This window comes from Caballeronia terrestris, from assembly GCF_001544515.1.
Classification (GTDB): Bacteria; Pseudomonadota; Gammaproteobacteria; order Burkholderiales; family Burkholderiaceae; genus Caballeronia; species Caballeronia terrestris.
Genome location: NZ_FCOL02000012.1, coordinates 112,249 through 160,304 on the forward strand (window position 1 = coordinate 112,249; position 48,056 = coordinate 160,304).

Here is a 48,056-nt window from a genome sequence, read left to right on the forward strand (position 1 = left end):
AGTTCCCGCCGCTTCCGCGCTTTTGAGCATGGCTGAAGCGCCGAAGCACGAAGCGTTCACCGGCCGGATGTACATCGACGGCAAGTGGACCGAATCCGCCGACGGACAGCGCTTCGAACGCCTCAGTCCCGCGCATGGTCACGCTGTCAGCTCGTTTCCCGAGGCGACTGCGGCCGATGTCGAAACCGCGATCAATGCCGCCGAGAACGCATATCGGCATGGGCCCTGGCCGAAGCTCAAGGGCGTCGAACGTGCGCGAGTGCTGCTCGCGGTCGCGCAGGGCATCAAGGCGCGCGTCGAAAAAATGGCACTGCTCGAATCGCTCGAAACGGGCAAGCCGCTGACGCAAGCACGCGGCGAAGTATCGGGCTGCGTCGATCTCTGGGAATACGCGGCGAGCCTCGCCCGCACGACCAGCGGCGATGCCTACGACACCCTCGGCGAAGACATGCTCGGCATCGTGCTGCGTCAACCGGTCGGCGTGGTCGGATTGATCACGCCGTGGAATTTCCCGATCTGGATTCTTTCGCAGAAGCTGCCCTTCGCGCTCGCCGCCGGCTGCACCTGCATCGTCAAGCCGAGCGAGCTGACGTCGAGCACCACCGTCATCCTGATGGAGATTCTCGAGGAAGCAGGCGTGCCGCCGGGCGTCGTCAACGTGGTGACCGGTAAAGGTCCGACCGTAGGACAGCCGCTCGCCGAACATCCCGCCATCGACATGCTCTCGTTCACCGGTTCCACGCGAGTCGGCAGCATGCTCGGCGGGTTGGCATCGAAGAACCTGAAGAAAGTCGCGCTCGAACTCGGCGGCAAGAATCCGCAGATCGTCTTCCCCGACTGCGACTGGGACGCGATGGTCGATGCGGTCGTCTTCGGCGTGTACTTCAACGCCGGCGAATGCTGCAACAGCGGCAGCCGGGTCATCGTTCACGAATCGATCGCCGAGCGGTTTGCTGAAGCTGTGATCGAGCGTGCACGGCAGGTTCCGGTCGGCGATCCGCTGCACCCGGACAGCAAGATCGGCGCGATCGTAAGCGAAAACCAGTTGAACGACATCCTCGGCAACATCGAGAAAGGCGTCGCGGCGGGCGCGCGGCTGCGCCTCGGCGGCAAGCGCTACGACGCGAAAGGCCTCTATCTGGAGCCGACCATCATCACCGACGCGACGCCCGCCATGAGTATCGCGCGCGACGAAATCTTCGGTCCGGTGCTCGTCGTCATCCCCTTCTCCGATGCAGCGCAGGCCGTCGACATCGCCAATGACACCGCCTACGGCCTGTCCGCCGCCGTCTGGAGCCGCGACATCGATACGTGCCTCACGGTCGCGCGCGGCGTCGATGCCGGAACGGTCTGGGTCAATACGTTTCTCGATGGCTATCCGGAGTTGCCCTTCGGCGGATTCAAGTCGAGCGGCGTCGGGCGCGAACTGGGCAAGCAGGCGGTCGAGGACTACACAGAGACCAAGACGATCCAGCTCCACATTGGGGAGCGGAAGAACTGGTGGTTACCGCGTAGCGCCGCCTGAAAAGCACTAAGGGGCACGCCAATCCAAAGCAGTGAACTCAGAAATATCCCTCGAAAGAAGGGAACCTCATCATGGAGACGAAAATGTTCAAGAAGCAAATCATCGCGATTGCTGCAACCCTGCTCGCAGGTCACGGCGCGTCCGCGCTCGCCGCCGATGCCAAGACGGTCGAAGTCATGCACTGGTGGACGTCCGGCGGCGAAGCCAAGGCTTTGGGCGTGCTGAAGGACAACCTGAAGGAGCGCGGCTACGCGTGGAAGGACAGCCCGATCGCGGGCGGCGGCGGCGAGGCGGCCCGCACGGTGCTGAAGGCGCGCGTGGCGTCGAACAATCCGCCTGACGCGATCCAGATGCTCGGCTTCACGATTCCCGAGTACGCGGCCGAAGGCTATCTCGCGAACCTCGATCCGGTCGCGACGAAGGAAGGCTGGGACAAGCTCGTGCCGCCGCCGATCCAGCGCTTCTCGAAAGTGGACGGCCACTGGATTGCCGCGCCGGTCGACGTGCATCGCACGAACTGGATCTGGGCCAACAAGAAGATTTTCGATGAACTCAAGCTCGCGCCGCCGAAAACCTTCGACGAACTCGTGACGGCCGCAGCCGCGATCCGAAAGGCCGGCTATATCCCGCTCGCGCACGGCGGCCAGCCGTGGCAGGAAGCAACGATCTTCGACAGCGCCGTGATGTCCGCGGGCAGCCCGAAGTTCTACCAGCAGGCGCTCGTCAAGCTCGACACCGGCGCGCTCGGATCGAAGACGATGGAAAAGGCGTTCGACCAGATGCGCGCGTTGCGCGGCATGGTCGATCCGAACTTCCCGGGACGCGACTGGAACCTCGCGACGTCGATGGTCATCAGCGGCAAGGCCGCGATGCAGATCATGGGCGACTGGGCCAAGGGCGAATTCGCATCGGCAGGGAAGAAGGCCAACGTCGATTACCTGTGCTTCCAGTATCCCGGCACCGAAGGCACTTTTATCTTCAACACGGACCAGTTCGCGACGTTCAAGAAGGGTGAAGCGAGCGTGCCGGGCGAGCAGGCGTTCGCCTCGACCATCATGGACAAGGGCGTCCAGGCCCGCTTCAACCAGATCAAGGGCTCGATTCCGGCGCGGCTCGACGTGCCGGAAGACGGCTTCGACGAATGCGGCAAGAAGTCGATGACCGACTTGCGCTCGGCGCTGAAGGCCGACGCGATGGTCGGCAGTTTCGCCCACGGTCACGCGATGCCCGACGGCCCGAAAACCGCCGTGTACGACGTGGTGACGCACTTCTTCAATTCGAACCAGTCGTCCGCGGACGCCGTGAAGGCGCTCGTGTCCGCTGTGAACAATTCGAAGTAGCGCTTGCCCCGGCGAGTCGGATGCCGCACGCGGCATCCGTCCCATCCGCTGTACTCGACGTTCAGGTGATGCCATGTCATTTCAAAATCGCGCCCACGTGGCGCCTTCCGCCCCCGCAGCAACCTCGCCCAGCACGCGAACGGCGATAAAGCGTTCGTCGCTGCGCAACCGCTTCGAAGCGATCCTGCCGAAGCTCGTTCTCAGTCCGACGCTCGTCATCACGCTCGTCTTCGTGTACGGGTTCATCGCGTGGACGACGGTGTTGTCGTTCACCCGCTCGCGGGCCTTCGCCAACTTTAACTGGGCGGGCTTCCTTCAGTACTCGCGCGTCTGGGAGCACCCTCGTTGGCAAGTCGCGATCAACAACCTGGGCATCTACGCATCGCTGTACGTCGTGTTATGCATGGCGCTCGGGCTTGGCCTTGCCATCCTGCTCGACCAGCGAATCCGCGCTGAAGGCGGCCTCCGCGCGCTGTTCCTCTACCCGATGGCGCTGTCGTTCATCGTCACGGGAACGGCGTGGAAGTGGATTCTCAATCCGGGGCTCGGCCTGACGAAGCTCTTCCACGACTGGGGTTGGTCGAGCTTCGAATTCAACTGGATCATCGACGACCAGATGGCTATCTTCACGGTGGTGATTGCCGCGGTCTGGCAAGCCTCAGGTTTCGTCATGGCGATGTTTCTCGCGGGCCTCAGAGGCATCGACCAGGAGATGATCAAGGCCGCATCGATCGACGGTGCGCGCATGCCTGCAATCTACCGACGGATCGTCATTCCGCAGTTGCGTCCGGTCTTTATTTCAGCTTTTGTGATTCTTGTCCACCTGGCTGTGAAGAGCTATGAACTGGTGATCGCGCTGACCGGTGCAGGCCCTGGTTACTCAACCGAATTGCCTTCCACCTTCATGTACTCGTTCACCTTCACTCGAAACGAACTGGGCATGGGCGCCGCAAGCGCCGTGATGATGCTCTGCACGGTGGCGGCCATCATGGTTCCGTACCTTTACTCCGAGATGAGACCGCGTCGCAAGAACGACGGCCATTGAACGAATATCCACAGCCTCAAGGAGACAGTGATGGCTAAAACTTTTGACTCGCAGATGGTGGTCGGCAAGCATGACTACATCTCACGAATCTTCATATACACGCTTCTGCTCATTACGGCCGTGGTGTATCTCGTGCCGCTGCTCGTGATGATGCTGACCTCGTTCAAGCCGCTGCCCGAGGTCTATGCGGGGAACATTCTTGCGCTGCCCCACCAGTGGACGACCGAGGCGTGGCAGAAGGCGTGGGGCTCCGCGTGCGTGGGCCTCGACTGCTCGGGCGTCAAGGGCTTCTTCTGGAATTCGTTCCGAATGGTCTTTTCCGCGGTCGCACTATCGACACTCATCGGTGCGCTCAATGGCTATGTGCTGACCAAGTGGCGTTTCAAGGGGGCCAACACGCTCTTCGGGTTGGTCCTGTTCGGCTGCTTTATCCCGTTTCAGATTGTGCTGATCCCGATGGCGTCGTTTCTCGGCAAGGTCGGTCTTGCGCAATCGATTCCGGGACTGGTGTTCGTCCACGTGGTGTATGGACTGTGCTTCACCACGCTGTACTTCCGGAACTACTACATCGCGTTTCCCGACGAGCTGGTCAAGGCAGCGATGATCGACGGTGCGCGCTTCTTTCGTATTTTCTTCCGGATCCTGCTGCCGAATTCCATCCCGATCATTACCGTGACGGTGATCTGGCAGTTCACCAATATCTGGAACGACTTCCTGTTTGGCGCATCGTTCACGACGGGCAGTTCCGCGCCGATCACGGTGGCGCTAAACAACATTGTCAACACATCGACTGGTGTCAAGGAATACAACGTCCAGATGGCGACGGCAATGATTGCCGCGTTGCCCACGCTGCTCGTGTATGTCGTGGGTGGTCGATTCTTCGTTCGCGGTCTGATGGCCGGCTCGGTCAAGGGGTAAACATGTCTTCTCTGCACATTTCTAAAGTACGCAAGGCCTACGGTCCGACCGAGATCCTGCGCGAAATCAACATCGACGTGAACGATGGCGACTTTCTGGTGCTCGTCGGACCTTCGGGCTGCGGAAAATCCACGCTGCTTTCACTGATCGCGGGTCTCGACACGATCTCGAGCGGCGAGATCCGCATCGACGACGACCAGGTGAACGATCTTCATCCGAGCGAACGCGACATCGCGATGGTGTTCCAGAGCTACGCCCTGTACCCGAACATGACGGTCGCGCAGAACATCAGTTTCGGCCTTGAAATGCGCAAGGTTCCGAAAGCCGACCGTGAAAAGTCGGTGCAGGATGCGGCCAAGCTTCTGCAGATCGAACACCTGCTGAATCGGCGGCCGGGCCAGTTGTCTGGTGGTCAACGTCAGCGCGTCGCGATGGGCCGCGCGCTGGTCCGCAATCCGAAGATCTTCCTCTTCGACGAACCGCTCTCGAATCTCGATGCGAAGCTGCGCGTCGATATGCGCACCGAGATCAAGAAGCTGCATCAGCGGCTCGGCTCGACGATCGTCTACGTGACGCACGACCAGATCGAAGCAATGACGCTCGCCACGCGTATCGCCGTGATGAAGGGTGGCATTCTTCAGCAGTTGGGCACGCCCTCCGAGGTGTACAACACGCCGGCGAATACCTTCGTCGCGACCTTCATGGGGTCGCCGTCGATGAACCTGATTCCCGCGCGGATCGCGGGCAAGAATGGCGCGCTGCATCTCCTGCTCGGCGAAGGCGACAAGACGATCGACGTCGAGTTGCCGCCGCAACCCGATGCCGTTGCGCGGTACGCCGGGAAGAAGGTCCTCGCGGGCTTGCGGCCGGAAGCGATCGGCGTCGAGAACGAGCGGTCCGCTTCGGCGCTGCGCAATGTGCCGGTCACGATTCTCGTCCTCGAACCGACCGGCCCTGACACGCTCGCCGTGCTCGAAATGGGCGGCATGGAAGTGTCGGCGCGGCTCGGCGCGGATATGCCGCATGCGCCGGGAGAAAAGTGCGAATTGCGCGTGGACCTGTCGAAGCTCGTGCTGTTCGACGCCGAGACCGAAGAGCGCATTCGCTGAGGGGCAGCCATGAGTGATTCCGAATCGCGGTCGCCGACCGCGTTGATAACCGGCGGACGCAGAGGCATCGGCCGGGCCGTTTGTGTCGAGATGGCGGCGCGGGGATTCGACGTCGTCTTTACCGACATCGTGCGTGATGAAGATGTCGACGAAACGTGCGCAATGGTGAAAGCGCGCGGACGAAAGGCGCTTTTCGTGCAGAGCAATCTGAACGAAGTCGAGTCCCACGCCGATGTGGTTCGCAAGGCAGTTCGCTTCAACGGAAGCATCGAGTGTCTTGTGAACAACGCAGGTATCGGCTCGCCGAGTCGCGGTGATCTGCTCGACGTGTCGCCGCAAGCGTTCGACATGGTCGTCGGCGTGAACCTGCGCGGCACGTTCTTCATGTCGCAGGCGGTCGCGCGGCACATGGCATCGACCGAATCCAGCCATCCACGCTCGATCATCACGGTGTCGTCGGTGTCGGCGGAAATGGCGTCGCCCGAGCGGGCGGAGTACTGCCTCTCCAAATCCGCCCTGCCGATGATGACGCGGCTTCTCGCGTTACGGCTCGCAAGCGCGGGAATCGCCGTATTCGAAGTGCGGCCCGGGATCATCCGAACGCCGATGACGGAGGGCGTCGCGCAAAAGTACGAGGCGCGCTTCGCGGAAGGCCTCGTGCCAAGCGGTCGATGGGGCGAAAGCGCGGAGGTCGGAAAGGCGGTCGCCGCTCTCGCCGACGGCACGTTCCGGTTCTCCACGGGAAGCGTTCTGAACGTGGATGGCGGTCTCTCCATTCCCGTCTTTTGAGAAGTTGACTGACATGAAAACGACGACATTCGACTACGTGATCGTGGGCGGCGGCTCGGCGGGATGCGTGCTTGCCAACCGGCTCTCCGCCGATCCGGCGGTCAAGGTCCTGCTGCTCGAAGCCGGCGGCTCCGACCGCCATCCTTTCTTCGCGATGCCCGCGGGCTTCGCGAAGATGACAAAGGGGATCGGCTCGTGGGGATGGCACACCGTGCCGCAGAAGCATCTCAACAATCGCGTCCTGCGCTTCACGCAGGCGAAGGTGATCGGCGGTGGCTCGTCCATCAACGCGCAGCTTTACACGCGCGGCGTCCCCGCCGACTACGACGACTGGGAACTCAAGGCCGGCGCGACCGGCTGGTCCTATCGCGACGTGCTGCCCTACTTCAAGCGCTCGGAGAACAACCAGCGCTTCGCCAACGAGTATCACGCGTACGGCGGACCGCTCGGAGTGTCGAATCCGATCAGCCCGTTGCCGATCTGCGAAGCGTTCTTTCAGGCGGGACAGGAACTGGGCATTCCGTTCAACCCCGATTTCAACGGCGCGTGCCAGGAGGGCCTCGGCTATTACCAGTTGACGCAACTCGATGCGCGCCGGTCGTCCGCTGCGACGGGGTTCGTCAAGCCCGTGCTCGGGCGTTCGAATCTCACTGTATGGATGCAGGCCAGAACGTTGCGCGTGCTCGTCGAGGCGAAGCGGGCTATCGGCGTCGAGATCGTCGTCGGTGACAGCCGCGATCCGCAAACCGTTCTCGCCGCGCGCGAGGTCATCGTGTCATCGGGCGCGATCGGGTCGCCGAAGCTGCTGATGCAATCGGGGATCGGGCCGGCTGCGCATCTGGAATCGGTCGGTGTGAAACCGGTTCACGATTTGCGAGGCATCGGCGAGAACCTGCAGGATCATCTGGACCTCTTCGTCATCGCGGAGTGCACGGGCGACCACACCTACGACAAATACAACAAGCTGCATAACGCCGCCTGGGCCGCGCTGCAGTATCTGGTGCTGAAGAAGGGGCCGGTCGCATCGAGCCTCTTCGAGACCGGCGGATTCTGGTACGCGGACCGCGATTCGCCGTCGCGCGACCGGTCGCCCGATATCCAGTTTCACCTCGGGCTGGGGTCAGGCATCGAAGCGGGCATCGCGAAGCTCAAGAACGCCGGTGTCACGTTGAATACGGCCTATCTGCGGCCACGTTCGCGCGGAACCGTCAGGCTGTCGAGTTCCGATCCCGCGGCCGCGCCGTTGCTCGATCCGAACTACTGGTCCGATCCCCACGATCGCGACATGGCGATCAAGGGATTGCGCCTTGCACGCGACATCATCGGCGCGCCTGCGATGAGGCGCTACGTGCAAAGCGAAATCCTCCCCGGTTCACGCGCGAACTCGGATCAGGAACTGTTCGAGTACGCATGTGCCAACGCGAAGACCGACCACCATCCGGTCGGCACGTGCAGCATGGGCGCCGCGAGCGATCCAGACAGCGTCGTGACGCCCGATCTCCGGCTCATCGGCCTCGAAGGACTGCGCGTGGTGGACGCATCGATCATGCCGTTCGTGCCGTCATGCAACACGAATGCACCAACGATCATGGTCGCCGAAAAAGCCGCCGACATGATCATCCAATCCAGACATTGAGAGGCTCTCATGAAGATCAATTTGCCAGAGCACGACGGCGCGACCGGGACGTACGTCATGCAGCAACGCGAAGACGCCGTGGCGCCCGCGACGGTTCCTTCGTTCAATCGCATCGCGTATGCGGCGGCGCACGTCGTCGTCGATCCGCGCTTCGCTTACGAGCCGTGGGGCGACTCGCCGCGCGTCGACTGGGACGCGACGCTGGCGTTTCGCGAGTATCTCTACGGGCTCGGCTTCAAGGTCGCCGAAGCGATGGACACGGCGCAGCGCGGCATGGGAATCGGCTGGCCGACTGCTGCCGAATTGATCCGGCGCAGCGTTGCTCATGCACGCACGATTCCGGGCGCCGATCTCGCGTGCGGGGCGGGCACGGATCATCTGGATAACACGCGCCGCCATTCGCTCTCGGACATCATCGCGGCGTACGGCGAGCAGTTCGAAGTCGTCGAGTCGGCGGGCGGACGACCGGTCATGATGGCGAGTCGCGCATTATGTGCAGCCGCGCGCTCCGCCGACGATTACAAGAAGGTCTATGACGCGGTCATCTCCGCGTCGCGCAACAAGGTCGTGCTCCACTGGCTCGGCGATGCGTTCGACGCTTCCCTCGCTGGATACTGGGGCAGCAGCGACGTCAGCACCGCGATGGCGACGGTGCTCGACATCATCCGGCAGCACAGCGGCAAAATCGAGGGCATCAAGATGTCGCTGCTGAACGCGGAATACGAGCGCCAGTTGAGAGCGCAGCTTCCCGAGGGCGTGGCGATGTTCACCGGCGACGACTACAACTACGGCGACCTGATCGCGGGCGATAGCACCGGCAAGTCACATGCGCTGCTCGGCATCTTCGATCCGATTGCGCCGGTGGCATCGCGGGCGCTCGTCGCGCTCGCGGCGGGGGACGTGGACCGCTATCACGCGTTGATCACGCCGACGGTCGCTCTATCGCGCGAATTGTTCGTCGCGCCGACGAAGTATTACAAGGCGGGCGTCGTGTTCCTTGCGTGGCTCAACGGCCATCAGAGTCACTTTTCGATGGCAGGCGGCATGCAGTCGGCGAGATCCGCGCTGCACTACGCGGACGTGTTCAGAAAGTCCGACGCGGCTGGCGTGCTGATTCGTCCGGAACTGGCCCGGCGCCGGATGGGCGAGTTCCTGAGCCTGCATGCGGGGATTGAGAATTAACGCGCGGTTTGTCCGTCGTAAAACGAACCGCCCCGTCAGGAAAACAACCCCGACGGGGCGAAGCGGCCTCAGGTCGCAAGGTCGAACCGGTCGAGGTTCATCACCTTGACCCATGCTGCGACAAAGTCCTTGGTGAACTTCTCCTTCCCGTCCTCGCTTGCATAGACTTCGCTCAGCGCCCGAAGCTGCGCGTGCGCACCGAAGATCAAGTCGACGCGGCTGCCCGTCCAGGTGCGCTCGCCGCTCTTGCGGTCATGTGCCTCGAACACGTCCAGGGAGAGCTGCTTCCACTCCGTTCCCATATCGAGCAGGTTGCGGAAGAAGTCGTTGGTGAGCGTCTCCGGTTGTTTTGTGAACACACCCTGCGCGTCCTGTCCCGCGTGGACGTTCAGCACCCGCAAGCCGCCGATCAGCACCGTCATCTCGGGCGCGGTCAGCGTCAGCAGTTGCGCCTTGTCGAGGAGCAGCGCCTCCGCCGACACGCGGCTCTTGCCCTTGTAGTTGCGGAAGCCGTCGGCAAGCGGTTCGAGGGCCGAGACGGACTCGACGTCGGTTTGTTCCTGCGACGCGTCCATGCGTCCCGGCGTGAACGGCACAGTGAGCTTCTGACCGGCCTTGTCCGCCGCCTGCTCGATACCGGCGCTCCCGCCCAGCACGATCAGGTCGGCGATCGAAATCTTCTTGCCGCCGGATTGCGCGCCGTTGAAATCGCGCTGGATGCCTTCGAGGACGCTCAGCACCTTCGCCAGTTGCTCGGGCTGGTTGACCGCCCAGTCCTTTTGCGGCGCGAGGCGAATGCGCGCGCCATTGGCGCCGCCACGCTTGTCGCCGCCGCGGAACGTCGATGCCGACGCCCACGCCGTCGTCACCAGTTGCGACACGGACAGCCCCGACGCCAGGATCTTCTGCTTGAGCGAGGCGATGTCCTGCTCATCGACGAGAGGATGATCGACGTCCGGAATCGGGTCCTGCCACAGCAGTTCTTCAGCAGGCACTTCCGGCCCGAGATAGCGGACGCGCGGTCCCATGTCGCGGTGCGTCAGCTTGAACCAGGCGCGGGCGAAGGCATCGGCTAGTTGGTCGGGGTTCTCCAGGAAGCGGCGCGAGATCTTCTCGTAAGCCGGATCGAAGCGCAGCGACAGATCGGTGGTCAGCATCGTCGGCAGCAGCTTTTTCGACGGGTCGTGTGCGTGCGGGATCGTCGCGTCGGCGTTCTTCGCGACCCACTGATTCGCGCCGGCCGGGCTCTTCGTCAGTTCCCATTCGTGACCGAAGAGATTCTGGAAGAAGCCGTTGCCCCATTGCGTCGGGGTGCTGGACCAGGTCACTTCCAGCCCGCTCGTGATCGTATCGCCGCCCTTGCCGCTGCCGAAACTGCTCCTCCAGCCGAGACCCATGTTTTCGAGTCCAGCGGCTTCCGGTTCGGGACCGACGTTATCGGCAGGCCCGGCGCCGTGCGTCTTGCCGAACGTGTGGCCGCCCGCGATCAGCGCGACGGTTTCCTCGTCGTTCATCGCCATGCGCGCGAAGGTTTCGCGGATATCGTGCGCCGCCGCATTCGGGTCCGGATTGCCGTCGGGGCCTTCCGGGTTCACGTAGATCAGGCCCATCTGCACCGCGCCCAGCGGATTCTCCAGGTTGCGGCCATTGTCGGTGCGGCTGCTTTCGGCGCCGTGCAATTCTGCATCGGCTACGATCACGCCTTCGTCTTCGGGGCTGCCGGCCGCGCCTTTGCCGTAGCGGACGTCGCCGCCGAGCCACGTCTTTTCATTGCCCCAGTAGACGTCCTGATCCGGCTCCCACACGTCTTCGCGGCCGCCGCCGAAACCGAAGGTCTTGAAGCCCATTGTCTCCAGCGCGACGTTGCCCGTCAGGATCAGCAGATCCGCCCAGGAAAGGCTCTGGCCGTACTTCTGCTTGATCGGCCAGAGAAGGCGCCGGGCCTTGTCGAGGCTCACGTTGTCCGGCCAACTGTTGAGCGGGGCGAAACGCTGCTGTCCGCGTCCGGCGCCGCCGCGCCCGTCGCCGATGCGGTACGTGCCTGCGCTGTGCCACGCCATGCGGATGAACAGCGGCCCGTAGTGGCCGAAGTCCGCAGGCCACCACTCCTGCGAATCGGTCATCAGCGCGGCTAGGTCTTTCTTGACCGCGGCCAGATCGAGGCGCTTGAACGCTTCGGCGTAGTTGAAGCTGTCGCCGAGCGGATTGGATTTCGTGGAGTGCTGGGCGAGGAGGTCCAGCCGTAGCTGCTCGGGCCACCAGTCGCGGTTCGTCGTGCCGCCGCCGGCGGCATGGTTGAACGGGCACTTTGCTTCGTCAGACATGAGTTATCTCCTATGAGGACCTACCCACTACCTGTTCTATTGAGTGCGTCAGACTTTTGCGGTGTATCGAAGGTTTAGCGCCTGCCGTTAGTCGCTCGAGGCGCTCGATGTTCGCTTGCATTGAAGGAGCACGGCTCGCGTCGGGCGAGAGTCCGCCAGCTAAATATATGCGCGAGTCGCGATCAACTGTAGTCGATTCCTGCAATGCAGGTGATAGGGCGCGGCTATAGAGCGCTTGAATTTTGTTGCGTTGCAAGGCAAACGCTTTGAGCATTGATAGCTGCCTTGTCTCTGTCGTATGACACGGCGCAGCAAATCAAATTCCTTAGCGTGAAAATAGCATCGATCTATCCGCACCATTACGGGAATCGATTGGAAGCTTCCACATTCGCCACCTACCGTAGACTAGGAGTGAAAATCCGCTCAGAAAACGTCATCTCTCGGGGAGTCGAGCATGGTCAAGGTAGTTGGCAAGCTCCTTACTGTGATCAATGAAGGGGGTGAAACCGTCGTGCGCGCGCTCGAACGGTCGGAGTATCCAGCCGCGCTCAAGGACATCCTCCGATCCGCCCATTGCGGCTTGTGCAACGTGTGGTGCATCCTCGATTCGAATAACGCCGACGGCGCCGTATTCGGATGCCAAAGCGACGATTGCGCGGACAACTGCGTCCTCACGAAACACGTGATCGGCGACGAGACGTATTGGGCCTGCCAGTGCGTCGCTAAAAGTCCACCGAAGAACATCATTCCGTTTCATCGGCGCTCGGAGTGTTCGTCGGCGGATTGTACGGTGTCGCGTAGTTAAGCCGTTGTGTCCTTCTGCACTTTCTTTCGAGCGCCCGCAGGCGCTTTCTTCTTCGTTTTAGCCTGATTGAATTCGATAGCCGCGCGGACAAGATTCTTCAGCGCGCGCTTATTGACCTTGTCGCCTTCGAAAAAATCGATCGCCCGCCGCTGATTGCCTTCGAGACCCGCGTTGAATAGCTTGTCAGGGTCCGCGAGGCTCGCCCCGTTGTTGAAGGTCAGCTTCACCTTGCCTTTGTGTGCATTGGCGACCGCGATGATTCCGTCGCGCGACCACACCGGGCTTCCCATCCACTTCCATTCTTCGATGATCTCGGCGTCCGCTTCGAGGATGCATTTGCGCACGCTGGCGAACGTTTCGCCGCGCCAGTCGGTGATGCTGGCGATCAGCTTGTCGATGTTTTCCGATGGATTCATTACTCCTCCTGTCCTGGGTCACGAGAATATTAACGTAGCAATTCGTCCATTATGGGGGTGCCCACTTGTGAATAAAAGTTAAGGATGCTTTGAATCGAGCGACGGTTTTTACGTCCAGAGATGGGTAAAGTGCACTCACACCACAACACCTGAAGGACGGAGACATGAAAACGTATCGCATCGCAACCATCCCTGGCGACGGCATCGGCAAGGAAGTCGTTCCCGCGGGCCAGCAAGTGCTCGAAGCGCTTGCGAGCACGGCCCAGTCGTTCGCATTCGAGTTCGAAAACTTCGACTGGGGCGGCGACTACTACCGCAAGAACGGCGTGATGATGCCGGAAGATGGTCTCGATGCGATCCGCGGCAAGGATGCGATCCTGTTCGGCTCGGCGGGCGATCCGGACATTCCCGACCACATCACGCTGTGGGGTCTGCGTCTCAAGATTTGCCAGGGCCTCGATCAATACGCGAACGTCCGCCCGACGCGCATCCTGCCCGGCATCGACGGCCCGCTCAAGCGCTGCCAGCCTGAGGACCTGAACTGGGTGATCGTGCGGGAGAACTCGGAGGGCGAATATTCGGGCGTCGGCGGCCGTGTTCACCAGGGTCATCCGATCGAAGCGGCAACGGACGTCTCGATCCTGACACGCGCCGGGGTCGAGCGGATCATGCGGTTCGCGTTTCGCTTGGCACAGTCCCGTCCGCGCAAGCTGCTGACCGTCATCACGAAAAGCAACGCGCAACGCCACGCGATGGTGATGTGGGACGAAATCGCGCTCGAAATTTCGAAGGAATTCCCCGACGTCACGTGGGACAAGGAACTGGTCGATGCATCGACGGCGCGCATGATCAACCGCCCCGCGACGCTCGACACGATCGTCGCCACGAATTTGCACGCCGACATCCTCAGCGACCTCGCCGCGGCGCTCGCGGGCAGTCTCGGCATCGCGCCGACGGGCAACATCGATCCGGAGCGCCGCTATCCGTCGATGTTCGAGCCGATCCACGGTTCTGCATTCGACATCATGGGCAAGGGCTTGGCGAATCCGGTCGGCACGTTCTGGTCGGTCGTGATGCTGCTGGAACACCTCGGCGAATTCGATGCTGCCAGGCGCGTGATGCAGGCCGTCGAAGCCGTCACCGCCGACACGTCGCTCCATACGCGCGACCTCGGCGGCACGGCGACCACGGCGCAAGTTACGGCGGCTGTCTGCGCGCTGCTCGACAAGGCCGAGGCGTCGGCGGCGAAGGCCGTCGCGTAAGTACGCCGGGGTCCGGCCAGCAGGCCGGACCTGCCCCTGCGCGTAGAGACTTCGCGAACACACCCGTACACAAGAGCCGCAGCGTCACGCGGCGGACGGCGCTCGTCCCTACGCGGTAGAAAACAAAGCAGGAGACAAGATGTTTATCCCGACCCATTTCCCGTCATCCGTCGTCGTCGTCACTGCGCGGGACGCCGGATGAAGGACTCGACTTCTTCCGCGCCTTCGGCCGCACCCGACCAGCCAGCCATCGACCGCTTGCTGAAGGAGATGTTCAGCGCCGCGATCGCGATTGCCCAGCCCCGCGCCGCGCGTCCCCGACTTCCTGGCAGGGCCGCCAGCGACATCGCCTCCGGCCCGGCCGTGCCCGACCCGACGACCTGCACGGACGCGCTCGCCATCCTCAAGCGCTACGCGATCGACGTGTCGCCTGCCGTGACCGCGCTGCTCGAAAGCGGCCGGACGGAGTCGCCGATACCCGGCGATCCCCGCTTGCCTCACATCGAAACCCATCTGATCGCGACGCCTCAGCTCGCGCTCGAAGCCGCCGCGCGCGAAGCGCGGGCGGCGGGCATCGACGCGCACATTCTGGGCGATTCGATCGAAGGCGAGGCACGCGATGTCGGCGCGGTCATGGCTGGGATCGCGAAGCAGGTGTGGCGGCGCGGCCAGCCGTTCAAGGCGCCCTGCGTGCTGCTCTCGGGCGGCGAGACGACAGTCACGATTCGCGGCGACGGCAGGGGCGGACGCAACGTCGAATTCCTACTGGGGCTCGGCGTCGCGCTGAACGGCGAGCCCGGCGTCTTCGCGATTGCGGGCGATACGGACGGCGTAGACGGACAGGAGGAAATCGCCAGGGCCGTGCTCATGCCGGACAGCCTTTCGAGGGCGCGAGAGCGCGGCATCCGTCCCGCGGATCGCCTCGAAAACAACGATGCACACGGATTTTTCCAGGCGCTCGGCGACTCGGTCGTCACCCCGGGCCGGCGCTCACGAACGTCAACGACTTTCATGCCATTTTCATTGCCGCTCACGACGGCGATCTTCCCCGGAGTCTAAAGATGCGCCGCAATCGAAACGCAAAAATCGTCGCGACCCTCGGTCCCGCGAGCACGAGCCGCGAAACCATCGAAGCGCTGTTCCACGCCGGAGCCGATGTCTTCCGGCTCAACTTCAGCCACGGCACGCACGAAGATCATCAGCGCCGCCTGGAAATCATCCGGTCGATCGAACAGGATGCCGGACGGCCCGTCGGCGTGCTGCTCGACCTGCAAGGCCCGAAGCTGCGCATTGGCACCTTTGCGAACGGGCCGATTCATCTCGAAAAGGGTGCCGCGTTCCGGCTTGACCTCGACGCCAGCACGCCCGGCGACACGAATCGCGTGGCGCTGCCGCATCCGGAGATTTTCGCAGCGCTCAAGCCCGAAACGAACCTTCTGCTCGACGACGGCCGCGTGCAGCTTCGCGTCGAACGCTGCGGGGCAGACTTTGCGGAGACATCGGTCGTGGTCGGAGGGCCGCTTTCGGAGCGCAAGGGCGTCAACGTGCCGGACGTCGTCCTGCCGCTCTCCGCGATGACCGACAAGGATCGCCGCGATCTCGAATTCGGCCTGACGCTCGGCATCGACTGGCTGGCGCTGTCGTTCGTGCAGCGCGTGGAGGACATTCGGGAGGTGCGGGAGATCGTCGGGGATCGCATCGGCATCGTCGCGAAACTGGAGAAGCCGGCGGCGATCGGCAGCCTCGATGCGATCGTCGACGAAGCCGACGCCGTGATGGTCGCGCGCGGCGACCTCGGCGTGGAGATGCCCGCCGAGCAGGTGCCGGCGATCCAGAAGCGCATCGTGCGCGCTTGCCGCAAGGCCGGGAAACCTGTGATCGTCGCCACGCAGATGCTGGAGTCGATGGTCACGGCGCCCGTCCCGACGCGCGCCGAAGCCTCCGACGTGGCCACCGCCATCTACGACGGCGCGGACGCGGTGATGCTGTCGGCGGAATCGGCGAGCGGCAAGTATCCGGTCGAAGCCGTCCGGACGATGGACCTCATCATCGCGCAGACCGAGAGCGATCCCTACTACCGGGAAGTCATCGCGGCCTCGCACGCGGCGCCGCGCGCGAACACGGCGGACGCAATCGGCTACGCGATGCGCCACGTCACCGGCCTGCTCAACGCGGTCGCGACGGTCGCCTACACGAGCTCCGGCTATTCGGCTCTGCGCATGGCGCGCGAGCGGCCGGCCGCGCCGATCATCGGCATGACGCCCCGGCAAGCCACGGCCCGGCGCCTGGCGCTGGCCTGGGGCGTCCACCCGGTCCTCTGCGACGAAGTGATCGATCTGCTCGAAGTCAGCGAACTGGCATGCGCCACCGTCCGCGATGAAGGGTTCGGCGAGACGGGACAGACCGTCGTCATTTCCGCGGGCATGCCGTTCGGCACGCCCGGTACCACCAACTTGCTGCGCATCGCGCAAATTCAGTGAGGGACGACATGACACGGATTCAGGAGGTCAAGGGCTTCGAGCTGCTCGATTCCCGAGGCAATCCGACCGTCGCGGCACAGGTCGCGCTCGACGATGGTTCAAAAGGGTTCGCGGTGGCGCCGTCCGGCGCATCGACCGGCGCGCGCGATGCGTTCGAACTGCGCGATGGCGACAAGTCGCGAAATACAACCGGCTTTTGCTGATCGAAGCCGAACTGGGTTCCTGCGCGGTGTTCTGCGGAGCCCGGGCGATTACGCCGGCGAGCAAGACGCAACACGCGAAGCGCGACCCGAAGCCCCGCTCGCACCCATATAAATGATTCAGGAGACAACGATGCGCCACTTCTTCGGAAAACTGTACGTCCAGGTGCTGATCGGCGTGTTTGCCGGCGTCGCGCTGGGTTGGTTCTATCCCAACATGGCGGCGGACTTCAAGCCGCTCGGGGACATCTTCATCAAGCTGATCAAGATGGTCTTTGCGCCGATCATCTTCGCGACGGTCGTGCTCGGCATCGCGCGGATGGAGAACATGAAGGAACTGGGGCGCGTCGGCGTGCGTGCGCTGATCTACTTCGAGGTGCTCTCGACGTTCGCGCTGGCGCTGGGTCTCGTCGTCGTGAACGTGGTCGGGCCGGGCAAGGGCATGAACATCGACGCGTCGCAGCTCGACACGCACGCGATCGCCAATTACACGGCGGCCGCGGCCAAGCCGGAGGGGTTCATCGCGTTCGTGATGCATCTCGTGCCGACGAGCATCGTCGATGCGCTCGCGAAGAACGACATCCTGCAGATCCTCGTCTTCGCGACGCTGTTCGGGATCGCGCTATCGCACATCGGCGCGGCGCGTGCGAAGCCGGTCGTCGATTTCCTCGATTCGTTCACGCACGGCGTGTTCAGCGTCGTCGGGATGATCATGCGGCTCGCGCCGCTTGCGGCGTTCGGCGCGATGTCGTTCACGGTCGGGAAGTACGGGCTGGGATCGATCGTGTCGCTCGGCAAGCTGATGGGCACGATGTACATCACCTGCTTCCTGTTCGTCACGATCGTGCTGGGTATGATCGCGCGGCTCTCGGGCTTCAGCCTGTGGAAGTTCCTGAAGTACATCAAGGACGAGCTTTTCACGGTGCTGGGGACGAGTTCATCGGAATCGGTGGTGCCGCAACTGATGCGCAAGCTGGAGCACCTGGGCGTGTCGAAGCCGGTGGTGGGTCTCGTGGTGCCCGCGGGCCTGACGTTCAATCCCGACGGCCAGTGCATCTACTACACGATGGCCGCGATCTTCATCGCGCAGGCGACCAACACGCCGCTTTCGATGACCGATCAGATCGTCATATTGGGTGTGCTGTTGCTGACGTCGAAAGGATCGGCGGGGGTGACAGGGTCGGGGTTCATCACGCTTGCCGCCACGCTGGCTTCGATGGGCAAGATTCCGGTCGCAGGGATGGTGCTGCTGCTGGGCGTGGATCGCTTCATGTCGGAAGCAAGGGCGATTACCAACACGATCGGTAACGCGGTCGGTACGGTGGCGATTGCTCGCTGGGTGGGCTCGGTCGATCGTCAGCGGATGGCGGACGTGCTGAACGGAAAGGGCGACGATCCCGAAGATCTGGAAAAACTGTACGAAGGCGACGACGCGCCGACGGCAAAGCCGGTTGCGGATCGGGGACCTAAAGCAGCCTGAACTCGATGCAGGTGCTTTTCATCCGCTCGCTGCCCCGCTCTTTGACGGACGGGCCCGGGCGGAGGGCGTTTACTCGGCTGATTGTCCTTGTCTGGTGCGGATGCGCGACGTGTACTTCGCAACGCGAAACTTCAATGCTGAGGACGGTTCTGCGTGTGATACATGACTTTGAGCACGCCGGTCGCGACAAAGATAACGGCAGCAGCAGCGCACATGACGATCGAGACCATTTGGAAACTCCAGTGAAAATCATTTGATTTAAGTAAGTATAAACCCTTAGTCCTCTCTCGATCGTTCCTTTGTGGATTTGTGTCGATGACACAACGTCGCCGGGCGGTCGTTTCGGTTGGAAAAGTTTTGTTCGAAAGGTGCGGTCGGGTCGCTCGCCCTTGTTAGGATTGCCTTTTGCAGACAGTCACCGGATGGGATTGTTTGCCGGAATATTTGCCGTTTGCCGTTCAACGGAAATTGGCAATTTTGGCGTGTACGGGAAAACCCCTACATTCTGTTACAATCACGGCGGAAATAAGGAACCCGCCATGCCCCATCGCTACCCCATTCTCGAAAAAATCGCGTTCACGCTGTTCACGTTGTCCGCCGTCGTGGACGCGACGTACATCAGCTACGAAAAAAGCCCGAATTTCCGGGACAACATCCACGAGATCATTCGGATTGGCGAGGAAATGTCGCGCTTGTATCCGGCCGAAGTCGATCCGTGGATGCAGATCGCGATTAGCTGATCGGTCGCTAAGGGGCGCGCGCGGCTCTGGTTGAGCGCGCCACCGCCGTCGATTCCTCATTTCGGGCCGCTTGTCCGTGCATGGCCTGAGGCATGGTTGCGCTTTGACCGGCTCAGGCCCAACGTTTCCGTGCCAAGACCGGACGTCATCGGCGAATTCAGGGCCAGGTGCAAAGCCGCTGGCTCCCGGCGCCCAATCCTAGAATGTCAGTCCTCAGGCGCCTGCGCGCACGTCGCAGCCGTAAGTTCGCTCCGTTGGCCACCGCCGTCGAGCCGCACGAGCGAGTGCCGGCCGCAAATCTCGGCCGTATTCCCGCCTCAAGAGCCAACCGCAATTCCTCCGCGATTCCCCACCAGCAAGCCCCCGCCGAATAACCGATATTCGCGCCCGCCTCGCACGACTGTCGCGTGCTGCCTTATCCTTGCGGCTTGACCGTCGCGCTGCTTTAGCGCCTCCTCTTCGATTCCGCAAAAGCATGTCGACAGCCTTCCTCACCGATTCTCCGTCCACCGATCAGCTCCGCAGCTTCGCGCGCAGCATCGGCCAGATCCTGCTGCAGCGCAACGCCGCGACCGGCGTCCTGATATTCGCCGCCGTCTGCGCGTTCAGCACGCGTCTCGCGTGCGCCCTTGTCATCGGCGCGCTGACGGGCGGCATCGTCGCGTACATCGTCGAGGACGCTGATTCTCCGACGATGCGCGACGACCTCTATGGTTTCAACGGCGCGCTCGCCGCGCTCGCGGCCTTCACGTTCATCCACGACGACTCGCAGGCGGGCGCCGTCGCGATCGTGTCGGCGATGCTTGCGACCGCGCTGTCGCTGAGGCTCCGGAACTTGCTGCGGCGCTTCCGGCTGCCGGTGTACTCGAGTCCTGCGATCATCGTGACGTGGTGCTGGCTCCCGCTTTTCGCCGATGCAACCTCGTCCGGCGCGTCCGCATCGGCAACAAGCACGACGACGGCATGGCTCGAAGCGATCCTTGCAGGCTTCGCCCCTATCGTGTTCACGAGCGGTGTTCTGGCCGGGACGCTCCTGCTCGTGAGCCTCTGCGCCGCGCGCCCCGCGCATGCAGCCTGGGCGATCGCCGGCAGCACGGTCGGCCTCTCGCTGCACGCGCTCGCCGGAGCGCCCGACGCGATGCTGCTAAGCGGCGCCTGCGGCTTCAACGCGACGCTCACCGCGCTCGCCACGTCGAAGTACGGTGTCCGGGCGACGCTCGCCGGCATCGTCGTGGCCGTGCTGATCGAGCGCGCGGCCGCGTCGCTTGGCATCATTTCGCTGACCGCGCCGTTCGTTTTGGCCACATGGGCCGTGCAGGCGACGATCCAGCGCACCGACGCATCCGCCAACCACGGAGATTCGCATGTCGTTCACCCATCAGCCTGAGCGCCGCATCGCGGCATCGGGCGCCATGTCGGACGCCGAGCGCGCAGTGCGCGTCGATCTCGCCGCCGCGTACCGGCTCGTCGCGCTCAACGGCTGGGACGACGTCGTCTACACGCACATTTCCGCGAGCGTGCCCGGCGAACCCGGCCGCTTCCTGATCAACCCGTTCGGCCTGGCATTCGACGAGGTGAACGCGACGAATCTCGTGAAGATCGACATCGACGGCAACGTGATCGGCGAGAGCGAGCACCCGGTCAATGCGACGGGCTTCGCGCTGCACGGCGCGGTGCATCGCGCCCGCGTCGACGCGATGTGCGTGATGCATCTGCACGTCACGCAGGCGATCGCGGTGTCCGCGCAGCCCGGCGGCCTTTTGCCCGCGTCCCAGCACGCGATGCGCTTTCACGGGCACCTCGCGTACCACGACTACGAAGGCCTCGCGTTCTCGCCGGCCGAAGGCACGCGCCTCGTCGCGAACCTCGCCGACAAGCGCGCGATGCTCCTGCGCAATCACGGCCCGCTGACGCTCGGGCGCACCATCGCGGAGGCCTATGTGCTGATGGACATGCTCATCAAGGCATGCGACATTCAGCTTCGCGCGCTCGCCGGCCAGACGCACCTGACGGTGCCGGCGCCTGAGATCGTCGATCGCACGGCGCGCCAGCTCCACGACGACGATGCCATCGAAGGCGCGCTCGAATGGCCGGCGCTCATCCGCAAGCTCGATCGCATCGATGCTTCGTATCGCGACTGATTTTTTCAACCCTGCTCAAGAAAACACCATGCCGACATTCAACATCCAGCTTTTCGAAGGGCGAACGCTCGACGAGAAACGCAAGTTCGTCGAAGCGATCACGCGCGTGACCTGCGAGACGCTCAACTGCCAGCCGGGCTCGGTCGACATCATCCTGACCGACGTCAAGCGCGAGAACTGGGCGACGGCCGGCAAGCTCTGGTCGGAGGAGTAACGCAGGCTACAACCGGCTCAAGCAAGCGGCGCGAGCAGCCGGCCCAAGCAGCCGCCGCAAGCAGGCCGGCCCAAGCAACCGGCGCAAAAGCGCGTTCATTCGTCGCGCTGGCCGGTTCGCAGGCTCATCGGCAGCTCCTCGGCGAGCTGCCGTTCGACTTCCTCGATCGTCTCCCCACGATTGAAAAACGCGTTCAGCACGATCGCGAAAATCGCCGCAAGCGTGATGCCGCTGTGCGTGAGCGGCGCGGCCCACGAGGGCATCAGGTGAAAGAAGGTCGGCGCGGCGAGCGGAATCACGCCGACGCCGAGGCTGATCGCCACGATCAGCAGGTTGTTCTTGCTCTCGTAGTCGACCTTGCTGAGAATCTTCACGCCCGTCGCGGCGACCATCCCGAACATCGCGATTCCTGCCCCGCCGAGCACGACGACCGGAATTGACGCGATAAAATTCGCCAGCTTCGGCAGCAGCCCGAGCAGCATCAGCAGCACGCCCGACACCACCACGACCCAGCGACTGCGCACGCCCGTAATCCCGACGAGCCCGATGTTCTGCGAGAACGACGAGTGCGGAAACGTGTTGAAGATGCCGCCGATCAGCGTGCCGAGGCCGTCGGTGCGCAGGCCGCGCGAGGCGTCGTCGCGCGTGACGGGGCGGCGCGTGAGATCGCCGAGCGCGAGGAACATGCCGAGCGACTCGACCATGATGACCACCATCACGAGACACAGTGAGGCGATCGCGGCGACGTCGAAGGTCGGCATGCCGAACGCGAACGGACGCACCGGCGCGAACCAGGCCGCGCGGCCGATACCCGAGAAATCGACGAGCCCGAACGGCAGCGCGAGCAGAAAGCCGATCACCATCCCGAGCAGCACGGAAATGTTCGCGAGAAAGCCCTTCAGGTACTTGTTGATCAGGAGGATCGCGAGCAGCACGACGACGGCGATCAGCAGGTTCCTCGGCTCGCCGAACGCGGGCGAGCCTCGCCCGCCGCCTGCCCAGTTGATCGCGACAGGGAACAGCGTGATGCCGATCGTCAGGATGATCGTGCCGGTGACGATCGGCGGGAAAAAGCGCATCAGGCGCCCGAAGAACGGCGCGATCAGGATCGCGAAGACGCCCGCGGCCATCGTCGCGCCGAAGATGCCGGTGAGGCCCGCACCGGAATTCGCCATCGCGACCATCGGTCCGACGGGCGCGAAACTCACGCCCATGATGACCGGCAGCCGGATGCCGAATTTCCAGATGCCGATGCACTGGATCAGCGTGACGAGCCCGCATGCGAAGAGGTCGGAACTGATCAGGAACGCGATCTGATCCTTCGGCAGCTTGAGCGCCGCGCCGATGATGAGCGGCACGGCGATCGCGCCCGCATACATGACGAGCACGTGCTGGATGCCGACCGCCAGCATCTGGCCGAATGGCAAAACTTCGTCAACGGGATGCTTCGATACGGCCATGTTTTCTCCCAAGAGCGGCTGGGGCGCGGCGCGCCGGACTCGTGGTCGAGTATCACAGAGATGGCCGCCGGAAAAATATTGCGGCGCTGATGCGCGCGATCAGCCAACGCACATCATTCGGCGAGTTCGTAAGCCGTGCTGCGGCCGCCGCCCGGCGCGCGGCGGAGGATGCCGAGCTTCACGAGTTCGTTGATGTCGCGGAGCGCCGTATCGGCGGAACACTTCGCAATCGACGCCCACTTGCTGCTCGTGAGCTTGCCGTCGAAACCGTCGAGCAGGCGGTTGAGGAGTTTCACTTGCCTTTCATTGAGCGGCATGCCGGCGCGTTGCCAGAAGCGCGTGCGGGCGAGCACGGCATCGAGCGCGTGGTGCGCGGCTTCGATCGCGCGCCGCAGGTTGTCGAGGAACCATGCGAGCCACGCGGTGACATCGAGCGAACCTTTCTGCGTGCTTTCGAGGATGTCGTAATACGCGCGCCGTTCGCGCTGGATTTGCGCAGAGAGGCTGTAGAAGCGCTGCGGGCTTTCATCCGCGCGGGCGAGCAGCAAGTCGCCGATCGCGCGGGCGATGCGGCCGTTGCCGTCGTCAAAAGGGTGCAGCGTCACGAACCACAGGTGCGCAAGACCCGCTTTGAGCACCGGATGATCGTCGTGATTGTCGTTGACCCAAGCGATGAAGCGCGTCATCGAGGCATCGAGCGCAGGCGCGGGCGGCGCTTCGAAATGCACGCACTGACGTCCGAGCGGGCCGGAGACGACTTGCATCGGACCGTTGGCGTCGTCGCGATAGCCGCCGACATGGATCGGTGAAAGGCCGCTGTAGCCAGTCGGGAAGAGCGCCGCATGCCAGCCCCAGAGGCGCTGGGCGGTGAGCGAATCGGTTGAACGCAACGTGGCGTCGAGCACCATCTCGACGACGCCTTCCACGTGCCGGTCGGCAGGCGCGAGCGCATCGATATCGACGCCGAGCCGCCGCGCGATCGACGAGCGCACGGACGCCGGATTGAGTCTTTCGCCTTCGATTTCGCTGGTTTTGAGGACGTCGTCGGTGAGCGCGAGGAGGCTCGCCTCGTCGCGCAGCGCGAAACCGACGTCGGCGAGTCGGCCGAGCAGCAGTCCTTGCGCGCGCGTAACCTCCGCGAGCGACACGCTGAGCACGGCGAGGTCGTAACGCATGTCCGGCCAGTCGGGCGACTGCCAGATATAAAGCCAATCTCCGCTTTCCATGCGGAGATTGTGCGCTATATTCGCCGCAAAAAAAAGCCCATTCACCGCAAAAAATGCGGCGAATGGGCCCTTTAATCACCGCATGGCAGCGATCAGATCTTCTTCGCCATCAGCCGGAACTTGTGCAGCAGCGGTTCGGTATAGCCGCTCGGCTGCGTCCGTCCTTCGAAGACCAGCGCGCACGCCGCCATGAACGCGAGCGATGAATCGAAGCTCGCCGCCATCGGCTTGTAGTACGGATCGCCGGCATTTTGCTCGTCGACGACCACCGCCATTTGCTCCAGCGTCTTCCGTACCATCTCCTCCGAAACGACGCCGTGATGCAGCCAGTTCGCGATGTGCTGGCTGGAAATGCGCAGCGTCGCGCGATCTTCCATCAGGCCGACGTTGTGGATATCCGGCACCTTCGAGCAACCGACGCCCTGATCGACCCAGCGCACCACGTAGCCGAGAATGCCCTGCGCATTGTTCTCGACTTCGCTGCGGCGCTCGTCTTCGCTCCACTTCGCTTCGGCCACGACCGGAATCGTCAGCAGGCCGTCGAGCAGTTCGTCGCGCACGGCGTTGTAGTCGATGCTTTCCATGCCTGCCTGCACCGATTGCACGTCGACCTGATGATAGTGCAGCGCGTGCAGCGTCGCGGCCGTGGGCGAGGGCACCCACGCGGTGTTGGCGCCCGCCTTCGGATGCGCGATCTTCTGTTCGAGCATCGCGTGCATCAGGTCGGGCATCGCCCACATGCCCTTGCCAATCTGCGCGCGCCCGCGCAGCGACGTGTTCAGCCCGACGAGCACGTTGTTGCGCTCGTACGCCGCGATCCACGCCGACGACTTCATGTCGCCCTTACGCATCATCGGGCCGGCTTCCATCGACGAATGCATTTCGTCGCCGGTACGGTCGAGGAAACCCGTGTTGATGAACGCGACGCGCGACGATGCCGCCGCGATACACGCCTTGAGATTCACGCTCGTGCGGCGCTCCTCGTCCATGATGCCCATCTTGATCGAGTGGCGCGGCAGGCCGAGCAGATCTTCGACGCGCGTGAACAGCTCGTCGGCGAACGCGACTTCGGCGGGGCCGTGCATTTTCGGCTTGACGATGTAGATCGAGCCGGTGCGCGAATTGAGCTTCTTCTGCAGGTCGTGCAGGGAGCCGAGCGTGGTCATCACGGCATCGAGGATGCCTTCGGGAATCTCGCGGCCGTCGCGATCGAGCACGGCGGGATTCGTCATCAGATGGCCAACGTTGCGGATAAACAAAAGCGACCGGCCGTGCAGTTTCAGCGTGCCGCCGTTGGGCGTCGTGTATTCGCGATCGGCGTTCATGCGGCGCGTGAACGACTTGCCGCCCTTCGACACTTCCTCCGCGAGATCGCCCTTCATCAGGCCGAGCCAGTTCTTGTAGAGCTGGACCTTGTCGTCGGCGTCGACGGCCGCGACCGAATCCTCGCAATCGATGATCGTGCTGATGGCCGCTTCGATCAGCACGTCCTTCACGTGCGCGGCATCGGTCTTGCCGATGGAGTCGTTCGCGTCGATCTGGATCTCGAAGTGCAGGTCGTTGTGCTTGAGCAGGATCGCCGACGGCGCGCTCGCGTCGCCCTGGAAGCCCGCGAGCTGCTCGGGATTCGCGAGGCCCGTGCGCCCGTCCTTCAGCGTGACAATGAGTCGGCCCTGCTCGATGCTGTAGCGCGTCGCGTCGGCGTGCGAGGCGTCGGCGAGCGGGGCGGAGTCGTCGAGGAACGCGCGGGCGTGCGCGATCACCAGCGCGCCGCGCTTCGGATTGAACGCGGCCGACTTTTCGGCGCCATCGGTTTCGGGGATGACGTCGGTGCCGTAGAGCGCGTCGTAGAGGCTGCCCCAGCGCGCGTTCGCGGCGTTGAGCGCATAGCGCAGGTTCGACAGCGGCACGACGAGCTGCGGTCCCGCCTGTTCGGCGATTTCGCGATCGACGTTCGACGTGGTCGCATGCACGTTCGCGGGCACCGGCACGATATAGCCGATGCTCTCCAGGAATTTGCGATACGCGCGCACGTCCTTGACCGGACCCGGATTCGCGCGGTGCCAGTTGTCGAGTTCGGTCTGGAGGCGGTCGCGCTCCGCGAGCAGTGCGCGGTTCTTCGGCGCGAGATCGTGGACGAGCGCGTCGAAGCCTTTCCAGAAGGCGGCGCTGTCGATGCCCGTGCCGGGCAGCGCTTCTTCATCGACGAATTGTTTCAAATTGGCTGCGACCTGCAGTCCTTCCTGCTTGATGACTTCACTCATAGGGGCTCCCTGGGGCTTGGCTGTTGGTATGTCTCTTTTTCCGGCACATTTTGTACTTCGGGCTGTGCGCGTGACCTTATGTTATAGCTTCTTGCGCGCCGTCGATCCAGTCTGCGGGCGCGGTGCACTCGGCGGAACCGGTGTCAGAGCCGTGTCAGACTCGGATCGTCTCGACGAAAACGCGCGCAACGGCTTCTAGGCCCTGGCGGTCTTCGTCGTCGAAACGCGCGAGTTTGGGGCTGTCGATGTCGAGCACGCCGATCAGTTCGCCGGCCGCGGTCTGCAATGGAATGACGATTTCGGAGCGCGAGGCAGCGTCGCAGGCGATGTGGCCGGGGAACGCGTGGACGTCGGCGACGACCTGCGTCTCGAGCGTTTCGGCGGCGCGGCCGCACACGCCGCGCCCGATCGCGATGCGCACGCAGGCGGGCTTGCCCTGAAACGGCCCGACGACAAGTTCGCCTTCGGTCAGGAAATAGAAGCCGGCCCAGTTGAGGTCGGGCATCGAGTTGAAGAGAAGGGCGGAGAGGTTTGCGGCGTTCGCGATGCGGTTCGTTTCACCGGCAAAAAGTGCGCTGGCCTGCATGGCGAGTTCGTCGTAGAACTCGGCCTTCGGAAGGGTGGCGGATACGGTGCCTTCGAACATTGATCTGGGTCCATCGGGTCGGTTGCGTGCGCCGCGCCGGAGTGGGCCTTGCTGGCGACGCACGGGAACTGACCATGATACGTCGATGGCACCGCGCTTGCACGCGATCCACGATCGACTTCACTTCGCGTGCGACATCTCCGAGCAGCACCCGCCCGCCTTGGCCGACGCCGCGTCTTCGTAGCGGTCGTGATGGCGCATCCAGTCGAGCATGCCGTTCTGCTCGTTGCGGCCCTTCGGCGTGAGTTCGAGCAACACGTAGGTGGTGAGCGCCATGTCGAGGCCGCGCGCGTAGGTCGAATACGTGTGGAAGATGTCGCCCTTTTCGTCCTTGAAGAACACGCTCGCGCCCGGCATTTCATCGCTTTCGTAGTTCTGCTCGGTGAAGTTGTAGTCCACTTTGCCCTTCGCCTTGTCTTCCTCGCTGAAGGAGACGTGGTAGTCGAAATTGAAGTCGCTCTGATTCGACGACACCCAGCGGAAATGCCAGCCCATACGCTTCTTGAACGCCTCGAGCTTCGCAAGCGGCGCACGCGAGACCGCCACGTACGACACATCGTGATGCTCGAGATGCGCGATCGTCCCATCGATGTGATCCGATACGAACGAGCAGCCGCGACATCCTTCCTCCCAGTCCGGCCCGAGCATGAAGTGATAGACGATCAACTGGCTGCGTCCGTCGAAGAGATCGGCGAGCGTGCGTTTTCCTTGCGGAGTATCGAAGGTGTAGGTCTTGTCGACTCGCACCCACGGCAGCGTCTGGCGTTGCGCGGCGAGCGCGTCGCGGGCATGCGTGAACGCCTTTTCCTCGGCGAGCAGCGCGCGGCGCGCCGTCAGCCACTCTTCGTTCGAAACGATCCTGTGCTGTTCCATTTGTCGCTCCTTCTTCGGTGAGATGGGTTAAGCGAAGTACTGCACGAACTTGTCGAGGCAGCTGTTCCAGCCTTCGTTGTGGCGGTCGCGGGCCTCTTCGTCGAAGAACTGCTCGTGGGTCAGCGTGAGTTCGGTGGCGTCTCCAATGGGGCGCAGCGCGATTGTCACCAGCGATTCGCGCTCTGGCGTGCTGCGCCACGCCCATGTGAAGACGAGCTTCTTGTCGGCGACGATCTCGCGATAGACGCCGCTCACGTCGTGTTCCTCGCCGTCGGGCGCGCGCATCACGATGCGGTAGCGGCCGCCGACGCGCACGTCGTTTTCCGCATGGATGCACTCGTTGTCGAGCGGGCGCATCCACTGCACTACTTGCGCCGGGTTGGTCCAGGCTGCGAAGACGCGCGCGGGCGACGCTTCGAGCCGGCGGACGAGGGTGAGGCTGGGCTTGGTGTGGGGCTGGGACTGTTCGGACATGCTTCCTCCTCGACGAACGCCGCGAGGCGATCGAGTTGTTCGGTCCAGAAGCGCTGGTAGTGCGTGAGCCACTGCATCGCTTCCTCCATCGGTCCGGGGGCGAGTCGGCACGCGACCGTGCGCCCCGTTTTGCTGCGCGTGATGAGCCCGGCGTCGGACAGCACGTCGAGATGCTTCATCACCGCCGGCAACGACATCGCGAACGGCTCCGCGAGCGCGCTGATCGACAGGTCGTGCTGATCGGACAGGCGCGCGAGCAGGGCGCGCCGGGTCGGATCGGCCAGAGCGGCGAACGTGCGATCGAGTGGATCGTTGGCGATGGTGGTCTGATACTTAACCATACGGTTTAGTTTAGGCGATGATGCAGGAGTGTCAAGGGGCGATTTTTGCTCGCTCGCCGAAGTACCAAGTGGCCAGGTCGATTCGATTTTGATGGAGTCGAACTCGATCGCCATTTCTGCGCCAGGCAGGCCAGATGGTCCGCGCGCAGATCGCCGAGACGCTCGCCGTTCGCCAGGGCGCTGCGCGCTTTGCTGTAAGCCTCGTCGTCGGGACCAATCAACTGAATCGTGAATACGATATTCAACAGTCCCGCGCTTGCAGATGAGCGCAGTTGACACCTTCGAAAGTCACGGTTGCACGCTTGTCGATTTGAAAGACATCTCAATCAGCGCCGCAGCGTGCGAGCCTCTCGTCAAAGCAACGGATTCCCCCCCAAAAAAAAGCGAGCCATGAGGCTCGCCAAAATCAATCCAAAGACCTAAACCACCTCAAAGCAAATCCTCAATCATCACCGGTAGGTTCCTCACATAGACCCCAGTCGCATGGTGCACCGCGCTGGTAATCGCCGCTGCGATCCCTGCGAGCCCGATCTCCGCAATCCCACGCGCGCCGAGCTCATTGAAGATCGTATCCGGATGGTCAAGAAAAGTGACATCGAGCGCCGGCGTATCCGCATTCGACGCGATGATGTAATCCGCGAGGTTGTTATTTAGCGGCGCGCCATTACGCGAGTCGTAATGCGTCTGCTCGAAAAGCGCCATCCCGACGCCCATCACCACCGCCCCTTCGATCTGGTTACGCCCCGCACACGGATTCAGAATGCGCCCTGCATCGATCACGGTCACGACGCGGCTCACGCGTAACTGCGCGATCTCGGGTTGCCAGGTCACTTCGGCGAAGTGCGCGCCGTACGAATAGATCGAGTACTTCTTCTTCAGCGGATCATCAAAGCCGCCTTTCGCGCTGCCGTTACCCGATGCCGCGTGCATCTTCGCTGCCTGCAGAATCTGCGCGAACGGAACGCCGCCCAATGCCGCCTCGCCCTTGCGATGCACGCGTCCTTCGCTGAACGCAAGCTCCTCGGGCTTCGCGCCCTTGAACGCCGACTCTTCGAGCGATGCCGCCTTCTCGAGCACGATCTTGACCGCCGCGCGAGCCGCATCCGATACGGCCGGAATCAGCGATGCCGTCGCTGCCGATCCACCCGAAATCGGCCCGGCCGGCAGCGCGCTATCGCCGAGTCCGACTTCGATCGCGTCGAGCGGCAAGCCGGTCTGAGCGGAGACCAGCTGCGCGAGAATCGTGTAAGTACCGGTGCCGATGTCCTGCGTGCCGCACACGACGCGCGCCGTGCCATCGGCTCGCAAGTCGACGGTGGCATCGGCGGAAAAGCGGATCGCCGGCCATGCGCACGCGCCCACGCCCCAGCCGAGCGTCAGCCCGTCGCGCTGCATCGAACCGACCGCCGACGTGCGCTTCGACCAGCCGAACTTGTCCGCACCGGTGCGCAGACATTCGACCAGATTGCGCGACGAAAACGGCAAGCCGGTGCTCTCGTCGACCCTCGGTTCGTTCATCAGCCGCAACTCGACCGGGTCGATATCCAGCTTCACCGCAAGTTCGTTCATCGCCGATTCGACCGCGTACAGGCCAGGCACGGCGCCCGGTCCGCGCATCGCGGTCGGCGAGCCGACGTTGCGCCTCACCGTGCCCGATGTCACGCGCAGATTCGGCGTGCTGTAGAGCATCGGCGTGGTCTCGCCGCAGCTTTCGGAGTAGTCGTCGAGAAGCGAGCAATGATTCGCGTAGTCGTGACGCAGCGACGTGAGCTTGCCGCCGGCATCAGCGGACAGGCGCAGGCGCTGCTGCGTGACCGGCCGATGCCCGACGTTCTGAAACATCATCTTGCGGTTCAGGACGAGCTTCACGGGCTGCCCCGTATGGCGCGCAGCCGCCGCGGCGAGCAGCGAATGCGGCCACATCCACAGCTTGCCGCCGAAGCCCGAGCCGAGATAGCGCGAGATCACGCGCACCTTTTCCTTCGGCAGGCCGAGCATCTGCATCAGCGTGCCCTGATGATTCGAGATCGCCTGCGTGGTCTCGTAGAACGTGTAGCCCTCGCCGTCCCACTGCGCGACGGTCGCGTGCAGCTCGATCGGATTGTGCGTCTCGACTGGCGTCACGTAGGTTTCATCGATCTTGACGGCGGCGCTGTCGAACGCCTTGGCCGCATCGCCGCGTTCGCTTTCGACCTTCGGCTCGTCCTTCAGCGTGAGTTCGTCGCTGACGTCGTGCGGTGTGACGTCGTAGCCGACCTTCACGGCGGCGCTCGCCGCGCTCGCGGCCTCGAACGTCTCCGCGATCACGAGTGCCACGTACTGGCCGTAATAGCGGATCACGTCGTCGTCGAAGGGCGGGCGCGCTTCGTCGACGTAGCCGGTATCCATCGAGTTGCCGGAGATGCGAAAAAACTTGCCGACGTTGCCGCGATGCAGGATCGCGCGCACGCCGGGCATGCGCTCGGCGGCGGCGAATTCGAGCGACGTGATCCTGCCGCTCGCGATCGTGCTGCACACCGGCACGGCGTGCAGCATTCCAGGCAAATCGACATCCGACGTGTAGGTGGCGCCGCCGCTGACTTTCAGCGGCCCGTCGATGCGCCGTTGCGGCTGTCCGATGACGGACAGGGGAGTTTCGATCACGGTTGCCATGTGTGGTGTCCTTGGTGCGTGTCAGGCGGGCGCAGTGGCGGCCTTGAGCGCGTGCACGAGGCAGCGCCGGGCGAGTTCGACCTTGAAGCCGTTCTCGCTTTGCGGCTTGGCGCCGGCGAGCGCGGCTGCGGCGGCGCGGGCGAAGGCATCGGCATCGGGTGCGGCCGAGGCGAGCGCCGCTTCGGCTTCGCGCGAGCGCCACGGTTTCGTGCCGACGCCGCCGAGCGCGATGCGCACATGGCTCAGCGTGCCGTCGGCGACCGTCGCGACCACCGCCGCCGATGCCAGCGCGAACTCGTACGACGCGCGGTCGCGCAGCTTGAGATACACCGAGCGGCTGCCTGCAGCAGGCGGCGCCAGCGTGACATGCGTGATCAGATCACCGGGTTCGAGCACGGTCTCGCGCTCGGGCGTGTTGCCGGGCAGCAGGAAGAAATCGTCGATCGCGACCGCGCGCTCGCCGTTCCTGCCCTGGACGTGGACGGTCGCTTCGAGCGCCATCAGCGCGACGTTCATGTCCGACGGATTGCTCGCGATGCACGCGTCGCTCGTGCCGAGGATTGCCTGCGTGCGGTTGAAGCCGTCGATCGCCGAGCAGCCCGTGCCGGGCTCGCGCTTGTTGCAGGGCATTTCGGTATCGCGGAAATAGACGCAGCGCGTGCGTTGCAGCAGGTTGCCGCCGGTCGTCGCCATGTTGCGCAATTGCGCCGATGCGCCCGCGAGCAACGCTTGCGACAGCACCGCGTAACGCTCGCGGATCAACGGATGGTGCGCGAGATCGGCGTTGCGCACCGTCGCGCCGATTTTCACGCCGCCGTCGGCCGTGGCTTCGACCTGATTCAGCGGCAGGCGGCTGATGTCGATCACGCGGCCCGGGCGTTCGACGTTGAGCTTCATCAGGTCGAGCAGCGTCGTGCCGCCCGCAAGAAAGCGCACGTCGGCGCCCTGCTGCGCGGTGCGCGAAGAAGCGCCGGCCTCGATGGCATCGCGCACGCTGGACGCGCGCGAAAGCTGGAAGAGTTCCATGTCGTCGGTCTCCTCAGGCTTTGCCGCGCACGGCCTGAATCGCCATGACGATGTTCTGATACGCGCCGCAGCGGCACAGGTTGCCGCTCATCGCTTCGCGTACGTCGGCGTCTGCCGGGCCGACCGGCTCGTTCAGGAGCGCGACCGCCGACATCAGTTGCCCGGACGTACAGTACCCGCACTGGTAGCCGTCGCACTCGACGAACGACGCCTGCATCGGATGCAACGCTTCTACGCTGCCGATGCCTTCGATCGTCGTGATCTGGTCGCCTTCGTGATTGGCCGCGAGGCACAGGCACGCGTTCACGCGCCGGCCGTTGACGTGTACCGTGCACGCGCCGCACTGGCCGTGGTCGCAACCCTTTTTTGTGCCGGTCAGGTGCAGGTGCTCGCGAAGCGCGTCGAGAAGCGTCGTGCGCGGGTCGAGCGACATCGAGTAGTTCTTGCCGTTGACCGTCAGTTCGACCGATGACGTCGGCGACGCCACGGGCGCGACCGGTGGCGCAAGCACTTCGGCGGCGTGGCTTCCGTTGAGGGTGGTGGTTTCTTTCTGCTCCGGCACGGGCGGCGTGCGCGGCTTGATGGTGGTGCTCGATTGGGGGACGTGCTGTTGCATCGTGCTTTTCTCCTGGCAAGGGACGTGGCTTGGAGAGGACGGGTCGTGGTGCGACGAGGGCGGATGATCCGGCGTACAGACGCCGGCTGATGGACCACTCAGCCAGTATAGGCACTTGCGAATGCTTTTTCAGTGGCCGCCGACACGGCTCGCGTGCGCTGTTGCATCGCACGATTTATGCCTGATCGGCGATTCAGAGGCCGCGCATGTAAGCGACGATTGAATCGTTCACGCGCTCTGGCATCTGCCGATGGGGAGAGTGTCCACAATCGGGCAATTTCGTCAGTTTCGCTTGGCGGACGTACTCGGCGATGGTGTCGATCTGCGCCATTGACGCGTATTCGTCGTCCTCGCCCTGGATGGCGAGCAGCGGACACGCGATCGACGCCAGTTCCCCCGTTATGTCCCACGCGCGAAATGCAGGATCGAGCCAGATGTCGTTCCAGCCGAAGAACGCGGAATCCACGTCGTCGTGATAGCGCGCGAGTTTTTCGCGCATGCTGGTGTTCTCGTAGGCATGCTTCGTCGCGCGGATCGCGTCGACCGATCCCTGCTCCACCGTCACATGCGGTGCGAGCACGACCGCGCCGGCCAGCGCCTCGGGAAACGCGGCGGCGTACAAAAGCGCGATCGAGCCGCCGTCGCTATGGCCGATCAGCCACATGCGACGGCGTTCGGCGGCATCGATGCCGAGCGTATCGAGCAGCGCGGGCAGCACGTCCTCAGCCTGCCGGTGCATGAAATCGACCGACCACTTCACGCCCGGCGCGCGCGGCGTCGAACGGCCGTAGCCGGGGCGCGAATAGACGAGCCCGCGCAGGCCGAGCGCATCGCAGAGCGATTGTGGCCAGTCGCGCCACATCGCGATCGAGCCGAGCCCTTCGTGCAGGAACACGGCGATGGGCGCATCGGCGCGCTCCGCGGTCAGCCACTGATACTCGACGCTCAGCGCATCGGCCAAGGTTGCGAACGACTGATTTTCTGCTGATCGACTCATGATGAGATGAAGGAATGGCGCTTCGACGATGATAGCGCGCGTCCGCGCGGACGACGGATAGACTTGCGATTTGCGCATTGCCGACGAGGAGCCATCGATGAAAGCAGATTCCGGCGTCGTAGCGGCGATCGACTCGCGGCGTTCGATCCGCGCGTTCCTTCCGGACGCCATCGACGAAGCGACGATCGAATCGATCTTCGAACACGCGAGCCGCGCGCCATCGGGCAGCAATATCCAGCCGTGGAAAGCGTACGTGCTGACGGGCGCGCTCAAGGAGGAACTATCGCGCGCGGTCCTGCGCGTCTTCAACGATCCCGAAGCCGACAGCCTGCACGAGGAGGAATTCGCGTACTACCCGAAAACGTGGGCGTCGCCGTTCATCGAACGCAGGCGCACGCTCGGGCTCGAGCTGTATTCGCTGCTCGGCCTGACGCGCGACGACAAGGAAGGCATGAAGACGCAGATGGGGCGTAATTTCGAGTTCTTCGGCGCGCCGGTCGGCATCGTCTTCACGACCGATCGCAACATGGAGCGCGGCTCGTGGCTCGACTACGGCATGTTCCTGCAGAACGTCATGCTGATGGCGCGCGCCTTCGGACTCGATACGTGTCCGCAGGCGGCGTTCAACCGCTATCACAGGATCATCGCGGAGCAGTTGCGGCTGCCGGAGAACGAGCGGGTCGTGTGCGGAATGAGCCTCGGCTTCGCGGATCTGTCGAAGCCGGAGAACAGGCTTGCGAGCGAGCGCGAGCCGGTGAAAAGCATCGTGCGCTTCCTGCGCTGACGGTTACAGCGGCGCGTGGATGAACAGCTTGGCGACGATCGACAGGAGCCCCGCACCCACCGCGACAATCGCGACGAGGGCGGCGATGACTACGAACAGCCGCCAGAGGGTTTGCATGCGTCTCACCAAAAAAGACGGCCGCCGAGGCGGCCGGAAGGAGGGGATTCGATTCTGAGGGGAATCGAGGGAAAGAGTAGGCGGGGTTTCTTAACGCAGACTTAAGATTCTTTAAAACGCATGCCGAATCCCTACCATGCCGACGAATTGCGACGGGCCTGACGACGGCGTCGTGTTCTGTGAATCCCCGACGACCGCCACGGCATCGACGATGCTCGTCCCCGCGCCCGACACGGCGAGCGACTGGCCCTGCGCGCGTTGATAGGCCTGGAGCGCATAGAGCGTCGTGCGCTTCGACAGGCTGTAGGTCTCTTCGAGCGACACCTGGTGGTAGCGCGCCGGATCGCTCATGCCGTTCGACTTGCTGGCCCGCGTGTAGCTATACCCCGCGCCGACGATCACCGCCGGCGTGAATCGATACGTCGAAATGACGCCGTAAGTGTTGAACACCGCTTCGCTCGCAAAGTGGGAACCTGCGCCCGGCGCGTACTGCACGTTCGAATAATTGACGCCGACCATCAAGTCGTCGAACGTGTAGCGCGCTGCCGTCGCGATCAGTTGCGTGCTGCGCGCGGAGGCGTAGCTGCTATTCACCGGCGAGTTGATCGCGAACGTGCCGAGCGCCGGGCTGGTCGCCATGTCCTTCAGCTTCACGTAGCCGGCTGCCAAGGCGAACGCCTTGTAGTCGTAGCGCAGGGCCGCGCTGAAGTTGCTGCCGCTGGCGACGCTCCCCGGCACGCCGCCGAGTGCGTATTGCGCGCCGACTTGCAGGCCCGCGAGATTCGGCGACGCATACGTGACCGAGTTGTTGAAGCGCAGCGTCGTATCGAGGGCGTCGAGGTCGCCGGGGTGCGCGCCGGTCGCGCCCGTCAGCACGTTGGTAGGGCCGAGACCGCCGACCATCGTGAAGTACGGCGTGTACTGGCGGCCCAGCGTGAGCGTGCCGTAGGCATCGTTGCTCACGCCGACATACGCCTGCCGGTTGAAGATCAGCCCCGTGCTGCTTTGCGCGCCCGTCAGCGAATTGAAGCCGCTTTCGAGGCGGAAAATGGCTTTGGTTCCACGGCCGAGGTCTTCCGCGCCGAGAAAGCCGAACTTGCTCGCTTGCAGGTTGCCCTGGCTCAGGTAGATGTTCGATTGCCCGCGCTGATTGCTGACGTACGTGAAGGCATCGTCGACGACGCCGTAGAGCGTGACGCTCGACTGCCCAAACGCTTCTGCTGATACCGACGCGCCAAGAACGCACGCGACGGCCAACGCACGCATGCGCGTGAACTCGTTCTTCTTCATGTGATGCCCTGTTATTGCGATTTGCTGGGGAAACGAACAGTGATGCGCCGCCAGCCTGCGGTGGTTTCGTCTGCGGCCAGATCCATGTCCGCGCATGTGACCGGACGTGTCTCGCCGCCCGGTATCAGAACCTGCACAAGCGACTGCTCGCGCGGCATCCGACCTACGCGGTCGATCACGAGTACCAACTCGTCCGCCGAGCTCTCGATCGATACGTTCCAGCGGCCCTGCTCGCCGCTGCGCCACGCTTCGCTTTCGCCGTCGTCTTCGATACAGCCGCCGCGCGCGATCCCCGCCCCGTCGAACGGCACGACGATGAACGCGCGCTCGTCGGCGGGCCGGGCGAAGTGCTGTTCGGCCATGTTCAGCGGAATCACGCCGCCTTCGCGGATCAGCATCACCGGCTCGTCGAACGGCGCGGGCAAGCGCACGAAAGCGCCGCCATCGAACGCGTCGCCGCTCCAGTACGCGACCCACCTTGAACCGGCCGGCAAATAAACCTCGCGCGCGTCCTGTCCCGGTTCGACGACCGGCGCGACCAGCAGCGACGCGCCGAGCATCATGTCGTCGCCATCGACGAGACAGCGGGGATCGTGGGGAAACTCGGCGAACATCGGCCGCAGCGCCGGCTCGTAGTCGCGATGCGACTGCCACAGCAACTCGTAGAGATAAGGGATGAGCCGGTAGCGCAGCTTGATCAGTCCGGCGATCTGGCGCGTCAGGTCGGGATACATCCACGGCTCGTTCACGCTGCCGTCGTCGTTCCACGAATGAATGCTGAAGCGCGGAAGGAAGATGCCGAACGCCACCCAGCGTGCGAACAGTTCGGGCTCGGGCGCCGGCCCCGAAAAGCCGCCGATGTCGTGCCCCGAGTTCGATACCCCCGACATCGCGAGGCCGAGGCCCATCTTCAGGTTGAAGCGCAACGTTTCCCACGACGTGGAGTTGTCGCCGGACCACGTCTGCACGTATCGATGCATGCCGACGCCGCCCGAGCGCGACACGAGGAACGGGCGTTTGCCGGGTGCGTGCTCGCGTTGTGCATCGCGCGAGGCGCGCATCATCAGTTGCGTTTGCAGCACCTTCACCTGATGCGCCGGATACGGCTTGCCGAAGCCGTGCGCGATCGCGTTCGGCGTCCAGATCTCGAATTCGTTGTTGTCGTTCCAGGTCGCGGCGATGCCGTGCCGCAGCAGGCTTTCCTTCACGCGCGCTTTCCACCAGTCGATCGTCGCGGGATTCGTGAAGTCGAGGTAGGCGCCGACTTCGTCCCAGAACTGGACCCACGCGGGATCGCCGTCGCGGTCGCTGACGAGTAACCCGGCTTTTTGCACGTCATCGAAGGCCGGATGGTCGTGCAGGAGACACGGCTTGATGTTTGCGCACAGTCGCACGCCGTGCTGAAGGTAGCCGTCGACGAAACCATCGATGTCGGGAAACTTGTCGTGATTCCAGTTGAAGACGTAGCGCTTCTTCCCGATCGATGTGTAGCCCGACGACAGGTGAAACGAGTCGCAGAGAATGTCGTGCTCGCGGCATCGGTCGATGAACTCGCCCATGCGGTGCTGCGCGTCGGGGGCGTCGGTGTAGCTCATCGTCGAGCCGGAATAGCCGAGGCCCCACTTCGGCATCCAGGCGGGGCGGCCCGTCAGCCACGTGAAGCGCCGCACGGCTGACATTGGCGTCCCCGGCGAGGCGATGAAGTAGTAGTCGAGATCGCCATGCTCGGCGATGAAGTGCCGGTAAAGGCCGTGATAGTTGTCGAGTTCGCGGCCCATGTCGAAGTGACAGTCGGCGAGGGTGTCGTAGAAGAGGCCGAAGCCCGTCGATGTTTCCGGCTGCCACGTCACGTAGAACGGGATGTGCTTGTAGAGCGGGTCAGTCGTGCGCGCGCTGTAGCCCATCGCGTCGATATTGCGCATCTCGTAGTGCTGGTTCGCGCGGTCGAGCGACCCGGCGCGCTCGCCGAGTCCGACGTACATCTCGCCGCGTTGGCGCTCGACGTAGTGGTAGACGCGTGAATCCCACCAGCCGAAGTTATAGGCCTGCGTCCGGCGATCATTGAGAACGCGCCGCCAGATGCCGTCCTGAAGCACGTCCCACGCGCAGAAGCCGCCGTCGAGGTTGATGGTGAGCCGGATGCAGGCCGTCTGCACGACGAGCCGCTCCGCCGACGCCGACACCGTGTACGGCGTCTCGCCGAAGCCGCTCATGTCGCGGCGATCGCGGCCTTCGAGCGGCACGTCTTCCATGCCCGGCGCGATTGCCCACGTACGCGGGCCGTGCAGCTCGCCGTCGGGGAGGACGAGCACGCGGATGATGTCGTCGGCGAGGACGAACACTTCGATCCGGCAGCCCGCCTGCGCCGTCAGTTCCAGCTGGTTGCCGGCGTGGCCGGTCAGCGCAAAGCGCGGTCGATTGTTCAACGTTGCCATGTCATACCTCTCAAACAGGTCAGGCGGTTTTCAAGCCGGGTTCGCGCGTCTGGCCGCGCATGAGGATCACTAGCAGCGTCGCGCCGATCAGGTCGAACGCCCCAAGCGCTGCGAAAAGCGGCTTGTATCCGATGGAATCGGCCAGCGCGCCGACGAGCAGCGAAAAACCGAGGCCGCCGGTCCACGCCGCCATGCCCGCGAACCCGCTGGCCGTGCCGACTTCGCCGGGTTCGAAGACATCGGCGCTCAGCGTGTTGACGAGCGCCGAGATCATCTGATGGGCGAAGCCGCCAACGCAGAAGAGCGCAATCGCCTGATACGGCGACGCGACGAGTCCGATGCACGCCGGCCCGATCATCATCACCGCGCCCAGGACGACGCCCGCGATGCGCGACCAGATCAGCGGCACGCGCAGATGCTTCATCAGGAAGGGAGAGAGGTATCCGCCGAAGAGACCACCCAGGTCGGCGGCGAGAAACGGCAGCCACGCGAAGAGAGCGATCTCCTTGAGATCCATGTGGCGCTCGGTGACGAGGTAGAGCGGGATCCAGAAGCTGAACGTCTGCCAGGCCGGTTCCGCGAAGAAACGTGCCTGCGCGATGGCCCTGAAGCGGCGCGTGCCCAGCACGCTGTGAATGCCGCGCTTGCCCGCGTCGATGCCGATGGCGCTTTGTCCCGAGAAGATGGCGTCGCGCTCTTTATCCGAGATGCGGGCGTGATCGGCGGGCGAGCGGTAGAACAGGAACCACGCGGCGGCCCAGAAGAAGCCCATCGCGCCGGTCACGGCGAAGGCGCTGCGCCAGCCGTAGTGAAGCGAGAGAAACACGACGAGCGGCGGCGCGAGCAGCGATCCCAGCGACGTGCCCGCGTTGAAATAGCCGACCGCAACTGACTTCTCCTTGTTCGGAAACCACTCGGCGACGACTTTCATGCCCGCCGGAATCGCGACCGCTTCGGACAAGCCCATCAGTCCGCGCAACGCTGCAAGCGAAATCCAGCCGCTCGCGAAGCCATGCAGGCAGCCGACGAGCGACCACAGGCACGCGAAGACCGCGAAGCCGATGCGAAGCCCGATCAAGTCGATGATCAACCCGCACACCGGCTGCATGATCGTGTAGCCGACCTGGAACGCCGCGACGACATACGAGTATTGCTGCGTGCTCATGTGCAGCAGGGTTTTGAGTTCCGGCGCGAGCACGCCAAGCGAATTGCGCGACAGGTAGTTCACGATCGTGCCCGCACAGACGAGCGCGATGATCCACCAACGCAAACCGGTAATGGTTCTTTTCAAGCATGCCTCCCCTTTTTGATTCGCTGGTCTTTCGTTCGAATTCGAACGAAAACGAACATTTAGCGGGAGGTCATCGTACTACTGAGGTTTGAGTGGATAACTGGTGGAAACCATAGGTATCAACCGGTAAACATCCGAATAGGAGGCGTTCGATGAAGACTAAGTCATTGAGTTATATGACGACTTGCCGCTCGTTGGTAAGAGGGATGTTCGATTGTGAACATTTGTCTCCGGCTTCGAATTCTTACGCAACGTGCGGTCGAATCGCAATCGCGCTCTTGGCATTTGGCAGCACGCATAAGAACGCATTAAGACTATGTGCGACCAAAGCCGATTAATTTTCCGTTTGCAATGCCAACCGGGATCGCTTAAGTTCTAGCCGTTCTGCATGACTTGTTGGGAGAGACCGCGCATCCGATGCACGGCGCCGACGGAGCAACCGCCCCGGAAACTCTCAGGCGAAAGGACCAGCAGGTTAGACACAGAACATCTGGAGAGAGGCGCGTCGCGCCCACCGAAGGGGATCTCCGCCACCCGCTGGCGGAGTCAAGCTCTCAGGTACACAGACAGATGGGGCGTAGGCGCCGGTTTTCGGCGCCCTCAACGCAACCATCTGGAACGTTCATGTCCCATTACGCCGTCATCGGCGCCGGCATCACCGGCGTCACCACCGCGCACGCGCTCGCCGAGCGCGGCTTCCAGGTCACCATCATCGATCGTCATCGCTACGCCGCGATGGAGACGTCGTTCGCGAACGGCGGACAACTCTCCGCGAGCAACGCCGAAGTCTGGAACAGCGCCGTGACCGTGCTCAAAGGCATCCGCTGGATGTTCACGCGCGATGCGCCGCTCCTCATGAACCCGTCGCCGGGCTGGCACAAGTATTCGTGGATGGCCGAATTCGTCGGGCAGATCAGGAACTACCGCGCGAACACGATCGATACAACACGGCTCGCGATCGAATCGCGGCGGCATTTGTTCGATATCGCGGAGCGCGAGAACATCGACTTCGATCTGGAGCGCCGCGGCATCCTGCACGTCTATCACGACAAGCGCGGTTTCGAGGCGGCGGCGCGCGTGAACGCGCTGCTCGCGCAAGGCGGCCTTGACCGGCGCGCCGTCACCGCCGACGAAATCCGTTCGATCGAGCCCGCGCTGCGCGGGGAGTTTCACGGCGGCTTCTTCACGCCGTCCGATTCGACCGGCGACATCCACAAGTTCACGCGCGGCCTCGCGCGTGCGTGCGAACGCCGGGGCGTCGCGTTCATGCACGACACGACGGTCGAATCGGTCGGTCGCGTGGGCACACGGTTCGACGTGTCGGTCAAGCGCGCAGCGGGCGATGGCTGTGCGGAGACCGAGCGGCACCGGTTCGACGGCATCGTCGTGTGTGCGGGCGTCGCGAGCCGCAACATCGCCGCGATGCTCGGCGACCGCGTCAACATCTATCCGGTCAAGGGCTATTCGATCACCGTCGGACTCGACGACGAAGCGAGCCAGCAGGCGGCGCCGTGGGTCAGCCTGCTCGATGACTCCGCGAAGATCGTCACGAGCCGGCTCGGGGCGAACCGCTTTCGCGTCGCGGGGACGGCGGAGATCAACGGCTTCAACCGCGACATCCGCGCGGACCGGATCGCGCCGCTCGTCGACTGGACGCGGCGGCATTTCGGTGGCATCGACACGTCGAAGGTGATCCCGTGGAGCGGCTTGCGCCCGATGATGCCGGGGATGATGCCGAAGGTGTCGAAGGGCAGACAGGCAGGCGTGTACTACAACACCGGGCATGGGCATCTGGGATGGACGCTCTCGGCGGCGACGGCGCAGTTGGTGGTCGGGGCGATTGCGGCTTAGCGGTAGATGGCGTGGGCTGCTTTGCGACGGGCCAGCCGATGCGTGAGGCAAGGCATGTGCGCCACGCCGTTCGTCGCACGGCCGGACAACGCGATTCTTGGGCGCCGGGCGTTTCGTGGAGCGCCGCGAGCCGAAGCAAGCGCTCACCGCCTTCGCTAGAATGAATCCACCTCATTCGGCGAAGGTGGACCATGCTCGAATTCAAGCACCACGCGAAGACAGCGAAGCTCGACATCTGTTACGCCAATGCCGGCCCCGACGACGGCTCCGCCGTCATCCTGCTGCACGGCTGGCCGGATGCGGCGCGGGCTTGGTCGCGCGTCTCGGCGAAGCTGAACGACGCGGGCTTTCGGACCATCGTCCCGGAGTTGCGCGGGTCGGGCGCGACGCGCTTCCTGCACGACGACACCGTGCGCGACGGCTCGGGCGTCGCCTTGGCGCAAGACGCGATAGATCTCGCCGATGCGCTCGGGCTTTCGACCTTCGATGTCGTCGGCCACGACTGGGGCGCGCGCGCCGCTTACACGATGGCGGCACTCTTCCCCGAGCGCGTGCGGCGCATCGCGGCGCTGGCGCTTGCATTCCAGCCGCGCGGCGCGTTCACACTGCCGGACTTCTCGCAGGCGCGCAAGTTCTGGTACCAGTGGTTCATGGCGCTCGATGACGCGCCGTCGGTGATCCGTGCCGATCCCAAGGGCTTTGCGCGCATCCAGTGGGACACGTGGTCGCCGCCCGGCTGGTTCGACGACGCCGAGTTCGACGCCACCGCGCGTGCCTTCGACAACCCCGACTGGGTGTCGATTACGCTCAACGGTTACCGGCGTCGCTGGCGCAAGGACGAAGCGTCTGATGCGTCGTATGCGGCGCTTTACGCGCGACTGGCGACGATCGAACGGCTCGGTACGCCGACGCTGATGCTGCAAGGCGTCGTCGATCTGTGCGACGAGGCGAAGTCGTCGGAGGGGATGGAAGGGTATTTCACGGGCGGTTATCGGCGGGTATTGCTGGAGGGCGCCGGACATTTCCCGCTACGGGAAACGCCCGATGCCGTCGCCGATGCGGTGATCGCGCATCTGCGCTGAGGCGGGCAGCAGCGCGCCACGGCGTCGCAAAAACCGCTTACGCACTGTTCGCGCGACGGCTTCACATGAACCCGTCCGCGACCCGCACAAATCCTCAGGCCCGCGTCGGCGCGACGGCGTTTCGCGGCCGCAGCGTCGCCATGACCAGATACATGCCGCCGCCGATCACCACGCCGAAGAACCACCCATACGTGTTCCACCAGACCGGCAGCAGGCTCGTGAAATTGGGCAGGAACGTCGAGAACACGCTGCCGACCACCGCGGCCGTCAGCGCGTTGACGTTCCACCCGCCTTCGTAGCGATACTCGCCGTACTCCTGGTAAAGCGCCGCGACGTTGATGTTGCCCTTCGCGACGAGGTAATAGTCGACCAGGATGATGCCCAGCAGCGGCCCCATCGTCGCGCCGATCGCGTTGACGAAGTGTGCGGCGTTGCCTTCCCACGGCGCGAACGGATACAGCACGAGCGCGATGGCCGCCGCGATGTAGCCGCCCTTCTTGAAGCTGATCACTTTCGGAAACGTGTTGGAGATGTCGAATGCCGCCGACACGAAATTCGCGACCACGTTGATGCCGAGCGTCGCGACCGCGAACGTCAGCGCCGCGATCAGCGCCAGTACCCAGCTATCGAACTTCGCTGAAATCTGCTCGGGGTGCAGCAGCACTTCGCCGTACACCTTGAACGCGGCGATCGTGGTGACGCCCGCGACCAGCGAGAACGCGATCAGGTTGACCGGCAGGCCCCACAGATTGCCTTTCTTCACGGCATCGCGGTTTTTCGCGTAGCGCGAGAAGTCGCAGAAGTTCAGGTACAGCGCCGCGAAATAAGTGATCCACGTCGCGCCCACTGCCATCAGCGCCCAGAACGAGCCCGGCGTGCCGCTGATGCCGGCGTCCTTCGTCTTCTCCAGGAGCACGGGCATCGGAATGCCGTGGGAGAACGAAAACCCGCCGGCCTTGATGCAAAGGCCGATCGCGAGGATCAGCATCGCGATCCACACGGCCGGGCCCGCCCAGTCCTGGAACCTGCGCACAGTCTCCATGCCTTTCTGGATGATGAGCAACTGCAGCGCCCAGATCACCACGTAACAGATCACCTCCAGCCCCGAGTGGCCGAGGACGTGCGTGCCCTTGTGGAACGCCATCAGGCTGTCGCTGCGGATCAGGAGCGCGACCATCGCGCCCGATGCCGCCGCTGTCTGCGCGCCGTACCAGAAGCACGCGACGACCGCGCGCACGATCGCCGCGAGGTTGGCGCCCCACACGCCGAATGACGCGCGCGCGAGCACGGGATAAGGGACGCCGGTTTTTTCTCCCGCGAAGCCGATCAGGTTCATCAGCGCGAAGATGACGAGCGAGCCGAGGCCGATCGCGAGCACGAAGTTGACGAAGCTGCCGCACAGCAGGAACAGGCTGGCGGCGAGGTAGTAGCCCCAGAGGCTGTGCACGTCGGACGTCCAGACGTTGAAGATGCTGAAGGCGCCCCAGTTGCGTACCTTGGCGGGCGCGAGGTCTTCGTTGTAGAGGCCGGGGGAAGGGTCGCGGATTTCCATTTTGTTATCTCCAAAGGGTTCGTGGCACTCAGGAAACACCGCCGAATAACCTTGGGCCGCGTCGCAGCCCCGGCGTCTGAAGCAGACTCGCATGGAAGAACTTTATGTATTTTGTTGCCTTGTATCGAATGGGTTAACCCTAGGCGATGTACGTGTAGGCACCTTGCCGCGCGACTTACTAATCGAAAGCTAAGGATTGCGATCCGCGAGCGCCTCCAGCATCGGCGCCGATGGTACGAAGAACAGACTACCCGTGACCGCCCGGCTGTAATCGAGAAGGCGGTCGTAGTTGCCGGGCGGCCGTCCGACGAACATGTTCTCCATCATCTGCTCGATCGGGTCGGGCGCGTTGGCATAACCGATGAAGTAAGTCCCGAACTCGCCCGCGCCCGGACGGCCGAACGCCATGTTGTGTCGCAGGATTTTCACTTCCTGGCCGTCCTTGTCGATTGTCGTGAGCGAACTGTGCGACGACGACGGCTTCACGCCATCGGCGAGTTCGACGTCCGACAGCTTCTTGCGGCCGATGATCCGTTCCTGCGCCTCGACTGACAGCGAATCCCAGGCCGTCATGTCGTGCAGGTATTTCTGCACGATCACATAGCTGCCGCCGGCAAACTCGGGATCCTGATCGCCGATCACGACGAAGTCGAACGCCTCGCGGCCCCTCGGGTTCTCCGTGCCGTCGACGAAGCCGACCATGTCGCGCAGGTCGAAATAGCGGAAGCCATGCACTTCATCGACGACCGAGACCGCGCCGCCCAGCCGTCCCATCAATTGGGCGGCGAGCTCGAAGCAAAGGTCCATGTGGTCCGCGCGAATATGCAGGAGAAGATCGCCCGGCGTGCCGATCGCGCGGCGCGCGCCTTCGCCGAACTCGCGGAACGCGTGAAGGTTCGCGGGGCGCGGTGCGCCGAAAAGCGTATCCCATGCGTCGGAGCCGAAGCCGAACACGCACGACAGCTCGCCGGTAGGCGCACGCGTGCCGACAGCGCGAACCAGACCGGCGACGTCGGCGCAAAGATCGCGCACGGACTTCGCGTGGTCGGGGCCGGGCTCGAGCGTGGCGACGATGAAGATCGCGCTGCGTGTGACGGGATTGCAAACGGCTTGCGGTTCCGGGAGGTCGGTGGGCATCGGATGAATGTCCTTGGATCGGTGGCGGGGTTTTCAGCAAGATTAGTGGATTCCGCGAATCGGCGCGACCACGAGCCGTCGCGTCCCACGGACGGAGGCGCGCGCGGCCGGGCGTGGCCAGGGCGTACCAGTCCATCGAACCTCCGCGCCGCCTTGCCTGCATGCGCAAAGATCATCGTTTTGCTTCGTCATGTATCTGTCGCGCCAACGGATACATGGCGATACACAACGGCGCCTTCCCGACACACCCCGGATACGTCCGCGCGTTCAAATGCAGTCATCGCCAGACACCTTCGGTACCGGCGGCGGGAAACGGAATCTGTCCGCGCCGATCCCCCGGTTCTTGCCGAAACCTTCATTTCTTTCGCACGGAGTACGACCATGAAACTCTTTCGAATTCTCGGTGTTGCCGCCGTTCTCGCCACGCCTTTCGCTTCGTTCGCGCAGTCGAACGCGCCTGTGACGCGTGAGGGCGTCCGCGCAGAACTCATCCAGTTGCAGAAGGCCGGCTACAACCCGGCCAGCGATCAGACTCAATACCCGAGCAATATCCAGGCGGCGTCGGCTCGCCTGTACGCGACGGATTCGTACGGTTCGTCGATCACCGGGACATCGGCGGCTGGGGCGCCGGATGCGGTCGCGAACATCCCCGGTTTCGGTTCCGTGTACGCGCGGCCTTGAGCGTCGCCAAGCGTAAAAAGGAAACGGTCGCCGAGCGACCGTTTCCTTAGTGTGATGTGCTCCCGATACGCTCAGTGAACCGTTCCTTCCTCACCGGCCGCAGTCGTCTGCTTCGATTGCCGGCTCAGCATCAGCGTAACGACCGCCGACACAGCCAGCGTCGCGCCGACCAGATACAAGCCCGCCGAATACCCACCCGTCACGTTCTTGAGCCAGCCGATCGCGAACGGCCCGACGAAGCCGCCGAGGTTGCCGACCGAGTTGATCATCGCGATCCCGGCCGCCGCTCCGGCACCCGAGAGGAACATGCTCGGCATCGCCCACAGCGGCGCTTTTGCCGCGCTGATCCCGATGTTCACGACGACCAGCGCCAGGATGATCATCAACGCGCTGGTGGCGCCCCCGGCGAACACGAACCCGAGGCAGGCCACGACACACGGAATGACGACGTGCCACGTGCGTTCTTCGGTACGGTCCGAATGCTTGGCCCAAAGGATCATCGCGATCACGGCGAGCACGCTCGGCACGCCGGCAAGCAGACCCGTCTCGAACGAACCGAAGCCGTACTGCCGGATGATCAGCGGCGCCCAGAGGCCGAGCGTATAGAGACCTGCCGACGTCCCGAAGTAGATCAGCGCAAGCGCAAGCACGCGGGGATCGCGCAGTGCGCTCAACGCGCCAGCGGTGTGTCCGGCATGCGATTGCTTCGCGTCGGCTTCCATTTTCAGCTTCGCGATCAGCCACTCGCGCTCATCGGCCTTGAGCCAGTGCGCCTTCGACGGCGTGTCCGTCATGTACTTCAGCACCACGAAGCCGAGGATGATCGCGGGCACGGCTTCGATGATGTAGAGCATCTGCCAGTCGGCGAAACCCCAGATCGGGGGCAGTTTCATGATCGCGCCGGAGAGCGGCGAGCCGATGGCGGTCGAGATCGGCGCGGCCGCCATGAACCAGGCTGCTGCGACGGCGCGCTGCCGGGCCGGGAACCACAGGCTGAGATACAGAATGATGCCGGGGAAGAAGCCCGCTTCGGCGACGCCCAGAATGAAGCGCAGCGCGTAAAAGCTGTTCGGCCCTACGACGAACGCCGACGCCGCAGAGACAATCCCCCATGACACCATCACCCGCGCGATCCACTTGCGCGCGCCTACCTTGTGAAGAATCAGGTTCGACGGAACTTCGAACAGGAAGTAGCCGATGAAGAACAACCCGCCGCCCAGGCCGAACGCCGTGGGCGATAGACCGATGGCCTTGTTCATCGTCATCGCGGCGAAGCCTACGTTGACACGGTCGAGAAAGCTGATGAAGTAAAGCAGCATCACGAACGGAATAATCCGCAGCATGAGCCTGCGGGAAACCCGCGCTTCGAGATCGGAAATCATCTTGTCTCCTCCTTGGAGGGGTGGGCGGTGCGTGTGCTTTTTATGGTTTTGGGCGCGCGCATCGGGGCTGCAGAGGTGTCGATCGTGAATCTTTAGGCGCGCAGGAAGCCACGAGCGGCGCGGATGCCGCTCGGGATTCCCTGCTTCGTGTGACGCGCGCTTAGGCTGCGGCGGCGACTGCGGCCTTGTCGAGCAGCGCGCAGACCGCTGCCGTCACTTGCGCCGTGGTCGCCGTGCCGCCGAGGTCGCGCGTATGGAGCGACGTGTCGGCGG

40 protein-coding genes, 2 pseudogenes and 2 riboswitches (1 of these 44 running past the window's edge) are annotated in these 48,056 nt (G+C 63.7%); of the genes and pseudogenes, 22 read left to right on the forward strand and 20 right to left on the reverse strand.

From position 1 onward, the window contains the following. Positions 1 to 1,525, forward strand: partial view of an aldehyde dehydrogenase family protein gene (locus AWB67_RS13055; protein WP_087656663.1) — the 3' portion only. The gene continues 17 nt to the left of window position 1, outside the view; 1,525 of the gene's 1,542 nt are visible here — the last part of the coding sequence; its start codon lies off the left edge, out of view; the stop codon is at positions 1,523 to 1,525. A gap of 83 nt (positions 1,526 to 1,608) precedes the next feature. Then, positions 1,609 to 2,865 (forward strand): ABC transporter substrate-binding protein, encoded by a 1,257-nt coding sequence (locus AWB67_RS13060; protein ID WP_087656664.1) that lies wholly within the window; start codon positions 1,609 to 1,611, stop codon positions 2,863 to 2,865. Positions 2,866 to 2,946: 81 nt separating this feature from the next. Here the strand turns inward: AWB67_RS13060 and AWB67_RS41825 are convergent, their stop codons facing one another. Then, positions 2,947 to 3,138 (reverse strand): hypothetical protein, encoded by a 192-nt coding sequence (locus AWB67_RS41825; RefSeq protein ID WP_235025140.1) that lies wholly within the window; start codon positions 3,136 to 3,138, stop codon positions 2,947 to 2,949. Here AWB67_RS41825 and AWB67_RS13065 point away from each other — a divergent pair. From AWB67_RS13065 to AWB67_RS13090, 6 genes are read left to right on the forward strand one after another with little or no spacing between them, the layout of a single operon-like run. Further along, on the forward strand, positions 3,128 to 3,910 hold the full coding sequence (locus AWB67_RS13065) for a carbohydrate ABC transporter permease (protein ID WP_374729817.1): 783 nt from the start codon (positions 3,128 to 3,130) through the stop codon (positions 3,908 to 3,910). The two genes, AWB67_RS41825 and AWB67_RS13065, sit on opposite strands and share 11 nt — an antisense overlap. 54 nt (positions 3,911 to 3,964) lie before the next feature. After that, entirely contained in the window at positions 3,965 to 4,828 is an 864-nt protein-coding gene (locus tag AWB67_RS13070) for a carbohydrate ABC transporter permease (RefSeq protein WP_087656666.1), read from the forward strand. A gap of 2 nt (positions 4,829 to 4,830) precedes the next feature. Next, on the forward strand, positions 4,831 to 5,937 hold the full coding sequence (locus AWB67_RS13075) for an ABC transporter ATP-binding protein (protein WP_087656667.1): 1,107 nt from the start codon (positions 4,831 to 4,833) through the stop codon (positions 5,935 to 5,937). 9 nt (positions 5,938 to 5,946) lie between these two features. Beyond that, positions 5,947 to 6,726: a 3-ketoacyl-ACP reductase gene (locus AWB67_RS13080; RefSeq protein ID WP_087656668.1), complete on the forward strand. Its 780-nt coding sequence runs from the start codon at positions 5,947 to 5,949 to the stop codon at positions 6,724 to 6,726. Between the two features lie 13 nt (positions 6,727 to 6,739). Further along, positions 6,740 to 8,362, forward strand: a complete 1,623-nt coding sequence (locus AWB67_RS13085; RefSeq protein ID WP_087656669.1) for a GMC family oxidoreductase — start codon at positions 6,740 to 6,742, stop codon at positions 8,360 to 8,362. Positions 8,363 to 8,371: 9 nt separating this feature from the next. Further along, entirely contained in the window at positions 8,372 to 9,544 is a 1,173-nt protein-coding gene (locus AWB67_RS13090) for a dihydrodipicolinate synthase family protein (RefSeq protein WP_087656670.1), read from the forward strand. Between the two features lie 68 nt (positions 9,545 to 9,612). On the opposite strand, the gene katG is transcribed toward AWB67_RS13090, so the two are convergent. Further along, positions 9,613 to 11,868: a catalase/peroxidase HPI gene (gene katG / locus AWB67_RS13095; RefSeq protein WP_087656671.1), complete on the reverse strand. Its 2,256-nt coding sequence runs from the start codon at positions 11,866 to 11,868 to the stop codon at positions 9,613 to 9,615. Positions 11,869 to 12,322: 454 nt separating this feature from the next. On the opposite strand from katG, the gene AWB67_RS13100 reads away from it, so the two are divergent. Further along, positions 12,323 to 12,673 carry a hypothetical protein gene (locus AWB67_RS13100; RefSeq protein WP_087656672.1) on the forward strand — a complete coding sequence of 117 codons (351 nt, stop codon included), beginning with the start codon at positions 12,323 to 12,325 and terminating at the stop codon, positions 12,671 to 12,673. On the opposite strand, the gene AWB67_RS13105 is transcribed toward AWB67_RS13100, so the two are convergent. Beyond that, complete coding sequence (locus tag AWB67_RS13105) at positions 12,670 to 13,089, reverse strand: DUF1801 domain-containing protein (RefSeq protein WP_087656673.1); 420 nt, start codon at positions 13,087 to 13,089, stop codon at positions 12,670 to 12,672. The genes AWB67_RS13100 and AWB67_RS13105 overlap by 4 nt on opposite strands. A 164-nt stretch (positions 13,090 to 13,253) precedes the next feature. Between AWB67_RS13105 and AWB67_RS13110 the strand changes: the two genes are divergently transcribed. The 9 genes and pseudogenes from AWB67_RS13110 (at position 13,254) to AWB67_RS13150 (ending at position 21,606) form a co-directional block, all read left to right on the forward strand. After that, entirely contained in the window at positions 13,254 to 14,351 is a 1,098-nt protein-coding gene (locus AWB67_RS13110; protein ID WP_087656674.1) for a tartrate dehydrogenase, read from the forward strand. A 333-nt stretch (positions 14,352 to 14,684) separates the two neighbouring features. Then, positions 14,685 to 15,379: pseudogene (locus tag AWB67_RS13115) on the forward strand (glycerate kinase type-2 family protein); the annotation flags it as partial. A gap of 33 nt (positions 15,380 to 15,412) precedes the next feature. Further along, positions 15,413 to 16,831 carry a pyruvate kinase gene (gene pyk, locus AWB67_RS13120; RefSeq protein WP_087656710.1) on the forward strand — a complete coding sequence of 473 codons (1,419 nt, stop codon included), beginning with the start codon at positions 15,413 to 15,415 and terminating at the stop codon, positions 16,829 to 16,831. A gap of 8 nt (positions 16,832 to 16,839) precedes the next feature. Continuing rightward, positions 16,840 to 17,013: pseudogene (gene eno, locus AWB67_RS13125) on the forward strand (phosphopyruvate hydratase); the annotation flags it as partial. Positions 17,014 to 17,164: 151 nt separating this feature from the next. Beyond that, on the forward strand, positions 17,165 to 18,511 hold the full coding sequence (dctA, locus tag AWB67_RS13130; RefSeq protein ID WP_087656676.1) for a C4-dicarboxylate transporter DctA: 1,347 nt from the start codon (positions 17,165 to 17,167) through the stop codon (positions 18,509 to 18,511). Positions 18,512 to 19,050: 539 nt separating this feature from the next. Continuing rightward, complete coding sequence (locus AWB67_RS13135) at positions 19,051 to 19,251, forward strand: hypothetical protein (protein ID WP_087656677.1); 201 nt, start codon at positions 19,051 to 19,053, stop codon at positions 19,249 to 19,251. A gap of 475 nt (positions 19,252 to 19,726) precedes the next feature. Further along, a complete protein-coding gene (locus AWB67_RS13140; RefSeq protein ID WP_087656678.1) occupies positions 19,727 to 20,638 on the forward strand; it encodes an urea transporter in 912 nt (303 codons plus the stop codon). Next, a complete protein-coding gene (locus tag AWB67_RS13145) occupies positions 20,616 to 21,392 on the forward strand; it encodes a class II aldolase/adducin family protein (RefSeq protein WP_087656679.1) in 777 nt (258 codons plus the stop codon). The genes AWB67_RS13140 and AWB67_RS13145 overlap by 23 nt, the downstream gene beginning before the upstream one ends. 28 nt (positions 21,393 to 21,420) lie before the next feature. Further along, on the forward strand, positions 21,421 to 21,606 hold the full coding sequence (locus AWB67_RS13150; RefSeq protein ID WP_087656711.1) for a 4-oxalocrotonate tautomerase: 186 nt from the start codon (positions 21,421 to 21,423) through the stop codon (positions 21,604 to 21,606). Between the two features lie 95 nt (positions 21,607 to 21,701). Here AWB67_RS13150 and AWB67_RS13155 read toward each other — a convergent pair whose 3' ends face one another. The 11 genes from AWB67_RS13155 to AWB67_RS13205 all read right to left on the reverse strand — a co-directional run bounded on the left by AWB67_RS13155 (position 21,702) and on the right by AWB67_RS13205 (position 34,181). Continuing rightward, the gene (locus AWB67_RS13155; protein ID WP_087656680.1) at positions 21,702 to 23,066 is read right to left on the reverse strand and encodes a nucleobase:cation symporter-2 family protein; all 1,365 of its coding nucleotides are present in this window, start codon (positions 23,064 to 23,066) and stop codon (positions 21,702 to 21,704) included. A gap of 113 nt (positions 23,067 to 23,179) precedes the next feature. Then, positions 23,180 to 24,292, reverse strand: a complete 1,113-nt coding sequence (locus AWB67_RS13160; protein WP_087656681.1) for a Fic family protein — start codon at positions 24,290 to 24,292, stop codon at positions 23,180 to 23,182. Between the two features lie 92 nt (positions 24,293 to 24,384). Next, a complete protein-coding gene (locus tag AWB67_RS13165; RefSeq protein ID WP_087656682.1) occupies positions 24,385 to 26,556 on the reverse strand; it encodes a malate synthase G in 2,172 nt (723 codons plus the stop codon). A 154-nt stretch (positions 26,557 to 26,710) separates the two neighbouring features. Further along, positions 26,711 to 27,202: a free L-methionine (R)-S-oxide reductase MsrC gene (msrC, locus tag AWB67_RS13170; protein ID WP_087656683.1), complete on the reverse strand. Its 492-nt coding sequence runs from the start codon at positions 27,200 to 27,202 to the stop codon at positions 26,711 to 26,713. 120 nt (positions 27,203 to 27,322) lie between these two features. Beyond that, positions 27,323 to 28,075, reverse strand: coding sequence for a DUF899 domain-containing protein (locus AWB67_RS13175; RefSeq protein WP_087656684.1), 753 nt, complete (start codon positions 28,073 to 28,075; stop codon positions 27,323 to 27,325). Between the two features lie 27 nt (positions 28,076 to 28,102). After that, positions 28,103 to 28,432 (reverse strand): SRPBCC family protein, encoded by a 330-nt coding sequence (locus tag AWB67_RS13180; protein WP_327365815.1) that lies wholly within the window; start codon positions 28,430 to 28,432, stop codon positions 28,103 to 28,105. Between the two features lie 8 nt (positions 28,433 to 28,440). Beyond that, a complete protein-coding gene (locus tag AWB67_RS13185) occupies positions 28,441 to 29,004 on the reverse strand; it encodes an ArsR/SmtB family transcription factor (RefSeq protein ID WP_235025136.1) in 564 nt (187 codons plus the stop codon). Between the two features lie 315 nt (positions 29,005 to 29,319). After that, positions 29,320 to 31,542 (reverse strand): xanthine dehydrogenase family protein molybdopterin-binding subunit, encoded by a 2,223-nt coding sequence (locus AWB67_RS13190; protein ID WP_087656686.1) that lies wholly within the window; start codon positions 31,540 to 31,542, stop codon positions 29,320 to 29,322. Between the two features lie 21 nt (positions 31,543 to 31,563). Then, positions 31,564 to 32,568: an FAD binding domain-containing protein gene (locus AWB67_RS13195; protein ID WP_087656687.1), complete on the reverse strand. Its 1,005-nt coding sequence runs from the start codon at positions 32,566 to 32,568 to the stop codon at positions 31,564 to 31,566. Positions 32,569 to 32,581: 13 nt separating this feature from the next. Continuing rightward, positions 32,582 to 33,184: a (2Fe-2S)-binding protein gene (locus AWB67_RS13200; RefSeq protein ID WP_087656688.1), complete on the reverse strand. Its 603-nt coding sequence runs from the start codon at positions 33,182 to 33,184 to the stop codon at positions 32,582 to 32,584. Positions 33,185 to 33,377: 193 nt separating this feature from the next. Then, on the reverse strand, positions 33,378 to 34,181 hold the full coding sequence (locus AWB67_RS13205; protein WP_087656713.1) for an alpha/beta fold hydrolase: 804 nt from the start codon (positions 34,179 to 34,181) through the stop codon (positions 33,378 to 33,380). A 97-nt stretch (positions 34,182 to 34,278) separates the two neighbouring features. On the opposite strand from AWB67_RS13205, the gene AWB67_RS13210 reads away from it, so the two are divergent. Continuing rightward, positions 34,279 to 34,965 carry a nitroreductase gene (locus tag AWB67_RS13210; protein WP_087656689.1) on the forward strand — a complete coding sequence of 229 codons (687 nt, stop codon included), beginning with the start codon at positions 34,279 to 34,281 and terminating at the stop codon, positions 34,963 to 34,965. A 228-nt stretch (positions 34,966 to 35,193) separates the two neighbouring features. On the opposite strand, the gene AWB67_RS13215 is transcribed toward AWB67_RS13210, so the two are convergent. Genes AWB67_RS13215 through AWB67_RS13225 form a run of 3 tightly spaced genes read right to left on the reverse strand, consistent with a single transcriptional unit; the run spans position 35,194 to position 40,098 of the window. Then, a complete protein-coding gene (locus AWB67_RS13215) occupies positions 35,194 to 36,372 on the reverse strand; it encodes a porin (protein ID WP_087656690.1) in 1,179 nt (392 codons plus the stop codon). A gap of 11 nt (positions 36,373 to 36,383) precedes the next feature. Then, a complete protein-coding gene (locus tag AWB67_RS13220; protein ID WP_087656691.1) occupies positions 36,384 to 38,807 on the reverse strand; it encodes a glycoside hydrolase family 31 protein in 2,424 nt (807 codons plus the stop codon). 19 nt (positions 38,808 to 38,826) lie between these two features. After that, positions 38,827 to 40,098 (reverse strand): MFS transporter, encoded by a 1,272-nt coding sequence (locus AWB67_RS13225; RefSeq protein WP_087656692.1) that lies wholly within the window; start codon positions 40,096 to 40,098, stop codon positions 38,827 to 38,829. A gap of 387 nt (positions 40,099 to 40,485) precedes the next feature. After that, positions 40,486 to 40,578: riboswitch (glycine riboswitch) on the forward strand. Continuing rightward, a riboswitch (glycine riboswitch) is annotated at positions 40,579 to 40,678 on the forward strand. It abuts the riboswitch before it with no gap. A gap of 44 nt (positions 40,679 to 40,722) precedes the next feature. Here AWB67_RS13225 and AWB67_RS13230 point away from each other — a divergent pair. Continuing rightward, complete coding sequence (locus AWB67_RS13230; protein ID WP_087656693.1) at positions 40,723 to 41,949, forward strand: D-amino acid dehydrogenase; 1,227 nt, start codon at positions 40,723 to 40,725, stop codon at positions 41,947 to 41,949. 191 nt (positions 41,950 to 42,140) lie between these two features. Further along, complete coding sequence (locus AWB67_RS13235) at positions 42,141 to 43,031, forward strand: alpha/beta fold hydrolase (RefSeq protein WP_087656694.1); 891 nt, start codon at positions 42,141 to 42,143, stop codon at positions 43,029 to 43,031. A gap of 94 nt (positions 43,032 to 43,125) precedes the next feature. Here AWB67_RS13235 and AWB67_RS13240 read toward each other — a convergent pair whose 3' ends face one another. Both AWB67_RS13240 and AWB67_RS13245 read right to left on the reverse strand, forming a co-directional pair. After that, positions 43,126 to 44,583 (reverse strand): NCS1 family nucleobase:cation symporter-1, encoded by a 1,458-nt coding sequence (locus AWB67_RS13240; RefSeq protein WP_087656695.1) that lies wholly within the window; start codon positions 44,581 to 44,583, stop codon positions 43,126 to 43,128. A gap of 189 nt (positions 44,584 to 44,772) precedes the next feature. Further along, positions 44,773 to 45,720, reverse strand: a complete 948-nt coding sequence (locus AWB67_RS13245) for a Dyp-type peroxidase (protein ID WP_087656696.1) — start codon at positions 45,718 to 45,720, stop codon at positions 44,773 to 44,775. Positions 45,721 to 46,101: 381 nt separating this feature from the next. Between AWB67_RS13245 and AWB67_RS13250 the strand changes: the two genes are divergently transcribed. After that, a complete protein-coding gene (locus AWB67_RS13250; protein WP_087656697.1) occupies positions 46,102 to 46,401 on the forward strand; it encodes a DUF4148 domain-containing protein in 300 nt (99 codons plus the stop codon). 71 nt (positions 46,402 to 46,472) lie between these two features. On the opposite strand, the gene AWB67_RS13255 is transcribed toward AWB67_RS13250, so the two are convergent. Then, complete coding sequence (locus AWB67_RS13255) at positions 46,473 to 47,783, reverse strand: MFS transporter (protein ID WP_087656698.1); 1,311 nt, start codon at positions 47,781 to 47,783, stop codon at positions 46,473 to 46,475. Between the last annotated feature and the right edge of the window lie 273 nt (positions 47,784 to 48,056).

What these genes read in the sequence shown, in the direction of transcription:
- AWB67_RS13110 (WP_087656674.1), top strand. Translation starts at nt 13,254, where the DNA reads ATGAAAACGTATCGCATCGCAACCATCCCTGGCGACGGCATCGGCAAG.
- AWB67_RS13190 (WP_087656686.1), bottom strand. Translation starts at nt 31,542, where the DNA reads ATGGCAACCGTGATCGAAACTCCCCTGTCCGTCATCGGACAGCCGCAA.
- AWB67_RS13090 (WP_087656670.1), top strand. Translation starts at nt 8,372, where the DNA reads ATGAAGATCAATTTGCCAGAGCACGACGGCGCGACCGGGACGTACGTC.
- AWB67_RS13235 (WP_087656694.1), top strand. Translation starts at nt 42,141, where the DNA reads ATGCTCGAATTCAAGCACCACGCGAAGACAGCGAAGCTCGACATCTGT.
- AWB67_RS13075 (WP_087656667.1), top strand. Translation starts at nt 4,831, where the DNA reads ATGTCTTCTCTGCACATTTCTAAAGTACGCAAGGCCTACGGTCCGACC.
- AWB67_RS13085 (WP_087656669.1), top strand. Translation starts at nt 6,740, where the DNA reads ATGAAAACGACGACATTCGACTACGTGATCGTGGGCGGCGGCTCGGCG.
- AWB67_RS13210 (WP_087656689.1), top strand. Translation starts at nt 34,279, where the DNA reads ATGAAAGCAGATTCCGGCGTCGTAGCGGCGATCGACTCGCGGCGTTCG.
- AWB67_RS13070 (WP_087656666.1), top strand. Translation starts at nt 3,965, where the DNA reads ATGGTGGTCGGCAAGCATGACTACATCTCACGAATCTTCATATACACG.
- AWB67_RS13240 (WP_087656695.1), bottom strand. Translation starts at nt 44,583, where the DNA reads ATGGAAATCCGCGACCCTTCCCCCGGCCTCTACAACGAAGACCTCGCG.
- AWB67_RS13100 (WP_087656672.1), top strand. Translation starts at nt 12,323, where the DNA reads ATGGTCAAGGTAGTTGGCAAGCTCCTTACTGTGATCAATGAAGGGGGT.
- AWB67_RS13185 (WP_235025136.1), bottom strand. Translation starts at nt 29,004, where the DNA reads ATGGCGATCGAGTTCGACTCCATCAAAATCGAATCGACCTGGCCACTT.
- AWB67_RS13200 (WP_087656688.1), bottom strand. Translation starts at nt 33,184, where the DNA reads ATGCAACAGCACGTCCCCCAATCGAGCACCACCATCAAGCCGCGCACG.
- AWB67_RS13220 (WP_087656691.1), bottom strand. Translation starts at nt 38,807, where the DNA reads ATGGCAACGTTGAACAATCGACCGCGCTTTGCGCTGACCGGCCACGCC.
- AWB67_RS13245 (WP_087656696.1), bottom strand. Translation starts at nt 45,720, where the DNA reads ATGCCCACCGACCTCCCGGAACCGCAAGCCGTTTGCAATCCCGTCACA.
- AWB67_RS13140 (WP_087656678.1), top strand. Translation starts at nt 19,727, where the DNA reads ATGTCGACAGCCTTCCTCACCGATTCTCCGTCCACCGATCAGCTCCGC.
- AWB67_RS13060 (WP_087656664.1), top strand. Translation starts at nt 1,609, where the DNA reads ATGTTCAAGAAGCAAATCATCGCGATTGCTGCAACCCTGCTCGCAGGT.
- AWB67_RS13145 (WP_087656679.1), top strand. Translation starts at nt 20,616, where the DNA reads ATGTCGTTCACCCATCAGCCTGAGCGCCGCATCGCGGCATCGGGCGCC.
- pyk (WP_087656710.1), top strand. Translation starts at nt 15,413, where the DNA reads ATGCGCCGCAATCGAAACGCAAAAATCGTCGCGACCCTCGGTCCCGCG.
- katG (WP_087656671.1), bottom strand. Translation starts at nt 11,868, where the DNA reads ATGTCTGACGAAGCAAAGTGCCCGTTCAACCATGCCGCCGGCGGCGGC.
- AWB67_RS13135 (WP_087656677.1), top strand. Translation starts at nt 19,051, where the DNA reads ATGCCCCATCGCTACCCCATTCTCGAAAAAATCGCGTTCACGCTGTTC.
- AWB67_RS13105 (WP_087656673.1), bottom strand. Translation starts at nt 13,089, where the DNA reads ATGAATCCATCGGAAAACATCGACAAGCTGATCGCCAGCATCACCGAC.
- AWB67_RS13195 (WP_087656687.1), bottom strand. Translation starts at nt 32,568, where the DNA reads ATGGAACTCTTCCAGCTTTCGCGCGCGTCCAGCGTGCGCGATGCCATC.
- AWB67_RS13250 (WP_087656697.1), top strand. Translation starts at nt 46,102, where the DNA reads ATGAAACTCTTTCGAATTCTCGGTGTTGCCGCCGTTCTCGCCACGCCT.
- AWB67_RS13230 (WP_087656693.1), top strand. Translation starts at nt 40,723, where the DNA reads ATGTCCCATTACGCCGTCATCGGCGCCGGCATCACCGGCGTCACCACC.
- msrC (WP_087656683.1), bottom strand. Translation starts at nt 27,202, where the DNA reads ATGTTCGAAGGCACCGTATCCGCCACCCTTCCGAAGGCCGAGTTCTAC.
- AWB67_RS13155 (WP_087656680.1), bottom strand. Translation starts at nt 23,066, where the DNA reads ATGGCCGTATCGAAGCATCCCGTTGACGAAGTTTTGCCATTCGGCCAG.
- AWB67_RS13205 (WP_087656713.1), bottom strand. Translation starts at nt 34,181, where the DNA reads ATGAGTCGATCAGCAGAAAATCAGTCGTTCGCAACCTTGGCCGATGCG.
- dctA (WP_087656676.1), top strand. Translation starts at nt 17,165, where the DNA reads ATGCGCCACTTCTTCGGAAAACTGTACGTCCAGGTGCTGATCGGCGTG.
- AWB67_RS13215 (WP_087656690.1), bottom strand. Translation starts at nt 36,372, where the DNA reads ATGAAGAAGAACGAGTTCACGCGCATGCGTGCGTTGGCCGTCGCGTGC.
- AWB67_RS13165 (WP_087656682.1), bottom strand. Translation starts at nt 26,556, where the DNA reads ATGAGTGAAGTCATCAAGCAGGAAGGACTGCAGGTCGCAGCCAATTTG.
- AWB67_RS13175 (WP_087656684.1), bottom strand. Translation starts at nt 28,075, where the DNA reads ATGGAACAGCACAGGATCGTTTCGAACGAAGAGTGGCTGACGGCGCGC.
- AWB67_RS13150 (WP_087656711.1), top strand. Translation starts at nt 21,421, where the DNA reads ATGCCGACATTCAACATCCAGCTTTTCGAAGGGCGAACGCTCGACGAG.
- AWB67_RS13080 (WP_087656668.1), top strand. Translation starts at nt 5,947, where the DNA reads ATGAGTGATTCCGAATCGCGGTCGCCGACCGCGTTGATAACCGGCGGA.
- AWB67_RS13160 (WP_087656681.1), bottom strand. Translation starts at nt 24,292, where the DNA reads ATGGAAAGCGGAGATTGGCTTTATATCTGGCAGTCGCCCGACTGGCCG.
- AWB67_RS13255 (WP_087656698.1), bottom strand. Translation starts at nt 47,783, where the DNA reads ATGATTTCCGATCTCGAAGCGCGGGTTTCCCGCAGGCTCATGCTGCGG.
- AWB67_RS13180 (WP_327365815.1), bottom strand. Translation starts at nt 28,432, where the DNA reads ATGCGCCCGCTCGACAACGAGTGCATCCATGCGGAAAACGACGTGCGC.